This window comes from Parapedobacter lycopersici (assembly GCF_024643285.1).
GTDB lineage: Bacteria > Bacteroidota > Bacteroidia > Sphingobacteriales > Sphingobacteriaceae > Parapedobacter > Parapedobacter lycopersici.
The window spans coordinates 230,687-288,357 of sequence record NZ_JAMSLW010000006.1 but is presented as its reverse complement, the minus strand read 5'-3'; the positions used below and the strand labels follow the sequence as shown (position 1 = coordinate 288,357).

53 protein-coding genes (2 of these 53 running past the window's edge) are annotated in these 57,671 nt (G+C 50.4%); 23 read left to right on the top strand and 30 right to left on the bottom strand.

Features of this window, described 5'->3' with window-relative positions; all coding sequences use genetic code 11:
• Positions 1-163, bottom strand: partial view of an ammonium transporter gene (locus NEV57_RS14000; RefSeq protein WP_257658956.1) — the start only. The gene continues 1,148 nt to the left of window position 1, outside the view; the window shows 163 of its 1,311 coding nt (coding positions 1-163); the start codon lies at positions 161-163; its stop codon lies off the left edge, out of view.
• A 449-nt stretch (positions 164-612) separates the two neighbouring features.
• On the opposite strand from NEV57_RS14000, the gene dnaE reads away from it, so the two are divergent.
• The 7 genes from dnaE to NEV57_RS13965 all read left to right on the top strand — a co-directional run bounded on the left by dnaE (position 613) and on the right by NEV57_RS13965 (position 11,386).
• Entirely contained in the window at positions 613-5,043 is a 4,431-nt protein-coding gene (dnaE, locus tag NEV57_RS13995) for a DNA polymerase III subunit alpha (protein WP_257658955.1), read from the top strand.
• 158 nt (positions 5,044-5,201) lie between these two features.
• Positions 5,202-5,519 carry a thioredoxin gene (trxA, locus tag NEV57_RS13990; RefSeq protein WP_257658954.1) on the top strand — a complete coding sequence of 106 codons (318 nt, stop codon included), beginning with the start codon at positions 5,202-5,204 and terminating at the stop codon, positions 5,517-5,519.
• A 113-nt stretch (positions 5,520-5,632) separates the two neighbouring features.
• Positions 5,633-7,108, top strand: a complete 1,476-nt coding sequence (gene rpoN / locus NEV57_RS13985; protein WP_257658953.1) for an RNA polymerase factor sigma-54 — start codon at positions 5,633-5,635, stop codon at positions 7,106-7,108.
• A 28-nt stretch (positions 7,109-7,136) separates the two neighbouring features.
• Positions 7,137-8,009 (top strand): YncE family protein, encoded by an 873-nt coding sequence (locus tag NEV57_RS13980; protein WP_257658952.1) that lies wholly within the window; start codon positions 7,137-7,139, stop codon positions 8,007-8,009.
• A 104-nt stretch (positions 8,010-8,113) separates the two neighbouring features.
• Positions 8,114-8,980 (top strand): carbon-nitrogen hydrolase, encoded by an 867-nt coding sequence (locus NEV57_RS13975; protein ID WP_257658951.1) that lies wholly within the window; start codon positions 8,114-8,116, stop codon positions 8,978-8,980.
• A 49-nt stretch (positions 8,981-9,029) separates the two neighbouring features.
• Positions 9,030-10,082: an agmatine deiminase family protein gene (locus NEV57_RS13970; protein ID WP_257658950.1), complete on the top strand. Its 1,053-nt coding sequence runs from the start codon at positions 9,030-9,032 to the stop codon at positions 10,080-10,082.
• 92 nt (positions 10,083-10,174) lie between these two features.
• Positions 10,175-11,386, top strand: a complete 1,212-nt coding sequence (locus NEV57_RS13965; protein WP_257658949.1) for a porin — start codon at positions 10,175-10,177, stop codon at positions 11,384-11,386.
• A 21-nt stretch (positions 11,387-11,407) separates the two neighbouring features.
• On the opposite strand, the gene lpxB is transcribed toward NEV57_RS13965, so the two are convergent.
• From lpxB to NEV57_RS13920, 9 genes are all read right to left on the bottom strand, one after another.
• Complete coding sequence (gene lpxB / locus NEV57_RS13960) at positions 11,408-12,520, bottom strand: lipid-A-disaccharide synthase (protein ID WP_257658948.1); 1,113 nt, start codon at positions 12,518-12,520, stop codon at positions 11,408-11,410.
• A gap of 91 nt (positions 12,521-12,611) precedes the next feature.
• Complete coding sequence (locus NEV57_RS13955) at positions 12,612-13,364, bottom strand: ThuA domain-containing protein (RefSeq protein ID WP_257658947.1); 753 nt, start codon at positions 13,362-13,364, stop codon at positions 12,612-12,614.
• A gap of 12 nt (positions 13,365-13,376) precedes the next feature.
• Positions 13,377-14,483, bottom strand: coding sequence for a 3-dehydroquinate synthase (gene aroB, locus NEV57_RS13950; protein WP_257658946.1), 1,107 nt, complete (start codon positions 14,481-14,483; stop codon positions 13,377-13,379).
• A 10-nt stretch (positions 14,484-14,493) separates the two neighbouring features.
• On the bottom strand, positions 14,494-14,922 hold the full coding sequence (locus NEV57_RS13945) for a hypothetical protein (RefSeq protein WP_257658945.1): 429 nt from the start codon (positions 14,920-14,922) through the stop codon (positions 14,494-14,496).
• Between the two features lie 6 nt (positions 14,923-14,928).
• Entirely contained in the window at positions 14,929-15,135 is a 207-nt protein-coding gene (locus tag NEV57_RS13940) for an RNA-binding S4 domain-containing protein (RefSeq protein WP_257658944.1), read from the bottom strand.
• A 48-nt stretch (positions 15,136-15,183) separates the two neighbouring features.
• On the bottom strand, positions 15,184-15,807 hold the full coding sequence (locus NEV57_RS13935; protein ID WP_257658943.1) for a Maf family nucleotide pyrophosphatase: 624 nt from the start codon (positions 15,805-15,807) through the stop codon (positions 15,184-15,186).
• A gap of 2 nt (positions 15,808-15,809) precedes the next feature.
• Positions 15,810-16,331: a KdsC family phosphatase gene (locus tag NEV57_RS13930; protein WP_257658942.1), complete on the bottom strand. Its 522-nt coding sequence runs from the start codon at positions 16,329-16,331 to the stop codon at positions 15,810-15,812.
• 448 nt (positions 16,332-16,779) lie between these two features.
• Positions 16,780-17,772, bottom strand: a complete 993-nt coding sequence (gene floA, locus NEV57_RS13925) for a flotillin-like protein FloA (protein WP_257658941.1) — start codon at positions 17,770-17,772, stop codon at positions 16,780-16,782.
• Between the two features lie 174 nt (positions 17,773-17,946).
• Positions 17,947-18,654: a head GIN domain-containing protein gene (locus tag NEV57_RS13920; protein ID WP_257658940.1), complete on the bottom strand. Its 708-nt coding sequence runs from the start codon at positions 18,652-18,654 to the stop codon at positions 17,947-17,949.
• 182 nt (positions 18,655-18,836) lie between these two features.
• On the opposite strand from NEV57_RS13920, the gene NEV57_RS13915 reads away from it, so the two are divergent.
• From NEV57_RS13915 to NEV57_RS13900, 4 genes are all read left to right on the top strand, one after another.
• Complete coding sequence (locus tag NEV57_RS13915; protein ID WP_257658939.1) at positions 18,837-19,946, top strand: hypothetical protein; 1,110 nt, start codon at positions 18,837-18,839, stop codon at positions 19,944-19,946.
• Between the two features lie 212 nt (positions 19,947-20,158).
• Positions 20,159-20,698 (top strand): plastocyanin/azurin family copper-binding protein, encoded by a 540-nt coding sequence (locus NEV57_RS13910; protein WP_257658938.1) that lies wholly within the window; start codon positions 20,159-20,161, stop codon positions 20,696-20,698.
• A 110-nt stretch (positions 20,699-20,808) separates the two neighbouring features.
• A complete protein-coding gene (lpdA, locus tag NEV57_RS13905) occupies positions 20,809-22,224 on the top strand; it encodes a dihydrolipoyl dehydrogenase (protein WP_372340082.1) in 1,416 nt (471 codons plus the stop codon).
• Between the two features lie 117 nt (positions 22,225-22,341).
• The gene (locus tag NEV57_RS13900; RefSeq protein WP_257659014.1) at positions 22,342-22,731 is read left to right on the top strand and encodes an acyl-CoA thioesterase; all 390 of its coding nucleotides are present in this window, start codon (positions 22,342-22,344) and stop codon (positions 22,729-22,731) included.
• A 15-nt stretch (positions 22,732-22,746) separates the two neighbouring features.
• On the opposite strand, the gene NEV57_RS13895 is transcribed toward NEV57_RS13900, so the two are convergent.
• Entirely contained in the window at positions 22,747-23,043 is a 297-nt protein-coding gene (locus tag NEV57_RS13895; RefSeq protein WP_257658936.1) for a DUF3817 domain-containing protein, read from the bottom strand.
• A gap of 256 nt (positions 23,044-23,299) precedes the next feature.
• Between NEV57_RS13895 and lpdA (NEV57_RS13890) the strand changes: the two genes are divergently transcribed.
• A complete protein-coding gene (gene lpdA / locus NEV57_RS13890) occupies positions 23,300-24,688 on the top strand; it encodes a dihydrolipoyl dehydrogenase (RefSeq protein WP_257658935.1) in 1,389 nt (462 codons plus the stop codon).
• A 109-nt stretch (positions 24,689-24,797) separates the two neighbouring features.
• Here lpdA (NEV57_RS13890) and NEV57_RS13885 read toward each other — a convergent pair whose 3' ends face one another.
• The 5 genes from NEV57_RS13885 to NEV57_RS13865 form a co-directional block, all read right to left on the bottom strand.
• Positions 24,798-25,811, bottom strand: coding sequence for a LacI family DNA-binding transcriptional regulator (locus NEV57_RS13885; protein WP_257658934.1), 1,014 nt, complete (start codon positions 25,809-25,811; stop codon positions 24,798-24,800).
• Between the two features lie 78 nt (positions 25,812-25,889).
• Complete coding sequence (locus NEV57_RS13880) at positions 25,890-27,329, bottom strand: S41 family peptidase (RefSeq protein WP_257658933.1); 1,440 nt, start codon at positions 27,327-27,329, stop codon at positions 25,890-25,892.
• Positions 27,326-27,970, bottom strand: a complete 645-nt coding sequence (locus tag NEV57_RS13875) for an HAD family hydrolase (protein WP_257658932.1) — start codon at positions 27,968-27,970, stop codon at positions 27,326-27,328. The genes NEV57_RS13880 and NEV57_RS13875 overlap by 4 nt, the downstream gene beginning before the upstream one ends.
• Before the next feature lie 32 nt (positions 27,971-28,002).
• On the bottom strand, positions 28,003-28,500 hold the full coding sequence (locus NEV57_RS13870) for a hypothetical protein (RefSeq protein ID WP_257658931.1): 498 nt from the start codon (positions 28,498-28,500) through the stop codon (positions 28,003-28,005).
• A gap of 15 nt (positions 28,501-28,515) precedes the next feature.
• The gene (locus NEV57_RS13865; protein ID WP_257658930.1) at positions 28,516-29,166 is read right to left on the bottom strand and encodes an ABC transporter ATP-binding protein; all 651 of its coding nucleotides are present in this window, start codon (positions 29,164-29,166) and stop codon (positions 28,516-28,518) included.
• A gap of 80 nt (positions 29,167-29,246) precedes the next feature.
• Here NEV57_RS13865 and sucC point away from each other — a divergent pair, with 80 nt between their 5' ends.
• The 4 genes from sucC to nhaA all read left to right on the top strand — a co-directional run bounded on the left by sucC (position 29,247) and on the right by nhaA (position 33,904).
• Positions 29,247-30,437, top strand: coding sequence for an ADP-forming succinate--CoA ligase subunit beta (gene sucC / locus NEV57_RS13860; protein WP_257658929.1), 1,191 nt, complete (start codon positions 29,247-29,249; stop codon positions 30,435-30,437).
• Between the two features lie 125 nt (positions 30,438-30,562).
• Positions 30,563-32,008 carry an asparagine--tRNA ligase gene (gene asnS / locus NEV57_RS13855; protein WP_257658928.1) on the top strand — a complete coding sequence of 482 codons (1,446 nt, stop codon included), beginning with the start codon at positions 30,563-30,565 and terminating at the stop codon, positions 32,006-32,008.
• Between the two features lie 42 nt (positions 32,009-32,050).
• Positions 32,051-32,671 (top strand): L-threonylcarbamoyladenylate synthase, encoded by a 621-nt coding sequence (locus NEV57_RS13850; RefSeq protein WP_257658927.1) that lies wholly within the window; start codon positions 32,051-32,053, stop codon positions 32,669-32,671.
• 42 nt (positions 32,672-32,713) lie between these two features.
• Positions 32,714-33,904, top strand: a complete 1,191-nt coding sequence (gene nhaA, locus NEV57_RS13845) for a Na+/H+ antiporter NhaA (protein ID WP_257658926.1) — start codon at positions 32,714-32,716, stop codon at positions 33,902-33,904.
• 382 nt (positions 33,905-34,286) lie between these two features.
• On the opposite strand, the gene NEV57_RS13840 is transcribed toward nhaA, so the two are convergent.
• The 6 genes from NEV57_RS13840 to tilS form a co-directional block, all read right to left on the bottom strand.
• Positions 34,287-35,321, bottom strand: coding sequence for an LLM class flavin-dependent oxidoreductase (locus tag NEV57_RS13840; RefSeq protein ID WP_257658925.1), 1,035 nt, complete (start codon positions 35,319-35,321; stop codon positions 34,287-34,289).
• A gap of 108 nt (positions 35,322-35,429) precedes the next feature.
• Positions 35,430-35,720 (bottom strand): DciA family protein, encoded by a 291-nt coding sequence (locus tag NEV57_RS13835; RefSeq protein WP_257658924.1) that lies wholly within the window; start codon positions 35,718-35,720, stop codon positions 35,430-35,432.
• Positions 35,717-36,829, bottom strand: a complete 1,113-nt coding sequence (recF, locus tag NEV57_RS13830; protein WP_257658923.1) for a DNA replication/repair protein RecF — start codon at positions 36,827-36,829, stop codon at positions 35,717-35,719. The genes NEV57_RS13835 and recF overlap by 4 nt, the downstream gene beginning before the upstream one ends.
• 27 nt (positions 36,830-36,856) lie before the next feature.
• Positions 36,857-37,144 carry a DUF4834 family protein gene (locus NEV57_RS13825; protein ID WP_257658922.1) on the bottom strand — a complete coding sequence of 96 codons (288 nt, stop codon included), beginning with the start codon at positions 37,142-37,144 and terminating at the stop codon, positions 36,857-36,859.
• A 115-nt stretch (positions 37,145-37,259) separates the two neighbouring features.
• Positions 37,260-37,739, bottom strand: coding sequence for a hypothetical protein (locus NEV57_RS13820; protein WP_257658921.1), 480 nt, complete (start codon positions 37,737-37,739; stop codon positions 37,260-37,262).
• Positions 37,740-37,741: 2 nt separating this feature from the next.
• Positions 37,742-39,073 (bottom strand): tRNA lysidine(34) synthetase TilS, encoded by a 1,332-nt coding sequence (gene tilS / locus NEV57_RS13815; protein WP_257658920.1) that lies wholly within the window; start codon positions 39,071-39,073, stop codon positions 37,742-37,744.
• A 39-nt stretch (positions 39,074-39,112) separates the two neighbouring features.
• Here tilS and NEV57_RS13810 point away from each other — a divergent pair, with 39 nt between their 5' ends.
• Positions 39,113-41,443 (top strand): OstA-like protein, encoded by a 2,331-nt coding sequence (locus tag NEV57_RS13810; RefSeq protein WP_257658919.1) that lies wholly within the window; start codon positions 39,113-39,115, stop codon positions 41,441-41,443.
• 17 nt (positions 41,444-41,460) lie between these two features.
• On the opposite strand, the gene NEV57_RS13805 is transcribed toward NEV57_RS13810, so the two are convergent.
• Entirely contained in the window at positions 41,461-42,858 is a 1,398-nt protein-coding gene (locus NEV57_RS13805) for an MFS transporter (RefSeq protein WP_257658918.1), read from the bottom strand.
• A gap of 123 nt (positions 42,859-42,981) precedes the next feature.
• Here NEV57_RS13805 and NEV57_RS13800 point away from each other — a divergent pair, with 123 nt between their 5' ends.
• Complete coding sequence (locus tag NEV57_RS13800; RefSeq protein ID WP_257658917.1) at positions 42,982-44,610, top strand: ABC-F family ATP-binding cassette domain-containing protein; 1,629 nt, start codon at positions 42,982-42,984, stop codon at positions 44,608-44,610.
• Between the two features lie 147 nt (positions 44,611-44,757).
• Here the strand turns inward: NEV57_RS13800 and NEV57_RS13795 are convergent, their stop codons facing one another.
• Positions 44,758-45,315 (bottom strand): hypothetical protein, encoded by a 558-nt coding sequence (locus tag NEV57_RS13795; protein ID WP_257658916.1) that lies wholly within the window; start codon positions 45,313-45,315, stop codon positions 44,758-44,760.
• Between the two features lie 3 nt (positions 45,316-45,318).
• Positions 45,319-46,323: a DNA polymerase III subunit delta gene (gene holA / locus NEV57_RS13790; RefSeq protein ID WP_257658915.1), complete on the bottom strand. Its 1,005-nt coding sequence runs from the start codon at positions 46,321-46,323 to the stop codon at positions 45,319-45,321.
• Positions 46,324-46,418: 95 nt separating this feature from the next.
• Between holA and NEV57_RS13785 the strand changes: the two genes are divergently transcribed.
• From NEV57_RS13785 to NEV57_RS13765, 5 genes are all read left to right on the top strand, one after another.
• Positions 46,419-46,874 (top strand): type I restriction enzyme HsdR N-terminal domain-containing protein, encoded by a 456-nt coding sequence (locus NEV57_RS13785; protein WP_257658914.1) that lies wholly within the window; start codon positions 46,419-46,421, stop codon positions 46,872-46,874.
• Positions 46,875-46,987: 113 nt separating this feature from the next.
• On the top strand, positions 46,988-47,683 hold the full coding sequence (gene clpP / locus NEV57_RS13780) for an ATP-dependent Clp endopeptidase proteolytic subunit ClpP (protein WP_257658913.1): 696 nt from the start codon (positions 46,988-46,990) through the stop codon (positions 47,681-47,683).
• Position 47,684: 1 nt separating this feature from the next.
• Entirely contained in the window at positions 47,685-48,929 is a 1,245-nt protein-coding gene (gene clpX / locus NEV57_RS13775) for an ATP-dependent Clp protease ATP-binding subunit ClpX (protein WP_257658912.1), read from the top strand.
• A gap of 24 nt (positions 48,930-48,953) precedes the next feature.
• The gene (locus NEV57_RS13770; RefSeq protein WP_257658911.1) at positions 48,954-49,775 is read left to right on the top strand and encodes an AMP nucleosidase; all 822 of its coding nucleotides are present in this window, start codon (positions 48,954-48,956) and stop codon (positions 49,773-49,775) included.
• Positions 49,776-50,613: 838 nt separating this feature from the next.
• On the top strand, positions 50,614-51,975 hold the full coding sequence (locus tag NEV57_RS13765; protein WP_257658910.1) for a pyridoxal-phosphate dependent enzyme: 1,362 nt from the start codon (positions 50,614-50,616) through the stop codon (positions 51,973-51,975).
• A gap of 18 nt (positions 51,976-51,993) precedes the next feature.
• On the opposite strand, the gene murA is transcribed toward NEV57_RS13765, so the two are convergent.
• The 5 genes from murA to dnaB all read right to left on the bottom strand — a co-directional run.
• Entirely contained in the window at positions 51,994-53,319 is a 1,326-nt protein-coding gene (murA, locus tag NEV57_RS13760; protein WP_257658909.1) for a UDP-N-acetylglucosamine 1-carboxyvinyltransferase, read from the bottom strand.
• A gap of 45 nt (positions 53,320-53,364) precedes the next feature.
• A complete protein-coding gene (locus NEV57_RS13755; protein ID WP_257658908.1) occupies positions 53,365-54,024 on the bottom strand; it encodes a DUF4290 domain-containing protein in 660 nt (219 codons plus the stop codon).
• Positions 54,025-54,033: 9 nt separating this feature from the next.
• Positions 54,034-56,304, bottom strand: coding sequence for an ATP-dependent helicase (locus NEV57_RS13750; protein ID WP_257658907.1), 2,271 nt, complete (start codon positions 56,302-56,304; stop codon positions 54,034-54,036).
• A 240-nt stretch (positions 56,305-56,544) separates the two neighbouring features.
• Positions 56,545-57,231 (bottom strand): DedA family protein, encoded by a 687-nt coding sequence (locus NEV57_RS13745; protein WP_257658906.1) that lies wholly within the window; start codon positions 57,229-57,231, stop codon positions 56,545-56,547.
• 236 nt (positions 57,232-57,467) lie between these two features.
• Positions 57,468-57,671: the final stretch of a replicative DNA helicase gene (gene dnaB, locus NEV57_RS13740; protein ID WP_257658905.1), read on the bottom strand. 1,374 nt of this gene lie beyond the right edge of the window; only the last 204 of its 1,578 coding nucleotides appear in the window; the start codon falls outside the window, past its right edge; the stop codon is at positions 57,468-57,470.

Sequence of the window (57,671 nt, the reverse complement as noted above, 5' to 3'; positions counted from 1 at the left end):
CCGGCGTCATGATCAGTACCAATGCAGTAGAAGTAAGCATCCAAGCTACATCGGCCGCATCAAACTGATGATTCGTTTTTCCGGGAACTCCGGGAAAAATCAGTGCCAAAACCACAATAATTACTAAAAAAATAAACGGGATAATAGATTTTTTTGATTCCATTTGAATAACAAATATAATTTTGACACGAAATTAGCTATTAAATTGAAAAAATCAATAAAATATTATCATATTTTTATACAAAACTAAATTATAATACAATAATTTTAATAATTACTCATTTTTTAAATCAAAAAATACATTTTAACATCATTATTTATGGTAAAAATTAAATATTTAAACAATTTATACCGAATTCGATAAATAATTGATGATTTTCAAACTAAAAAATAACAAATTCATATCAACACAAGCAAATCACACACTTCTCGACATCATACATTGGCATTAACGCATCCTTCACATTGCAGGTATCCCGGCCGGCTGCTGTTGAAAACCTAACGGCTACCTATACAATCAATTGGCAAAGTATCGCCCGTGCCATTAGGGTTTCCCTCCAAAAATCTGTAAGTTTGTAGGAGCTTTCTCGCGTTGGATTTTGCAGGCAACCCATGTATTTAATATTTGATACCGAAACAACGGGGCTCCCCAGGCGTTGGGATGCACCGATTACCGATACCGATAACTGGCCGCGCTGTGTGCAGCTCGCCTGGCAGTTGCACGATGCCATGGGCAACCTGGTGGAACACCAGGATTTTCTTATCAAACCGGAAGGTTTTAATATTCCGTTTGATGCCGAGCGCATACACGGCATCAGCACCGAGCTGGCTGTGGAACAGGGTGCCGGACTCACCGAAATCCTCGAGAAGTTCAATGCCGCCCTGGCGCAGGCAAGTTTTGTCGTCGGCCAGAATATCGGCTTTGACATCAACATCATGGGCTGTGAGTTTTACCGGACGGGCATTGCTACCCGGCTCGCGGAAATCCCGGTACTGGATACCTGTACCGAAACCACGGCCGAGCTGATCAAGATTCCGGGTGGACGGGGCGGCAAATACAAACTGCCCACCCTTACCGAACTGCACCAGTACCTTTTTGAGGTGCCATTTGCCGAGGCACACAATGCGACAGCCGACGTGGAAGCGACCACCCGCTGCTTCCTTGAACTGGTCAAACGCGGCGTCTTCCTGCCGGAAGAATTACAGGTAGATGCCGGTTATTTTGTGGAATTCCGCAACCGGTACCCGGACCCGATACAACCTGTCGGGCTGTCGCACGTAAACCTCAAAGCGGCATCTGACGAAATCCGCCAGCGGCTGAAAGCCGAACAGGGCGCCCAGCTCTCGGGCCAGGACCTCGAAGCCAACAAGCGGGATATGGCCCGGGTGGACTTTGTACACCTGCATAATCACACGCAGTTTTCGGTTTTGCAGTCGACTATTTCGGTAGCCGACCTGGTCAAGGCTGCCGCTGCCCACAGGATGCCGGCCGTGGCGATCACCGACCATGGCAATATGATGGGTGCCTTCCAATTCGTGGGCCAGGTGCTCAATCACAACAAGACAGCGGAAGCCAAGAACAAGGCCGCAGTGGAAAACGGCGAAGAACCCACGGAGACCATCATTAAGCCCATCGTGGGGTGCGAATTTTATGTGTGCGATAATCACACGGACAAGTCGCGCAAGGACAATGGCTACCAGGTTGTGTTCCTTGCCAAGAACAAAAATGGCTACCACAACCTGGCTAAGATGTCGTCCATTGCCTATACCGCGGGATTTTATTATGTCCCCCGCATCGACCGGCAGATCATCAACCAGTACCGGGAGGATCTGATTGTACTTTCCGGAAACTTATACGGCGAAATCCCCAACAAAGTACTCAACATGGGGGAAACCCAGGCAGAAGAAGCGCTGGTTTGGTGGAAAACGACCTTCGGTGCTGATTTTTATATTGAACTCATGCGGCACGGACAGGAGGATGAGGACCGCGTGAACCAGACGCTTATCGCGCTCGCCGATAAGCATGGCGTAAAAACCGTAGCTACCAACAATACGTATTACATTAAAAAGGAAGATGCGCACGCGCATGACATCCTACTCTGTGTAAAAGACGGCGAAAAACTGGCTACACCGAAAGGACGTGGACGGGGTTTCCGCTTCGGGCTGCCCAACGAAGAATATTACTTTAAATCGGGCGAGGAGATGCGGAAGGCATTTGCTGATCTGCCCGAGGCTATTCTCAATATCCAGGAAATCACCGACAAGATCACCCCTTACTCGCTGTATCGCGACGTGCTATTGCCGAAATTTGAGATACCGGATGAATTCCAGGTGGCCGAAGACGAGCTTGACGGCGGCAAACGGGGGGAAAACCGTTACCTGCGTCACCTGACCTATGTGGGAGCCGCAAAGCGCTATGCCGACCTCACCCCCGATATACAGGACCGGCTGGATTTTGAACTGGCCACCATTGAGCGCACGGGGTATCCGGGGTACTTCCTGATTGTGCAGGATTTCATCGCAGCGGCCCGGGATATGGGCGTTTCCGTTGGCCCGGGGCGGGGATCGGCAGCCGGATCGGCCGTAGCCTACTGCCTAGGGATCACGAATATCGACCCCATTGCCTACGATCTGCTGTTCGAACGGTTCCTTAATCCCGACCGGATATCGATGCCGGATATTGATATCGATTTTGACGACGAGGGCCGCGGGCGGGTAATGGACTACGTCATCCAGAAATACGGATCCAGCCAGGTGGCGCAGATCATTACCTACGGCACCATGGCGGCCAAATCTTCCATCCGGGATACGGCCCGGGTACTGGACCTGCCGCTGTTTGAAGCCGACAAAATCGCTAAACTGATCCCAAACCTCAAACTCAACAAAATCTTCAACATGAACGCGCAGGCACTCCGCAGCGCGCTCCGTGCCGAAGAACTGGAGAATGTACAGCAGCTGGTGTCGCTGGCGCAGGGCAGCGGGCTGGAGGCCGAAACCATCAAACAGGCGCAGGTACTTGAGGGATCTCTCCGCAATACGGGCATCCACGCCTGTGGCGTAATCATCACACCGGACGACATTACCAATTTCGTACCCGTGGCCACGGCCAAGGATTCCGACCTGTATGTGACCCAGTTTGACAACGCGGTGGTGGAAAGTGCCGGGTTGCTCAAAATGGACTTCCTCGGCCTGAAAACCCTGACGCTGATTAAGGACACGGTCAAAATCGTAAAACACCGCCATAAAATCGAGCTGAATCCGGATGAATTCCCGATAGACGACGTCAAAACATATGAACTGTTCCAGCGTGGCGAAACGATCGGCATCTTCCAGTATGAGTCGCCCGGCATGCAGAAATACATGAAGGAACTCAAGCCCACGGTATTCGGCGACCTCATCGCGATGAATGCGCTGTACCGGCCGGGGCCCATGGAGTACATCCCCAGCTTTATTCGCCGGAAACGCGGCGAGGAACCGATCAGTTATGATATTGATGCCTGCGAGGAATACCTCAAGGAGACGTACGGCATTACGGTTTACCAGGAACAGGTGATGCTGCTTTCGCAGAAACTTGCTGGATTCACCAAAGGTGAGGCCGACGTACTCCGGAAGGCCATGGGTAAGAAGCAGCGCGATGTGCTGGACAAGATGAAGCCGAAATTCATCGAACAGGCCGTGGCAAATGGCCACAATGCGAAGGTGCTCGAAAAAATCTGGAAAGACTGGGAGGCATTTGCCAGCTATGCATTCAACAAATCGCACTCGACCTGCTATGCCTGGGTTGCATACCAGACGGCTTACCTGAAGGCGCACTATCCGGCGGAATACATGGCCGCAGTACTTTCCAACAACATGAACGACATCAAACAGGTAACCTTTTTCATGGAGGAGTGCAAGCGCATGGGCCTGCAGGTTCTGGGACCGGATGTCAATGAATCGTTCTATAAATTTACGGTAAACGAACAGAACGCCATCCGCTTTGGAATGGGCGCCGTAAAAGGCGTAGGCGCGGGTGCGGTGGAAACGATCGTTCAGCACCGCGAAAAGGAACCCTACAAATCGATCTTTGACCTCGCGCGCCGAATTGAGCTGCGGGCCGCCAACAAAAAGGCCTTTGAAAGCCTGGCCTATGCCGGCGGGTTCGACTGCTTTACCGGTACGCACCGCGGGCAGTACTTCTACGCCGACGGCGATGGCGGTACGGTGCTGGAAAAGGCCATAAAATACGGTGCAAAACACAAGGAAAGTGAAAACTCAGCCCAGGCAAGTCTCTTTGGCGGAAGCAACGATGTGCAGATCCCGGAGCCTACCCTGCCCGTATGCCCGGAATGGGGATTGATCGAAAAGCTGAAGTACGAAAAAGACGTCATCGGCATTTACCTTACCAGTCACCCGCTCGACACCTACCGGTTTGAAATCAACCACTTCTGCCAGCATGGTGTACGGCTGCTCAATTTGATCGACAAAATGAAATCGACCACGGTGGAAGAAGAGGTAAGCCGCGAATTCAACAAGATCAAAAACCGGGAGCTGACCATCGGCGGAATGGTGACAGCGGCCAGCCACCGGGTAACCAAGAACGGCAAGCCGTTTGGGGTCATGTTATTTGAAGACTATGCAGACTCGTATGAAATTGCACTGTTTGGCGAAGATTACGTGAAAATGAAGGGGTACCTGCATGAAGGCTATTTCATTCAGGTGAAGGGCATTATCCAGGAACGTTTCCGCCAGCCGGGCAACTGGGGATTTGAGGTTAAAAACATCCAGCTCCTTTCGGACCTGCGCGAGAAGCTGGCCAAATGCCTGACCATCCAGGTCCCGCTCCATGAGCTGAATGATCGTTTCGTTGACCAGGTAAAGCAGCTGGTGCATACCAATATCGAACAATCGGAAAACAAAACCTGCCAGCTGAGGTTTATGGTATTGGATCACGAAGGCGAAATTGGGCTGGAAATGCCATCAAAAGGCATCAAAATCAACCCAAGCAATGAATTCATTGACGGACTGGTGGCGTTGAACGGCGTAAAGTATAAGTTAAATTAATGTCAGAATCTGCGGGAATAGCTTTGGCAATGAAACGGATACCTTATCTTTGTATTGCTGCCTGCAATGAACGGCAGCTGAATGACATTGTAAAAAACTAAGGTAACATAAGCGGATAGCTGCCAAATGGCGGTTCCCCGCAAACTAAACTAAAAATCATGGCATTAGAAATTACAGACAGCAACTTTGATGAAGTTGTATTGCAATCGGACAAACCCGTGCTGGTGGATTTTTGGGCAGAATGGTGCGGTCCGTGCCGTATGGTAGGTCCTATTGTAGAGGAACTGGCCAAAGAATACGACGGCAAAGCCGTAGTAGGCAAGGTAAACGTGGATTACAACCCGGACATCTCGGTTAAATACGGCATCCGGAACATCCCGGCGCTGTTATTCTTCAAAGACGGCCAGATTGTAGACAAGCAGATCGGTGCAGTGCCCAAGTCGGTACTGACAGACAAACTGGTAAAGCAACTGTAGCCGTAATGTACTGCAAGCAAAAAGCGGGTGCCCCATGGGTACCCGCTTTTTGCTTATACCAGAGATTAATCAACTTTCTCTTATTTTACGTATGTTTGTGAAGTAATAATATTATGCTGAAACAAACACTACAACAGAAACTTCTACAAAAATTATCACCTCAGCAGATCCAGTTTATCAAACTGCTGCAGGTGCCTACCATGTCATTGGATACCCGTATCAAGGAGGAGCTGGAGGAAAACCCGGCACTGGAAGATATCAGCCTGGCCAATATGAACGAGCCAAGTGAGGAATATCCGGACAAGGACCCTGATGAGGAGCGTTTCAGTGAGGATGACCAGCCGGCCGAGATGGATGAATTCAATGTAGACGACTACCTGCAGGCAGATGACATCCATGATTACGGTGGCAGCGCGACAGCCAACGGTGATGACGAAGACGACCGCAAGGAAATACCGATTGCCATCCAGCATTCTTTCTTTGAGAATTTACAGCAACAGCTGGATCTGCTCGCGCTATCGGACAGGAATTTTTTAATCGGGCAGCAGATCATCGGCAGCCTGGATGATGATGGTTACCTCCGCAGGCCCATCGCTTCCCTGATAGACGACCTGGCTTTTTCACAGAATATCATAGCCGAAGAGGCAGACGTGGCCGAGATCCTGAAGATTATCCAGGAATTTGATCCTCCGGGGATCGGTGCCCGCGACCTTCAGGAGTGCCTGCTCATCCAGCTGCGTAAAAAGGATCAGGAAAATCCGATCATCAAAAAAGCCATTAGCGTGGTGGAAAACCACCTGGATGAGTTTACCAAAAAGCATTACGATAAACTGGAGCGATCGCTCAATATTGATTCGGATGAACTGAAGGATATTATCAATGAAATCCTGAAACTGAATCCGAAACCGGGCGACTCGGGGGCTGTGGCCGGAAAGCAGCTGCACATTATTCCCGATTTCCACATCGCCAACAACGACGGGGTGCTTCACCTGACCCTGAATGCCCGGAATGCTCCCGAACTGCGGGTCAGCCGGTCGTACCAGGAAATGTTCGACCACTACGACAAAGCCGCACAGAAAGACAAAAAAATGAAAGAGGCCGTCCAGTTTGTGAAGCAGAAACTCGATTCGGCAAAATGGTTCATCGACGCCATCAAACAGCGGCAGCAAACGTTGCTCAAAACAATGAACGCCATCATGAACTACCAGTACGACTATTTCCTGACGGGTGATGAGCGCCAGCTAAGGCCTATGATTCTGAAGGATATTGCCGACCGGATAGACATGGATATCTCCACGGTATCACGGGTGGCCAATTCAAAATATGTGCAAACGGAATTCGGCACGTTTCTGCTTAAATCCTTCTTCTCTGAAGCCATACAGACAGACAGCGGTGAAGAAGTATCGAACAAAGAGGTGAAGAAGATATTGGAAGAATGCATTTCCACGGAAAATAAACGCAAGCCGTTGGCGGATGAAAAACTCACGGAAATCCTGAAAGAAAAAGGATATACGATTGCCCGCCGGACGGTGGCAAAATACCGGGAGGCCATGGGCATACCTGTAGCCCGATTACGGAAACAGCTTTAGGATCAATTATTAAATAAATCATCAAACTATGAAACAGTTTCTCTTTCCTTCAGTAATCGCTGCAGCACTATGCGGCTGCATGGGCAACCAGAATCAAAACGCTTCCGATACGGCTTCCGCCAAAACGGAACCTGCGCTTACCCTTTCCTGGAAAACCGATACCATATTCACCGGGTCGGAGTCTGCATTGTATGACGCCAGCGCGGATGTCATCTATATATCCAGTGGAAATACGGCATCGGGCGAAAAAGACAATGACGGGTTCATCTCCGTTGTCAATACGGATGGCACCATCCGCGACCTTAAATGGGTGGAAGGCAATCTGCATGCCCCCAAGGGGATGGCACTGCTTAATGGAAAACTGTACGTGACCGATATCGATGCCGTTAAAGTGATTGATGTGACAACGGCAGCCATTGAAAAGACCATACCCGTGGAGAATGCCGTTTTCCTGAACGACATGGCCACCGATGGCAAGCAACTTTATTTTTCGGACAGCCGCGGCGGTATCATCTATTCCCTGAATGTTGGTGGTGAGTATGCGGCCATTAATTCGGAAAGCAAAGGGGTAAATGGCCTGGAATGCCATAACGGCCAGCTTTATTCGCTGGACGGCGAAGGGCTGAAGAAATTCAGCACCGACGGCAACTATACCCCGGAAATTATCAATGCGGAAGTTACCGGCGGCGACGGCCTGGTCATTCTCAATGACACGACTTTTGTAGCAAGCCGCTGGCACGGTGAAATATTCTTCATCCGGGGCAGCGAAACGACTGTACTCCTGGATACACAGGCAGAAAAATCCAATACGGCCGACATTGGGTTTGTCAGTGGAAAAAACCTGGTTATTGTACCTACGTTCCTGAAAAATGAGGTAGCGGCCTACCAATTGAGTTTCTAATAACGGAACGCTAACCGCATCAGCAACCTAACAGGTTTTCAAAAACCTGTTAGGTTTTTTTGTGTTCTAATAAGTAGTACCTTTGGGCTTTCAAAAAACAGGATATGCGTAAAGTTAATATTGGCACCGTACAAATGAGCTGTGTAGCCGACAAAGCGGCTAACCTGGCCAAGGCAGTTGAGCAAATCCGCGTCGCCGCATCAAAGGGCGCGCAGCTAATCTGCCTGCAGGAGATCTTTTCCACCTTGTATTTTTGCGACGTGGAGGATTATGACAATTTTAAACTTGCCGAATCTATACCCGGACCATCTACGGATGTGCTGGCCGCCCTGGCCGGCGAACTGGGTGTTGTTATCGTTGCCTCCCTCTTTGAAAAGCGCACACAGGGCATTTATCACAATACCACTGCGGTTATTGACGCCGACGGGAGCTACCTGGGTAAATACCGGAAAATGCATATTCCCGACGACCCCGGGTACTACGAAAAATTTTACTTTACGCCCGGCGATCTGGGTTACCGGGTGTTCAAAACCAAATTTGCTACCATTGGCGTGCTTATCTGCTGGGACCAATGGTATCCTGAAGCCGCCCGTATCACGGCGTTGATGGGTGCAGAAGTCCTCTTTTATCCCACAGCCATCGGATGGGCGAACTCCCAGGATGACCCGACCAATACGGAACAGTACAACGCCTGGCAGACCATTCAGCGGTCGCACGCCGTGGCCAACGGAATTCCAGTGGTTGCCGTAAACCGTGTGGGCGAAGAAGCAGAAATGGCTTTCTGGGGTGGATCGTTTATTTCCAATCCCTTCGGAAGCCTGCTATACAAGGCTTCCCACGATGCGGAAGAAACCGTGGTAACGGAGGTTGACCTCGGCCAATCGGACTATTACCGCACCCACTGGCCATTTCTGCGCGATCGGCGGGTAGACAGTTATGCGCCGGTAACCAAGCGGTTCATTGACGAATAATTCGCTGTGTTCCCATATCTTTCCAAAAACCTTTTATTTCTTTGAATAAATGACAAACCCGACACCAAAAGCGTTAGGCTATCATTTTCCGGCCGAATGGTACCCCCACCGGGCAACCTGGCTAAGCTGGCCGCATAAGGAGGCCAGTTGGCCCGGTAAGCTACAGGATGTTTATGCGCCCTACTGCCAATTCATCAAAGCGGTATCGGCCGGTGAGCAGGTGTGTATTAATGTACGCGATGAGGCGATGGAACGCCTGGCGTCCGAGCAGCTCGACCAGGTGGGCGCCGACTTAACCAGCATCCGCTTTTACCACCACCCTACCGATGATGCGTGGTGCCGTGACCACGGTCCGGCTTTTCTGGTAAATAACGGCACCAGCGGCGCTCCGCGGGTGATTGTGGACTGGGGGTACAATGCATGGGGCGGTAAATACCCTCCCTTCGCACAGGACGACCGGATACCTACATTAGTCGGCGAGGCATTGGACATTCCGGTTTACCATCCCGGGATCGTGATGGAAGGAGGTTCGGTTGATTTCAACGGAGCAGGTACGGTGCTTACCACAACTGCATGCCTGCTGAACGAAAACCGGAATCCGCAGCTAAACCAGCAGCAGATTGAAAATTACCTTTCCCAGTATTATGGCGTGGATCAGGTACTTTGGCTCGGCGACGGTATCGTGGGCGATGATACGGATGGCCACATTGATGACATCACGCGGTTTGTCAACGAAGATACGGTGGTGACCGTTGTGGAGACGGATAAGGCCGATGAAAACTATACCGTGTTGCAGGATAACCTGGAAGCGTTAAAGAAAATGCGCCTGACCAATGGCAAATCCCTGAACATTGTTGAGCTGCCCATGCCCTCCCCCGTTATTTACGAAGGGCAGCGCCTGCCGGCATCGTATGCTAATTTTTACATCGCCAATGCTGCGGTGGTGGTGCCGACTTACCGTGACAGGCGGGATCAGCAGGCGCTGGATATCCTGGCTGCCTGTTTTCCCGACCGCGCTGTTGTGGGCATCGACAGTACGGATATCATCTGGGGACTAGGAAGCTGGCATTGCCTGAGCCAACAGGAGCCTGCTGCAATATAACCAAACATAAAATTAACGATTTATTAATATAAAAAACATCATGTGATAACGTTAAGTGTAGAAATTCGTAACCGTAATTTAATAAAAAATAAATGATGAATCATCGATCGCTGACGCTGCTCGCCCTCTGTATTTTCCTTTCCCTGCCTGCCTTATTACATGCCCAGCGCCAACGTGATGAGCGTGCTACCGTAGAGGATTTTGATGGCATCGAATTCACCGGGGACGACTCCACCTTCTATATCAATTTCAGGTTCCGCATGCAAAGCCGCCTGAAATACACCTCCATCAGCGGAAACGACCTGGGAGCGGAAAGTTTCGAGGCACGGATCAGGCGGCTGCGGCTCCGGATGGACGGTTACATCTACAACCCGAAACTGACATACACCATCCAGCTGGGCTTTACCCGCGGCGACCAGGATTACGACGATACCGATGTGCCCAATATCGTCCGCGACGCGGTTGTGTTTTACCATTTTACGGACAATTTTTACGTTGCATTCGGTCAGAATAAGCTCCCGGGAAACCGTCAGCGGGTAAATTCATCCGGCGAACTGCAGTTTGCCGAACGTTCATTGGTCAATGCTAATTTCAATGTCGACCGTGATTTCGGGATCAAAGCTTACTACTCACCGGTACTTGGTGAAGTACCGTTTCATTTCAAGGGTGCAATCAGCACCGGAGAGGGACGCGTGGCTAACGTGACAGACGATGGGCTGGCCTATACCGGCCGGGCCGAAGTTCTTCCCCTTGGTGCATTTACGAACGGGGGCGACTATGTGGAGGGGGATCTTGAATACGAGGAAACACCGAAGTTATCAATTGGTGGGGGGTACAGTTTCAACGACCGCACTACCCGGGCAGGCGGACAGACGGGCAGGTACTTAACGACACCGATGACGCTGAAGACCTCCTTTTACGATGCAATATTTAAATACAGGGGCTGGGCATATCAGGTAGAGTACATGAAACGGGATGCGGCCGATCCGATTGGGTCCGATGAAGAAGGGGAAGAAGTCCACACATTCAAGGGACAGGGCGTTAATCAGCAGCTTTCTTATGTATTGAACCGTAATTCAGGCTATGAACTTGCCGGCCGCTACACCTGGATCAAACCCCATCGGGACATCAGCGCGTTTGAGTCGCAGACCGAAGTGGTTGAATTGGGCCTTACCAAATATTTCCGCGCCCACCGCCTGAAACTGCAGCTGAATGGCCATTACCAAGTGAAAGACGGCGTTTACCAGACGGCATATGACGGCAACAACTGGGGAGCCACATTCCAGATTGAATTAGGCATCTAAAGGAAAATACTCCGGTAAGTCTTATTTCCGGATTGCCGAAACGATTAATTCGGCGGTACGGTCGGACGCTCCGGGGCTACCCATTTTTTCCATGAGGGTATCGTAATTTTCAAGAATATTGGCGCGGTACTCCTTATTGTTGATCAACAAATCGAGTTCATCGGCAATACGATCGATGTTGCAGTCTTTCTGGATGAGTTCCCGTACGGCAAGCATACCGGTGATCAGGTTAACCAATGAAATGAATCGGACCTTAATAACCATTCGGGCAATGGCCACGGATATAGGGTTGGCTTTGTAGACGACAACCTGCGGTACGCGCAGGATGGCAGTCTCCAGTGTAGCTGTTCCGCTGGTTACTACTGCGGCCTGGGCATGTTTCAGCAAATCATACGTGGCATCAAAGATCACCGGCAGGTCCAATCCGACCATATACTGCTGATAGAATTCCCTATTGAAATTCGGTGCACCGGCCACGACACATTGATGGCCTGGGAACAAACGCGTTAAGTTAGCCATAATGGGCAATATGCGACTGATTTCCATTTCACGGCTACCGGGCAAAAGCGCCAAAATCGGTCGATCGGTCAGCTGGTTCTTCTCCAGGAAATCCGGCTGATAGTGATAGTTTTCAATGGCATCCAGCAGGGGATTGCCCACATAGTCGACCTCCATACCCCACGATCGGTAGAAATCAACTTCAAACGGTAGGATACAGAATAACTGGTCGACCACCCGTTTGATTTTCAGCACCCGTTTCTGGTTCCAGGCCCAAACTTTGGGTGAAATGTAATAACACACGGTAATGCCGTTTTTCTTGGCAAACTCAGCTATGCGGAGATTGAACCCCGGAAAATCAATCAAAATGAGTGCATCGGGCCGATGGGCAAGCAAATCGGATTTAACCTGCCGAAGGTTTCTGGTAATCTTCCGTAGGTTATTAAGCACTTCCACGAAGCCCATGAATGCCATTTGCGATGTATGTATCACGGCAGACTGCCCTGATGTTTCCTCCATCCGGTCGCCCCCTACGATACGGAACTCGGCGGCTTCGTCCTGCTTTTTAAGTGAGCGGATCAGGTTGGCGCCGTGCAGGTCGCCCGATGTTTCTCCGGCTATAAGGTAATATTTCATTGGCTGTTTCGATAATGGGTATTCAGCGTTCATCCGATTTCACGGGCTGCCCGCCGATCCTAGCTGATTATTAGCTTTCCCGTGACTGTCTTCAATTTTTGCTTCCTGTGGCCAAATCTCCCTGGATGGCATACCAGATGCCGCCAACGATATGCTGTTGGAATACGGGGTCTTCAAAGGACGCTTCGGTGTGACCCAGGGCGGTATAGAATACGCGCCCGCCTTCATACTCATGATACCAGGCAATTGGGTGATTTGCACCCATGCCACCACCTTGGTACGAGTTTTCGTCGAGCTTCAGCAAGAGTTTCACATCGCTGTTCATCTCCCGGAAATCATACCACTCATCTTCGCGGTGCCATACCGTCGGGAGGTGCCTGGTAGCCGGATGCTTGTCGTCGATCACCAGGATATCGGCATACTGTACTGCTGGATGGCGGTCGAAATACCCGCCGATCAGTTTACCATACCAGGGCCATTCGTAGGCTGTCGTGCTTGCCGCATGAATACCCACCAAACCCTTCCCTTTACGGATATACCGTTGAAAAGCCGCCTGCTGATCTGCATTGAACAGATTGCCCGAAGTGCTCAGGAAAATAAGGGCCTGATAAGGCTGAAGGCCCTCGTCCGTAAAAAGCGAAACATCTTCCGAGTGATCCACATCGAACCCATGCTGCTGTCCCAGCTGTCTGATTACTGCAGCCGCGGCTTCGATGTTGGCGTGGCGATAGCCCAGCGTTTTGGAAAATACGAGTACCTTCGGCCGCTCCTGCGCATAACCAATCAGTGCAATCATCAGGTATATGCAAAGCAACGTAATCGATCTAGACAGGTGCTTGTTCATGCTTGGCGACTTTTATTCTGCAATAAGGATCCGGTAGAAATCGAGGCTTTCGCGAATGAGTTCGTGAGGTACAAATACGTCGATGTCACATTGCCCGATCCGGTTAAGTAGGGCAAAACCGATGCGGTCGCCGATATTTTTCTTATCGTTTTTCATCAGCGTAACCAGTTCATCGTAAATGGCATTGTGGTATGCATAGTCAGGAAAATGGGTCCGGAACGTATGCACGATATCATCCAGTGCTTCCTTTGTTAATCCGTTTATCCGGTGGGCGAGATACGCCTCGCAGATCATTCCCACGGCGATGGCTTCGCCATGCAGCAGGGGCCTGGCATCATGGGCAAGGGAATACCCTTCAATGGCGTGGCCGATGGTATGTCCGAAATTCAATATCTTACGGAGTCCCTTTTCAGTAGGGTCCTGTGTCACCACTTCATTTTTTATGGAAACAGAGTGGTGAATATCCGCAGCCGATAAATGAGATGCGTCGCTTGCCTTGATCCGTTCGTAAAAATCCCGGTCGAAAATCAATCCGTGCTTAATCACTTCGGCAAAGCCCGAAACCAGTTGCCGGTGTTCCAGCGTATCGAGGAATTTTGTAGAAATAAAAACGGCCTTGGGTTGGGCAAACGTGCCGACAATATTTTTGACGTGGTCCAGATCAATTCCCGTCTTCCCGCCAACCGAAGCATCGACCTGGGACAATAACGTAGTGGGAACCTGGATAAAATCGATACCCCGCTTAAAGGTAGAAGCGGCAAACCCACCCATATCCGTGACCACGCCTCCGCCCAGGTTAATAAGGAGGCTCTGACGGTCGGCACCAAAGTCGAGCATCATTTTCCAGATACCTACGCAAAAATCGATATTCTTGTTCTCTTCACCTTCATCTACCTCGATTATGTCATAACCATCGAACCCAGGCATTGCTTCCAGCATAACCGGCAGGCAGTGTATGTTAGTATTCCGATCGGTAAGTATCAAAATTTTTGTATAGCTGGCCGTTTGGATAAATGAAGCCAATTTTGCCAACGTATCGTCAAAAACGACGTGATAGCCTGTACTTGAAATATAGGGTAACTGTTCCGGTGCCGCAGCTCCGCGTACTTGTTCTTCCATAGCTGTGTTCTTATCTTGCAGTCATTAATTTCAGCTCGAAGTCTTTTACCCGATCGTAATAGGGAATGGTTGACCTTCTTGCGAACTGGATAAAATTCATGATGACACTGTCGCGCTGGGTTTGTGGGATGGTAGAAACGACATCCTGGCCTTTGCTGTCATAAACCGCCAGTCCGCCCGTACCCTGTATTGAATCAGGGAATTGCTGGATATGCATTAACACCGCAGCATATTTCTGTATGCCCTTGGAATAAGCCGCCAACGCGGAAGATGCGGCCACAGTATCTGTTTCAAACCGCTCCACCACCGCACCTTTCTTATTATTCCCGTCATAAGCTTCAACAGCCACCGAAAGGACATATGAGTCCGATTTCGGTTTATCCTGCCCGCATGCCGCCAGCAATATCCCGGCAAAAAGTAAACTGAAATACCTATTCATGGTCAATTACGTTAAACGCACTTGTTTTCCCTCAAATTCAACGACGTCCCCTGGCCGTACCTTAAGCCGCTTGCGATAGTCGACCTGCCCGTTACAGGTAACCAGGCCTGCTGTTACCGCAGCCTGCGCCTGCCCGCCGTTCTCAACCCAGCTAAGCACCTTAAGCAGCTGAATTAACTGGATGTATTCACCGCTGATCTTATATTCTGCCATTACGCAAATGTACTGCATAATTACCGCCGAAACAAGCTGTAATCCCCCTTAGTTGCCTCTCGAACGTGTTGTCAAATACTGCAGCGCCGTACATAAAGCAGCTGTAGGCAGGCCAACCACATTGGTATACGGGCCCCTAATCCACTCAATCGCCGCCAGGCCGATCCATTCCTGTATGCCATAGGAGCCCGCCTTGTCATAGGGCTGGTAATGACGGAGGTAGTAAGCGATCTCACTGGCAGTTAGCTCCCTGAATCGGACTTCGGTTATTTCCTGGAACAGGTAGATGGCATCATTGGGTTGACGGATGGCAACAGCCGTGATTACTTCATGCGATGTACCGGATAGCCGTTCCAATAGTTCGGTTGCCTGTGCTTCATCTGTTGGTTTGCCGATGATAAAACCATCGAGTACCACGATGGTATCTGCCGCCACCAACAGCTGGTCAGCTTCGATCGTCCCGGTAAAAGCACGGGCCTTTTTTTCAGCGATGAATCGGGCAGCGGCTACCGCATGGAGGTTGGCCGGAAAGGATTCGTCTACTTCATAGGTAGCCACTTCAAACGAAATACCCAGCTGCTTCAGCAATTCCATCCTTCTTGGCGACTTTGAAGCCAGGATAATTTTATGGTTTAAATAAGGGATTTGGGATTGTTCAGTTGATATCATCATAGCTAGCGGCTGGTCACTGTGGAATCTTCATTCCAGGTTCCGTGTAATTTCATTACTTTCTCAATAACATCACGCGCAGCGCCGGCCCCACCCTTTTTCGGCGATATGTACACCGATATGGCTTTGATTTCCTCGGCTGCATCCGCAGGGCATGCCGGAAAACCGGTCACTTTCATATTTTCCAGGTCAGGAATGTCATCTCCCATGTACAGAATGTCAGCCAATGTGAGCTGATTTCCGGACAACCAGTCGCGCAATACCGCACTTTTGTCATGTACATCCAGGTAAACGTCCGTTATACCCAGCCCTTCCATCCTTTTCTGTACCCCCAGTGACCTACCGCCGGTAATTACCGCTATTGGATAACCCCTTTTGACTGCCAGCTGAATCGCATAGCCATCTCTGGTATGGAATGTCCGCAGTTGTTCTCCCTGCTCGGTAACCAGGACGCTTCCGTCTGAAAGTACGCCATCTACATCAAAAACAAAGGCTTTTACCCGCTTCAATTGATCAAATAAGGTCATTGTATAGTTGTTCCCAGATTTAATTTTGTGCCCTCAAACTTAAAAATAAAACCCTGATTTAGCATTTTTGTTGCATTAATTTTTTGGTGATTCAGCTGTTTAGTGACTGAAAGACACCAAGCTAAATATTCAATAGTGTAAAAATAACACTATGTAAAGGTATTATTGATTTTTGGCACGGCGTTTGTTAATACATAACCAAATGCTTGTAGGTATGAATACAGGCAGATTCAATAAACGTTCTTTTGACATTCATTTAACAAAAGTGTTATTGAAAAAATAAAAAATAGTGTTATTTTTGCACTATGAAATTAACCCGGATGACGGGAATTTAAAATTTGTCTTTTCATAATTTAGGTTTATAATTGGTTAGTAACAAACCCCGGTGCCCATCATCGGGGTTTTGTTTTTTTATTCCTTTCCGGTTGCGTTTGGCAATAAGCCCCTGTTACTCATTTTTCCTACCTCCCCTTTCCGCATTACCAGGCTTGGCAATGGAACCGCGCATTTCCGTATCTGCCTGTATATTCTGCATTTTATAGTAGTCCATGATACCCAGGTTGCCGTTCCGGAAAGCTTCGGCCATCGCCATCGGCACCTGTGCTTCAGCTTCGATCACTTTTGCACGGGCTTCCTGTGCTTTCGCGCGCATTTCCTGCTCGGAGGCAACGGCCATCGCCCGTCTTTCTTCTGCACGGGCATTGGCTACCTTAAGGTCTGCCTCAGCTTGGTCTCCCTGTAGTTTTGCGCCCACGTTTTCGCCGATATCGATATCAGCAATATCAATCGAAAGGATTTCGAAAGCCGTGCCGCTGTCCAGCCCCTTGGAAAGTACTGTCTTGGAAATCTTATCGGGGTTTTCCAGCACCTCTTTATGATCTTTGGCAGAGCCGATGGTGGTCACGATCCCCTCTCCCACACGGGCAAGGATGGTTTCTTCACCGGCGCCACCTACCAACTGATTGATGTTGGCCCGCACCGTCACCCGGGCCTTGGCGATCAACTGGATACCGTCTTTGGCAACGGCTGCCACCGGCGGCGTATTGATCACACGGGGATTTACCGAAAGTTGAACAGCATCAAACACGTCCCGCCCTGCAAGGTCAATTGCCGTAGCAAGCTTAAAATCAAGCGGAATATTGGCCTTGTCAGCGGAGATTAATGCCTTGATGACATTGTTGACATTGCCTCCTGCCAAGAAATGGGTCTCAATCTCATTGGATGTGATATTCAGGCCTGCCTTGGTGGATGTGATCATGGCGTTGGTTACCAGCGCCGGGGACACCTTTCGGAGCCGCATAAGCAGCAAATTGAGCAGGTTTACCCGCACGCCGGACAGCTGCGCGGTAAACCACAGGTTCACGGGTAGCAAATAGAGCAAAACAAAAAATGCCACAATGGCACCCACGATCATTAAAATAGGAGTGAAATTAGGATCCATAAGGTTATCAATTTACCGGTTCGTTTACGATGTGCTAAAATTCGTCTGTGATGTGCTAAAGATACAATTATTTTCCTTCCCGCACATCACTTTTCGCCAATTGCACGTAACCAGGCTATTGGACTCCGCTATGGATCCTAATATACTCAACGATGGCATCAGCCGGCTTCTCTCTTACATTTTACGGAGCCGACCCGATCCGGATGTCCGGACATTCGTTTGGGCATTACCGCTGTAATGTACATTACCCGACCCACTGATTGATGCATTCAACTGATTCTCAGCATAAATGAAAATGTTTCCGGAACCGGAAAGCTGGAGGCTGGCAGACCCGCTTTTCAATTTTTCGCCGGAAAAACGTCCGGAACCGCTGAGTGTAACGTTGGTCCTTTCTGCCTTTCCGTTGACTGTAATTCGTCCTGAACCGCTGATAGACGCATTGCACTCGGCCACATCGGCATCGAAAGTCAATGATCCGGAACCGCTCAACGCCCCGTTCAACTCATCTCCCGAAATACGGCCCGAAACGATGATACTTCCTGAACCCGATTGGAAAAGTGCATCAAGCCGGCGTGCGGCGACATACGCCGTTACCGTACCCCACTGCCGCCCCTCCGTTCGCCTTTGATTTTTGTAGCGGATCTTTAAAATACCATTTTCCACTACGGTCTCAATTTCGTCGATGAGGTCGTCATCCCCGGTCAACCGGACGGATTCCGTGTTACCAAGGGTTACTTCTACTTTAATGCTTCCGCTGTTGGATACCCCATGGAATCCACTTACGGGTCGGGTTTCATCTGCCCGTACTCCCGCAACAGCCACGGATGCCGTACAGCACAGCACGCTGAATAGGCTTAGCCAGCTAACTACTGATTTTCTCATTGCTTAATGTTTAATGTTTGTCAAAAGACGTTCGGCTTTCCGGTATGTTGCATGGAATTTCAATGTTAATTTTCAAAACCGGACACAAAGCGCTAATTTTAGCCAATTCGCGAACATGTCCATATTTACCTATGCGCATTATTTCTGTAGCAGATAAAAAAACCGAACGTTTATTTTTAACCATGCCGCTACCGCTGTATCGCAGCGACCCGAACTACATCCGGCCGTTTGACAGCGATGTGCAGGGCGTATTCGAACCGTCAAAGAACCCGCTTTTCCATCAGGGCAAATGTTCCCGTTGGCTGTTACTCGATGATACTGAAAAACCAATCGGCCGTATCGCGGCGTTTTACGATGAAAAGACAGCCAGCAACAACACCCAACGTACGGGCGGGTGTGGCTTTTTTGAATGCATCAACGATCAGACAGCCGCGAATATGCTGTTTGACACAGCCAGGACCTGGCTAACCGAGCAGGGAATGGAAGCCATGGACGGTCCGATTAATTTCGGAAACCGGGAGCGTTGGTGGGGCTTGCTTGTGGACGGATATCACCCGCCTTGTTATTGCTGTAACTACAATCCGCCATATTATCAAGCGCTTTTCGAAAATTATGGTTTTCAGGTTTACTTCAAGCAATTCACCTATCGAAGAGAGATGGCGACCGATATATCGAGTAAAATCCTCGAAAAAGCCGCACATACCCTCGATGACCCAGGCTATACATACGATCACATCAGGCGTCATCAGCTGGACAAAGCTGCGTCTGATTTCCGCACGGTATATAATGAAGCCTGGGGCAGGCACGTGGGCGTGAATCCAATGAGTGAAAAAGGGGCGCAAAAGCTAATGAATAGCCTGAAACCCATTCTCGACACCAAGATCATCTGGTTTGCCTACTACAAAGACAAACCGGTCGCGTTCTGGGTAAACATACCCGACGTGAACCAGCTGATTGTAAAATTCATGGACGGAAAGCTTACACTGTGGGGCAAGGTGCTTTTCCTCTGGAACCGATGGCGGCGGCGCTGCAGAACCATGTTTGGAATCGTATTCGGCGTAACACCGGAACACCAGAAAAAAGGCGTTGAAGCGGCCATGGTACTGCATGCGGCACGCCTGATGAAGCGGGAATTGAATTACGAGGACCTTCAGATGAACTGGATCGGGGATTTTAATCCGAAAATGATGAATGTAGCCCGTTATGTTGGTGGCCGGATTTACAAAACCCATCACACTTACCGGTACCTGTTCGACCGGACGATCCCTTTTGAAAGGCATCCCATTCTATAATATATTGCATTTTCCGGTGCGATTACCGTTACGTAATAACGGGCTGCATTTTCCCGTTCCATATGCGACGATATTTTGCTTTGCTTTTGGAAATACTTGGAAATACCGCTACCTTTGGACTGGAATCAAAATTAATAGTTATAATATACACGGGACATGTCCCAGCCAAGGGATATCCGCTGTGCACATTAAAATTTAACACCCTTACTTAAATGAAAAAGTTATTTATCATCCCTGCACTGGCAGGTGCATTATTCATCGCCGCTTGCGGAGGTAATCAGACAAACGAACAAACTGCTACAGATTCTACTGAAACTGCCGCTCCCACCACACAGGCCCCTGCTGTTGATATTCCGGGGTTGGATACTGTGGCGTTGAGCAACGAAATTGTACTGGAGGGAAGCGACCTGATGCGGTTTGATAAAACATTATTTAAGGTAAAGGCAGGAGAGCCTGTAAAACTTACATTTAAAAACGTTGGTAAGCTTCCTAAGGAATCAATGGGACATAACGTCGTTGTGCTCCAGCCGGGCACGGACCTACCGGCTTTTGCCGGCGAGGCTATTAAAGCAGCTGATGCGGAATACATTCCCCTTACGTTTGCTTCTTCCATTGTAGCCCACACGAAATTGTTGGGTCCGGGTGAAACCGATGCCATTGAATTTACACTGGAAAGCAACGGCGTATTTCCGTTTATCTGCAGCTTCCCTGGCCACTATGGCATCATGCAGGGTAAAATTGTAGCCGAGTAATTCCGGCTTTCCCACGATACTACAAAGACAGTCAATTGGCTGTCTTTTTTTATGGCCAAACTTCTGTCGAATGGTAATTATGTTTACATTTGGCACATTAAAACAACTTTATAAATCTCATGCAATACGACGTCATCGTAATCGGAAGTGGACCGGGCGGCTATGTAGCAGCCATCAGGTGCGCCCAGTTGGGCTTAAAAACAGCCATCATTGAAAAATACAGCACATTTGGCGGAACCTGTCTGAATGTTGGATGTATTCCTTCCAAGGCATTACTGGATTCATCCGAACATTACCACAATGCGGCCACCCATTTTGGCACGCATGGCATCAACCTGAGTAACCTGAAGGTTGACATGAAACAGATGATGGCCCGGAAAGAAGACGTGATCGCCCAAAACACGTCCGGCATTGCCTTTCTTTTCAAAAAGAATAAGATTGACAGTTTTATTGGCATGGGATCATTTGTAGACAAAAACAATGTAAAAATTACGGGTGAAGATGGTAAGGTAACCCAAATCAGCGGAAAGAACGTGATCATTGCCACCGGGTCCAAGCCTACGGCCCTGCCTTTCCTCCCAGTTGATAAAAAAAGGATTATCACATCCACCGAGGCCCTGGCGCTAACCGAAGTGCCCGGCCACCTAATCATTATCGGGGGCGGCGTTATCGGATTGGAGCTGGGCTCTGTATATGCACGCCTTGGCGCCAAAGTATCTGTAGTGGAATATGAAAAATCCATTATTCCAACCATGGACGGTGGCTTAGGCAAGGAATTGCAACGGGTGCTCAAAAAATCACTGGGCATGGAATTCTACATGGGTCACAAGGTAACGGGAGCCACTACCAAAGGTAAAAAAGTGACAGTAACGGCTGAAGACCCCAAGGGGGGGGAACTGAAACTGGAAGGCGACTACTGCATTGTAGCCGTGGGACGCACGGCGTATACCGAGGGACTGGGATTGGAGCATATTGGCATTAGCCTGGAGGAAAGGGGAAAGAAGATACCGGTAAACGAAGGGTTGGAAACGCCTGTACAGGGGGTTTATGCCATTGGTGATGTGATCAAAGGGGCTATGCTTGCACATAAAGCGGAAGACGAGGGTGTTTTTGTAGCCGAACGAATTGCTGGCCAAAAACCGCATATTGATTACAATTTAATTCCGGGAGTTGTTTACACCTGGCCGGAAGTAGCCAGTGTAGGAAAAACCGAAGAACAGCTCAAACAGGAAGGCAAAAAATACAAGACCGGATCGTTTCCGTTCAAAGCCAGCGGCCGGGCAAAGGCCAGTATGGATACCGATGGCTTCGTCAAGGTACTGGCCGATGAACAGACGGATGAAGTACTCGGTGTACACATGATAGGCCCACGTGCCGCAGACATGATTGCCGAAGCCGTGGTAGCCATGGAATACCGGGCTTCCGCTGAAGATATTGCCCGTATCTGCCACGCACACCCTACTTACACAGAAGCACTTCGGGAGGCTGCCCTCGCGGCGACGGCCAACCGGGCAATCCATATGTAATTGTTGTTTCCGGGCAGTCTATTGGCTGCCCGAAACATTTACAAAAACAACCCATCACAAACTGTCCCAATCAACGGCTGTGCATCAAGGCGTAAGCGAAACATGGATGCGAAAACAATGAATTTCCACACCCGTAAATGGGTGAAGCCAGAAGACCTTAACCCCAATGGAAGCCTTTTCGGGGGAACACTACTCCGATGGATTGATGAGGAGGCAGTCATTTACGCGATTGTACAACTGGGCAATCCGCGTGTGGTTACCAAGTTCATCTCCGAAATCAATTTCGTCAGTTCTGCGCAACAGGGTGATATTATCGAACTGGGCATTAAAGCCACCTATTTCGGGCGTACGTCCATTACCCTTACCTGTCAGGTGCGCAACAAAATTACCCGGAAAAGTATCCTGACCATTGACCGGATGGTATTCGTCAATGTTGACGAGCAAGGCAATCCCGTGCCACATGGGAGAACAGAAATCACCTACGCTATCGAAGACGGTAGATCCTGAGGAAATGTGTACCTTTTACCCTTCGTGCCGCAGCTTCCGCTCGACAAAAAAGGGAGCAAATGGGATTAATGATGCCAGGAAGAAAAGCAGTGCCCGGCCGAATTTCCAGCGATAGGTAAACCAGCACATCACCAAGAGGTAACAATAACCGATAAACAGTAAGCCGTGTATCCATCCCACGTAGGTTACCGCCTGGGGCATATCCCCCCAATATTTCAAAGGCATGGCAATACAGAAAAGAATAATGGTGGAGATTCCTTCAATAATCGCAGTATTGCGGAATAGCTTCAGTGTAGATTTATTTGTACTCATGATTGACGTTCTGCCCCCAAAGTAACTGATTTTTCACCCATCTGCCTAATCAACAGGAGGTGTTTGACCAAAACATGACGGACAGCCTGAAACGTTCGGACAGCAAACCGGGTAAACGCATAAAAACAACGCTAAACAGCAAAATAATCTTGGAAAAATTTATGTAAGTTTGTCCACAGGTTAGCTGATTCCAGCACGATCGTGGAATCATCAACCATATACGTTACGTTAACTCAAACTCGAAGATCAAGAGCCCATGAATTACGACATTATTGTTATCGGGAGTGGACCGGGCGGTTATGTAGCCGCTATACGGGCTTCCCAACTCGGATTTAAAACAGCCATTATAGAGCGGGAATCACTGGGTGGCATTTGCCTCAATTGGGGTTGTATCCCCACCAAGGCGTTATTAAAAAGTGCCCAGGTGTTTGAATACCTTAACCATGCAGAAGAGTATGGCATCAAAGTAAAGGGCGGTGAGGCGGATTTCGGTGCGATTGTAAAGCGGAGCCGTGGCGTTGCCGACGGAATGAGCAAAGGCATCCAGTTTCTGATGAAAAAGAACAAGATTGATGTCATTATGGGTACCGCCAAAATTAAAAAAGGGGGCAAAATTGATGTAAAGGGTGCCGATGGCGCGACAAAGGAATATGTTGCTAAACACACCATCCTGGCAACTGGAGCACGTTCACGCGAACTCCCCAACTTGAAACAGGACGGCAAGAAAATTATTGGATACCGCCAGGCCATGAACCTTGATAAACAACCTGAATCACTGGTTGTTGTGGGGTCAGGTGCCATTGGCGTTGAATTCGCTTATTTCTACAATGCGATCGGAACCAAGGTAACCATTGTGGAGTATCTCGACCGTATTGTTCCCGTGGAAGATGAAGAAGTATCCAAACAACTGGAGCGTAGCCTCAAAAAAGCCGGCATCAACATCCTTACCGGTGCAGAAGTACAATCAGTTGACAGTACAGGCAAATTAAGCAAGGTGCAGATCAAAACGGCAAAAGGTACGGATACCATTGAAGCGGAGACCGTACTTTCGGCCGTGGGTATTACACCAAATATTGAAAACCTGGGATTGGAAGAAGTGGGCGTCAAAACCGAAAAGGGACGCGTGGTTGTTGACGATTTTTATAAAACCAATATCGATGGCGTATATGCCATCGGAGATATTGTGAAGGGTCAGGCGCTTGCCCACGTGGCTTCAGCCGAAGGCATTACCTGCGTAGAAAAAATAAAGGGACTTGACGTATCGCCCATTGATTACAACAACATCCCGGGCTGTACCTATTGCTCACCGGAAATTGCTTCTGTCGGTTATACAGAAAAAGCGGCGAAAGATGCCGGTTATGAAATTAAGGTAGGTAAATTTCCTTTTTCCGCATCCGGAAAGGCAAGTGCTGCTGGCGCCAAAGACGGCTTCGTAAAAGTAATATTCGATGCCAAATATGGTGAATTCCTCGGTGCACACATGATTGGCACCAATGTAACGGAGATGATTGCGGAAGTTGTGGTTGCCCGCAAACTGGAAACGACAGGTCACGAAATTATCAAATCCGTACATCCGCACCCAACCATGAGCGAAGCCATCATGGAAGCCGCTGCCGACGCTTACGGCGAAGTAATCCACTTATAAAAACACAGTAGAATTAGGTATTAGTGCACAACCGGCCGTTACATTTATAAACGCCTGCGCTAATACCTAATTTCATTACCTGAAAATCAGGATTCAGTTATCAAGCTAGCTAACTGTTCTGGTGAATCAACCGTGACTTAAACACGGTTTTGGACGGCTGTGGTTTATCTTTGGCTTCCATCAGTTCAAAAAGCAATTCAGCTGCCTTCTTACCCTGCTTTCCGGGGAACTGCTCAATCGACGCCATTGGTGGATTTTCCATGTATTTCCACAAGGGATAATTGGCATAACTGATGAAATGAATATCCTGATTGAGGGTAAGTCCCCGCTGACGGACAGCTTTCATCACATCCAATGTCACGTAATCATTGAAAGATACCACGGCTGACGGCCGGTCGGGAAGCGTAAGCAATTGGGCAATAGCCGCTTCGTTTCCCTGTTGGGTTAAATCAGTATGAACCACATACGCCTGTTCAAAGGAAATTCCCTGTCGTTCCAGCCCCTTACGATAGGCTGTTTCGCGTTCCCTGCTCTCCGGGCGTTTTACCGGTCCGTTAATCAGGGAAATGGCACGGTGCCCGCAGGACACAAACAGGTCAATAGCCTCAAACATACCCGCAGTCAAGTCGCTTACCACCTGATAGGTATGGTCAACATCCGGCACGCAGTCGAAAAACACCACAGGAATATTGGCACTTTCCAGCCATTCAACGAAACTGTAGTCGTGTGTATTTTTTCCGATCGACATCAGCAGCCCGTCTACCCGATGGGTCTTCAGTGTCTGCAAAATGCGTCGCTCACGGTCCTGATCATCCAGCGACTGGCCCATAATTACCGTATATTTACGTTCATTGGCCACGTTCTCAATCTCGCTGATCGCCTCAGCAAAAAAGGGTTCGGACAGGCGGGGTAATACCACCCCAATGGTGAAAGTCTTTCGCTGTTTGAAGAAAATAGCAGTCTGGTTGGGCTCGTAGTTTAACTCTTCGGCCACCTGTTTTACACGCATCGTCGTCACCAGACCGATACTCGGGTGTCCGTTTAGCGCCCGGGATACAGTAGATGGTGAGATCTTCAATCGTTTTGCGATTTCTTTGATGGTTGTCGGTTTGCCTTCCTTCATCACATGGAAATTTAGCATCGTGGTTATGACGCACGGACTTCGTAAAACCGCAATATACAAAAAATTAATGGACGCCGGCTATTTGTGTTGAATCGCTTTCCGGTCAAAACGGTACATTCCTTTGTTACCGTGCCGATCGAGCACCTGGTTGAGATTGGAACGGCTGGCCATTCCACCACCGATCTGCCTATTGTTCAGTTGCAGGTTACGCGCTGTCGCCGTGAAATTTCCTGTTTCGGCATAGTGGAGCGCCTCGGCAATCATTGCCTCTTTGGGATCACCAAAATCGCGGGTCAGGTCGTCATACGCCACCCTGTCTACCGGAAATCCGGAAAAATAATCGCCATATCCCTCCGAGTTGAATGTCTGGAAAGAAACCGCATACAGGTCGACGTTCATGATATCCCAGGCAAAGTTTCCCACAGGCTTCCCGTAGGTGCGGTTTTCCCCGATCAGTTTCACGTCGATATGCGGCTCCAGGGTATTGATCAGCAATTCGCTTGCCGATGCCGTGCCTTCGGTTACCAAAAAGTAGATGCGATCTAGCTGCAGCCCGTTAGGCTTATCAAAATACTGTGTCGGAAAGACGTCTTTTTGCCATCCACCTTTGACAAGTTCATCGTTCAGCTTATACGAATACATCAGGCCGTTTCCCACCGCTGGCGGGGCCAGCAAATTAGCGAGGTAATCGGCTGTGACCACCGCTCCTCCGCCATTGTAACGGAGGTCCACAATCAGCTCATCGATACCGGCAGCCTCAAATTGGGACATCAGCTGATCCAGCTGGGTCTTCACATAGGTTGATGCATTATTGAAATCAAGTGTAGAAACAAAGATATCGAAAGCAAAATACCCTACTTTTTTAGTCCCCGCAGTATAGATTCGATGGGCTAATATCGGTTGTATCCGATAACTTTGCCGGCGAAGACTTACCGTTACCGATTCGCCGTCCGGCTTTTGCAGCTTGAGGTCAATGACTGTCCCATCCAGTGCGCCATACAGAAAAGCATAGTTATCCTGCTCCATGGAAGCCAGCGACAGGTTGCCATTGCCGTTGATGGCTAAAACCTTCCATCCCCGTCTGATCCCTGCGGTATAAGCAGGCGACTGAAGGTCAACCTTTTTCACATACAGGTCTGTATCGTTCTGATACCGTACATCGAAGCCGAAGCTACCGGATAGCCCTTGCTGGACTTCTGCATCCACGGTACCGGTCCGGTCCAAAAAGCTGAACCGATCGTAAGGATCGCCTTTGTCATTCCGGGCGTAGCCTTTTAATGCTTCCAAAACAGCGTCGGCCGAGTTATAATTCCGCGTGGGAAATTGATCGGGCAGCTCATCTTGCCACAGGTAAAAAAAATAGGTATAGATATATACAGAGTCTTTCAACAGATCTTCATTGGTATCGCCCCGGCTGGGACGCTCCAGCTCGGGCATAATGGAATCCCGTTGGCACCCTGTCAGAAACTGGAGGGTCAGCAGCCCCAGCACCAGTAGTTTTACGGTAAATTGCTTCATGGCGTATCTATCTTTTGCGAACCGGACGGATGAACAAACCGTGCCGCGTCAATCAGATCAATTTCCCCTCCATTGGGAAGTGCTGTATTCCAGTTACCGGCACCGATGCAAACAGCATCCGACGCATGGAGGCCGTTATCCGTTAGCAGGAAATGCAATGGATGAAGTCGCTTGGCTTTCAATTCTTCCTGGAAATACACTTTCAGCGAACGGTCGAGCCCATTCCATTCCAGGTGTTTCAGTTTATTGAGCTGCATGGCTGGGTTGTCCGGCGTCAGAATAAACACTTGTTTACCATCTCCATTAAGCGCCTGCATAAGATCGAGCATCGGCTGGTATAACAGCAGTTTCAGCGGGAGTTTTGCCGCAATATGCAGCCGGTCAAAGTTTTCCCGGTATTTTGGATCAATACCGAACGCATCAGCCGCCCGGTTGAAAAGCCCAGATTCGCCATGGTGCTCATATGCCGTTTTCAGGAAGTCCGTCAGGTCCTTCGCCGGAGGTACAGTCTCCATGTATTCCAGCAAATGGGCAAACAGGTAGTATACCTGCAAGAGGTAGTCTTTTTTAGGAAACAACACGTCGTCAAGGCCAAATATAACGGCCTTTTTACCTTCATCAATATCCGGGTAAGTCAGCATATCCCATTGGAACTAAGAAAACAGCAAATGGTTTAATCCGCGAGGCAACATAATGCAGCCTCATCACCGGAATCAGATAGGATAAAAACACCGGAAAGCCCGGTATCCATAGGTCCGGTGATATCCACAGCGGCCTGGTTCAGTGGCTGCCCGTTTTCGAGAACATGCAGTGGTAGCTGAACCGGTGGATTTTCAAAGAGCATTAACTGGTCAAAAAGCGACTGTTCCGGCAATAATATACGAATACCATATTCGTTAAACAGCAACTTTGCTTCCAGTAGTGGCTTCAGCTCATATTTACCAAGGGGAATCAGCACCTCCACCTGGCTATCCAGGCAACGCTTCAGCATTTCATGGGCAAAGGCCGGTGAAACCGCTTGTGGTATGCGCACGTAATTTCCGCTCCGAAGCAACACCTCGGGCATTTCATCCGCTGCACCGAACACCACCCGGTGTGTTGCTGGCAGTAGGCGTGCCAGTCGTTGTGCGAGTGGTTTGGTGCCCTGGGTAATTAAGGTATAATGCGCCATGTACCTGTCGATTATTTAGCTAATTAAACCGTCTTTCATGTGCACGATGCGGTCGGCCATAGCCGCCAGCTCCTCGTTATGTGTCACTACGACAAATGTTTGATTCAACCGGTTGCGTAAATCCACAAAAAGCCGGTGCAGTGCTTCCGCATTTTCGGAGTCAAGATTCCCCGAAGGCTCGTCGGCAAGAATGATCGACGGATTGTTGATCAGCGCACGTGCCACGGCCACACGCTGCTGTTCTCCCCCGGAAAGCGCTCCGGGCTTATGGTCTGCACGCTGACGCACGCCGAGCAGATCGAGTAGTTCCATGGCCTTTTCCTCTGCCTGCTTCCGATCTGTTTTCTTAATAAACGCTGGAATGCATACATTTTCCAGGGCCGTAAATTCGGGCAACAGGTGGTGGAACTGGAACACAAAACCGATATGTGCGTTGCGAAAAGCACTCAGCTGTTTGGCCGAAAGCGTACCGATATCCATATCCTGGATCCGCACGGTGCCACGGTCCGGCTTATCAAGCGACCCCATAATATGGAGGAGCGTACTCTTACCGGCGCCCGACGCGCCGACGATGCTCACCAGCTCACCCCTGGCTACATCCAGGTCCACGCCCTTGAGAATGGGCAATGCGCCGTACGACTTAAAAATCCCTTTCGCCTGTAGCATGTGGCGAAGGTAGCCAATTTTTGGCGTTTCCCTTGACCATTCCCAATTAAAACACTACTTTTACGCCAAATTTCTCACAAATGAACATTCACGAATATCAAGGCAAAGAAATACTGAAAAGTTTCGGTGTACGCGTGCAGGAAGGCATCGTGGCTGAAACGCCTGAACAAGCTGTGGAAGCAGCCAAAAAGCTGAAAACGGATTACAATTCGGACTGGGTGGTCGTTAAGGCCCAAATCCACGCCGGTGGACGTGGAAAAGGCGGTGGTGTAAAGCTTGCCAAGAACCTGGACGAAGTAAAACAACGGGCTACCGATATTATTGGCATGCAGCTGGTTACCCCACAGACCGGGCCGGAAGGCAAAAAGGTAAATAAGGTATTGATTGCCCAGGATGTTTATTATCCCGGCGAAAGCGAGACCAAAGAATTTTACATGAGCGTACTGCTCGACCGCGGCCGCGGCCGGAACATCATCATGTATTCAACGGAAGGCGGTATGGACATTGAGGAAGTCGCCGAAAAAACCCCTCACCTGATTTTCAAGGAAGAAGTCGACCCGAAGGTAGGACTGCAGGGATTCCAGGCCCGGAAAATTGCATTCAACCTGGGCCTGAGTGGTGCAGCCCTTAAAGACATGACTAAATTCGTGGCAGCGCTCTATAAGGCCTACGATGCGACTGATTCTTCACTTTTCGAAATCAACCCCGTACTGAAGACCTCAGACGACAAAATACTGGCAGTAGACGCCAAGGTTAATTTAGATGAAAACGGCCTTTTCCGTCATCCGGATTATGCCGCACTGCGCGACGTTGCGGAAGAGGATCCTACCGAAGTAGAGGCAGGAAAATCCAATCTCAACTATGTGAAGCTGGATGGCAACGTGGGCTGTATGGTCAATGGTGCCGGACTGGCTATGGCCACCATGGATATTATTAAGCTGGCCGGCGGTGAACCCGCGAATTTCCTTGATGTTGGCGGTACAGCCAATGCGGAAACGGTAAAAGCCGGTTTCAACATCATTCTTCAGGACCCCAATGTGAAGGCGATCCTGATTAACATTTTTGGAGGTATCGTTCGTTGCGACCGTGTAGCACAGGGTGTTATTGATGCATACCAGGAAATCGGCAATATTCCGGTTCCCATTATTGTGCGTCTGCAGGGCACCAATGCGGAGGAAGCCAAGAAACTCATCGACGAATCCGGACTGGAAGTTTATTCGGCCATCCTGCTGAAAGAAGCAGCCGAGCTGGTCACTAAAGTACTGGCTTAACCCCCGTTTTACCATAAAACGGCGTTAGGTCAGTGCTGATCGTAAAACATAAACCTCCACAACCTGGAGGTTTTTTTATACCTCGGCAATTAGCCGGACACATTATACTAAGCGGATAACAGCACATGAAACACATACGTATTAAAGACCTTTTAAACGCTACTGAATACGGACAGACCGTGACGGTAAAAGGCTGGGTCAGGACTTTTCGGAACAACCAGTTCATTGCCATAAATGACGGTTCCACATTGGGAAATCTGCAGGCCGTGGTGGATTTCAGTACAATGGACGAAGCATTGCTGAAGCGGATCACCACCGGCGCAGCCATTGCTGTCACCGGTTCGCTGGTTGAATCCCTGGGCAAGGGGCAGCGGGTAGAAATAAAAGTAGCACGGCTGGAAATTCTGGGGGACAGTGATCCGGAGAAATTCCCGCTGCAACCAAAAAAGCATAGCCTCGAGTTCTTACGCGAAATTGCTCATCTACGGTTCCGGACCAATACATTCAATGCGGTATTCAGGGTGCGGAATGCGCTATCGTTCGCCATCCACCAATTCTTTTTCGAACGTGGGTTTGTATACCTCCATACACCGATCATTACCGGTTCAGATGCAGAAGGTGCCGGAGAAATGTTTAAAGTGACTACGCTGGATTTCGACCATACGCCCCGCAACGAAGACGGATCGGTTGATTATAAAGAAGATTTTTTCGGAAAGCCCACCAACCTTACCGTTTCGGGCCAGCTTGAGGGGGAACTGGGTGCCATGGCCCTGGGCAATATTTATACGTTCGGCCCAACCTTCCGGGCGGAGAATTCCAACACGACGCGCCACCTGGCCGAATTCTGGATGATCGAACCGGAGATGGCGTTCTATGAACTTCAAGACAATATGGATCTGGCTGAAGAGCTGCTTAAGTACGTGATCCGTTTTGCACTTGACCACTGCCCGGATGAAATCGAGTTTCTTAAAAACAGGTTACTCGAAGAAGAAAAAGCAAAACCGCAGCAGGAACGGTCGGAAATGGATCTGGTAGCCAAACTGAATTTTTGCCTGGATCACGAATTCGAGCGGCTTACCTACACGGAAGCCATTGAAATTCTGCAACGCAGCAAACCCAACCAAAAGAAGCAGTTCAAATACCTGATTGAAGGTTGGGGGGCCGACCTGCAATCGGAACACGAGCGGTACCTTGTGGAAAAACACTTCAAAAAACCGGTTATCCTCACGGATTATCCGGCAGACATCAAATCGTTTTACATGCGGATGAACGAACCCGATGATCAAGGAAGATTAACCGTTGCCGCCATGGATATCCTATTTCCCGGTATCGGCGAGCTGGTGGGCGGTTCGCAACGCGAGGAGCGGTATGACAAATTAATTGATCGAATGCATAAAATGGGTGTTCCGACTGACGAAATGGATTGGTTTCTGGACACACGGAGGTTTGGTACGGCACCACATTCCGGATTCGGGGTGGGCTTTGAGCGCCTGGTACTTTTCGTAACCGGCATGACCAACATCCGGGACGTCATTCCATTTCCGAGGACGCCAAACAATGCGGAATTCTAACTGTTGGTGAGCCGGTGTCAGGTGATTAGTCGATAACAGCGTATGCTACTTAAACTATACGAAGAAAATCCTAACATGAAGGCCATCCAGCAGATCGTGGATGTCCTGAAAAGGGGCGGACTGATCATTTATCCCACAGACACGGTATATGGCCTTGGCTGTGATATCCGTAATCACCGGGCAATCGAACGGGTATGCGAGCTGCGGGGACTTAAACCAGAGAAAGCGAATCTCTCCTTTGTCTGCTATGACCTCACGGATATTGCCCAATACACCAAGTCGTTTGATACGGCAACGTTCCGGGTACTGAAAAAGGCGTTACCTGGACCGTTTACCTTTATTTTCAATGCTAGTGGACAGGTCCCCAAGTTGCTAAGCAATAAAAAGCGGACGGTCGGGATCCGTGTACCTGACAATAACATCGCACGTGAAATTGTGCATCAGCTGGCAAACCCCATTGTTTCGGCATCCATACATGACGAAGATGAAATCGTTGAATATTCCACAGACCCGGAACTTATTCATGAAAAATACGGCGATTTGGTTGACATTGTTATTGATGGCGGGTATGGGGGCAATATTGCTTCCACCATCGTGGATGTAACTTCCGGCGATTTTGAAATTATGCGGGAAGGCAAGGGAGATCTGGGTTTGTTTTTGTAAATTAGGCGTTCATAACTCGAACCCGTAACTTCAGCTCCGTTCATGCGCAAACAAATCAAACAATTTTTCGAAGCAGATTCCGCAAGTGGCATTACACTGCTGGTTTTTCTTATTATTTCACTACTCATTGCCAATTCTCCTCTGGGAGCGGGGTTTGAAGCACTATTGGGTCGCCAAGTAGGCTTCGAGACACCTTCCATACACCTGAAATACAGCCTATTGAATTGGATAAACGACGGCCTGATGGCTGTGTTTTTCCTGATGGTAGGAATTGAAATTAAACAGGAACTTGCTCACGGACAGCTTTCATCTGCCAAAAAAGCCTCGTTACCCTTTTTCGCCGCAATGGGCGGTATGCTGATTCCCGCCGGTATTTATGTGTTGCTGAATAGTCATACCGAAACGCAGCACGGCTGGGGAATCCCCATGGCCACGGATATTGCTTTTGCCATTGGTATATTATCCATCCTGGGCAACCGCGTTCCTATCGCAATGAAGGTTTTCCTGACCGCACTGGCTATTGTGGATGACCTCGGCGCCATACTGGTCATCGCGGTTTTCTACACAACGGAACTTCAGAGCACCTACCTGCTCTATGCCCTGGGCATTTTCCTATTGATGATGTTCATGAACCGGATGGGCATCAAATCCATCTGGCTTTACCTGCTACCCGGTCTTTTCATCTGGTATTTTATCCATCATTCAGGCATCCACGCTACAATTGCCGGTGTGCTCACCGCTTTTGCCATACCCATTAAAGGTAAACAGGGTGGCCCCTCCCCAATCCAGACCGTGGAGCATGCCATCAGCACCCCAGTCAATTTCATTATTATGCCCCTTTTCGCCCTGGCTAATACCAACATCCGGTTTGAAAGCGGCATGGTTGAAGGGCTTGCCAGCCCACTGGGCCTGGGAATCATTGCCGGGCTCGTGCTGGGTAAACCGCTTGGAATTACACTGTTTTCATGGATTGCCGTACGGCTGGGAATCAGTGAACTCCCCAAAGGCACGCCCTGGGTACAAGTGCTGGCCATCGGCTTAATGGGAGGGATCGGGTTTACCATGTCTATCTTTATTGCGTTGCTTTCTTTCAGCGATGCCGGCCACCAAACGGAAGCCAAATTCGCTATTCTGATCGCTTCCCTGGTATCGGGCGTGGCAGGTTACCTGATTTTAAAGAACCTGGGTGCATATTACCTTAAAAAAAACCAGCAATCATCTGCCAATGGTTGAACTTCCGTTCCTTTGATTAACCAGTGTCTCCGTCTCACAACCGGACACCCCGGCGTTATCCCGGGATCGATTCAGTATATATCCTGGCCAGCGATGAGCTATTGCCGGTCATGCGGGAATGGATAAGCCCGTGTTCCTGCAGAATGTCCGCGGAAAAGCCATGATCACCGGTGAAAGCATCTGGGACATCAAAAAGCAGCTTGATTCGGCACCACCAAACTCCACCAATATTTCCCGAAAACCCGGCCCGTGTTGCAGGCCGTGCTATCAGGTTTGTTTGTTTGATACTATTGGGCTTTTCCGAAAAGCCACTGCAGCATAACGGGAATTATCCTGCAGTGGCGGAAGAAAAAGTAACGGAAATCACCAGGTAACCGGCGACCTATTTTTCCAGGGCTTTACGCACACTCGGGGCAATCTTTGTACCGTAAATCTCAATGGATTTCATCATATCCCGGTGATCAGGCGCCCCCATATCCATGTGTGCTGCAAAACGGGTCAAGCCGAACATTTCCTGCACATGCAGTATCTTGTCAATTGCCTGTTCGGCATCACCGATGAATAACGCTCCCGGCTTCGACCGGCCAAAATCAAACTGCGTCCGCTGATAGGGAGGCCACCCCCGTGACCGTCCCACACGGTCCATCTGTGCGGCATAGATCGGATAATAATGGTCGGCGGTCTCCTGACCGTTTTCACCAAAGAATGCATGTGCGTGTATGCCCACCTGATAGTTGGCCACATCGTGTCCGCTGGCGATGTACGTTTCTTTATAGAGTTCAAAAAACGGTTGGAATTGCTGTGGTGATCCGCCAATAATGGCAATCATCAACGGCAGCCCCAGCTTGGCAGCACGGACCACAGAGGCCGGTGTACCCCCAACGGCAACCCAGATAGCCAATTGATTGTTCAATGCACGGGGAAGAACCTGCTGGTTGTTGAGTGCCGCACGGAAATTACCCTCCCAGGTAACCCGATCTTCCCGGTTGATCTTCACCAGTAAATCCAGCTTCTCTTCAAACAGTTTATTGTAGTCCTCGAGCCGGTAACCGAACAGCGGAAAAGACTCGGTAAAACTTCCCCGGCCAGCCATGAGTTCGGCGCGGCCATTTGAAAGCAGGTCAATTGTCGAAAAATGCTGGTAAAGCTTGACCGGATCAGATGAACTCAGCACCGAAACCGCACTTCCCAGTTTAATCCGCTTGGTCACGGTAGACGCGGCCGCCAATATAATCTCGGGGCTGGACACTACATAGTCCGGCCGGTGATGTTCACCGATACCGAAGTAATCCAGTCCCACCTCATCCATTAATTTAATCTCTTCGATAATTTCCTGTAATCGCTGCTGTGGCAATTGCGTTTTCCCGGTAACCGGATCGATGTGCAGATCGCCAAACATACTGATGCCTAATTCCATAATATGCCTTTCTATTGATATGCAACAAATATACGGGAGGTTAATCGGTCAATTTTTAACCTAGGTTAAGAAATGCAGTCCCTTGGTATCCGGGAGGTAGCATATGCATTATAACAGCACAATGTCTTCGATCACCACCTGCCCCACGTGCTCATTCATCCGCCCGATAATCTGTGAACGCATGAGCAGCAGCTCGTTTTTGATTACTGCCGATTCCACATTGATGAATAACTTGCGATCGCGGATATACAGGCGTTTGGTCCGGTTAGCAATAGCCTGTCCCATTAATTCCGGCCATGCGGCAATTAACGCCGTTTCATCGAACTTACGCCGAAGTTTGTACACTTCGAGCATTTTCTCTACTGCTTCTTTGATGGTGATGTCTGACCCTCTGCTCATGTCGTTTCCGGGTTAACCGTACCCGCCTCGATTTCAAATATGCGCGCTTTCCGGTTTATCTCACCAAAGATACGATTTATCTGCTGTGCGTTAGTGCCGGTAAGAAAAATCTGGCCGAAATCATCGTCGGACACCATCTGCATCAGCTTCCGGATCCGCTTATCGTCCAGCTTATCAAAAATATCATCCAGCAGCAGCAATGGTTTAAAACCCTTCTGCTGTTGCAAAAAGCTATATTGGGCTAGTTTAAGGGCAATCAAAAAAGATTTCTGCTGTCCCTGTGAACCGAATTTTTTAAGCGCCAGCCCGTCGTGGATGGAAAACAGCAGGTCGTCTTTATGGATGCCAACGGTGGTACGCTCCAATAACCGGTCGCGGTCCAGCTGCTGTTCCAGCAGGTCCATGAATGACCCCTGCATCAACGGCGACTCGTACGTCAGCGAAACCTGTTCCGCTGCATCTGTCAGAAACTGATAATGGCGGTTGAATTCCGTAATGAATGCGTCCATAAAAAGCTGCCGCTTTTCGAAAATAGCTTCCCCGGATTTCACCAGCTGCATATTGAGAACATCCAGCAGCCCCAGGTCCAGTTTGGAGCCGCGGGTTGCCTGTTTCAGCAGGCTGTTGCGCTGGATCAGGCAGCGGTTATATGCGATGAGCTCATCCAGGTAATGTGAATCGGTCTGCGACAGCACCTGATCCATAAAGCGCCGCCGTTCTTCACTCCCGTCGGTTACGATAGCCGAGTCACTGGGCGAGACCATCACCAGCGGAAAAAGACCGATATGATCGGCCAGTCGTGTGTATTCTTTTTTGTTTTTCCGGAATTGCTTTTTCTGGTTGCGTTTCAGGCTGCAGGAAACCGTGTCGGCCTGGCCGGCTGCCTCAAAGACACCCTGTACCATAAACCAGTCACCCCCACTGCGGATCTGCTGCGAGTCAATCGGATTAAAGTAGCTTTTACAAAGGGAAAGGTAATGAATGGCATCGAGCAGGTTGGTCTTTCCCGCACCGTTATCGCCAGTGAAGGCGTTTACCTCGGGCACAAATTCCAACGCGGCCTCCGCGTAGTTCTTAAAGTTGAGGACAGAGAGTTGCTTCAGCCACATACCCTACAAAGATAGGCGTTTTGCTGGCTATTTGGCAGACGATTTAATCTCTTCAAATTCCACAAACTCACCGGCATTTTTCGCTCCTTTTTTGGTCTGCTGTGGGGGTACATAGTCAATATGAACCTTTCCGTCAGGTCCGGTCCGCCGATGGGCCTGTTGCTGGTAGGGGTTGCCGTTTTGATATTGCTGTTGTGCGTTGCTCATCACTTTTTCTGCCATCTTACGCATCGCATACGGAAAAATCAGCCGTACAATCATACGTACCAACCATAAAATCGCAATCGCAACAAGCAAAAATTTCAGTAATCCCATAGCTGCTCAATTGTTAATGACACAAACTTAACCAAAAATAAAAGAAAAAAGAAGATTTTCCCCGAAGGGCCGGTGATTTTTACGTTCTTTAACGCCGCGCTGACAATTCCGCTGTTCAGGCCTTGGCCTGATGCACGGCCTGTTCAAACTCGACCTGCCGCTGTGTACCAATGATATAAACCAGCCCGTCGCGGTCAGTTAACCAAACTGCATCCTTGCCGCCCGCATAAAATTTAATCCGCCCCTTTTGGTGGAGGTTATATACCGAGTTGTTAATAAAGAACTTACTGTAAGGCTTGCACTCTATTTTAACAATACTGTTCAGGTCGATCTTTACCAGCCGTGTAGTCCATAACCCACTCAGCCGGATACTGCCCTTAACCACCACAATGCGGTAGTGGAGCATGTACATCATGATGATGGATACCACCAGGATGGCGCTACCAACCAACAGGAAGAGCTGGCTCTCGCTTTCGCGCTCAATATTGATATAATATGCGATAAAACAAAACAACGCCAGCACCAACCGCACACTTACCCACCCGCGATCGCGCCCCAGGTACTGGTTTTCCGTAAATATTGGTTTTTCCTCCATGCCTAATTGCACGCTAATGTAAGTACTTTTTTCGTTATGGCGGTAATTTTATAGTGATCGGCCATCCGGTAAGGAGCCACCCACAGGATATCCCCATTGCCGTTGACGACCAGGGGTACCTCCTGTTTTTGGTATCGGGGGATTTTCAGCGAAATAAAAAAATCGCTCAGCTTTCGGGTGCCTTTCATCCCCAGGGGCCTGAATACATCGCCACGTTGCCAGCTGCGGATTTCCAGCGGAAAGATAAGCTTATCAGCATCCAGCTGAACGGCGTGCGGATGTGGGTGTATGGCCACATCGTCTGTCAGCGTTGCCTTAAAATGATAATTTGCCCAGCGGACCCCGGCTTCCGGTGATTCCAGCACGGCAGATTTCCCGTCACTTCCACCGGCCGGGACCAGGATAAGCTGACCGCGGTCGACATGCAGTACGTGGGTAGGCGAGGCAAACTGTTTCCCCGGGATGCTGCCCGGCAATGCCCCGGCCAGGTCGCGTAGCACAGCGTCGGTAAAATGAAACGGGCGGAACAACTCATAAAGCAGGAACTGCTGGGGCTGCAACGCCAAAAGCAGATCAATCGGGATGGTCCATGACGTCGGGTTCAACGGCTTGAACAGCTCATTACGCAACTGCTCCACATGATGCTGTACCACTTCGTAAGCCGCCGCAAAATGCGTCATATTTGCACCAAAGGTGCGGTCCAGCTCCGGATTCAGTTCCTTTAACCGGGGAACCACCTCCAGGCGGATCTTGTTACGGGCGTATTTGGTGGCGTAATTTGATTCGTCATCGCGATAGGCCAAACCCAGCTGCGCTACGGCTTCCGTCACTTCCGCGCCTGTTAAAAACAATAACGGCCGGATGATCCGCCCCCGTTTCGGCTGAATCCCTCCCAACCCGGCCAGTCCGGTGCCCCGCACCAGGTTTAACAGTACCGTTTCCGTGCTGTCGCTCTGATGCTGGGCGACGGCGATATAATCATACCCCTGCGTAGCGCGGGTAGTTTCAAACCATTCATAACGCAATTCCCTGGCAGCCATCTGGATGGAAATGCCCTGCTGGCTGGCATAGTCCGCCGTAGGAAACGCAGCCCGGTAAAAGGGTACTTCAAATTCCCGGGCCAGGTTATGCACCAGTACCTCATCGGCATCCGAGGCCTCCCCCCGCAGGCCAAAATTACAGTGAGCAATCCCAACGCGGTACCCCGCCTGCACAAACAGGGTGGCCATCAGAACGGAATCCCTGCCCCCGCTTACCGCCAGCAAAATGCGGTCAGCCGGTGTGCACAGTGCCTGCGTGCGCAGCTGATGAACAAACCGTTCCTGTATATTCATATTGTCAAAGGTACGCGATATTTATGTACTTTTGCCCCTGTGAAAAAGTTTCCGTTGCTCCTGATTCTCGTTACCCTGGTGTGCGCGTACGGGCATGCACAGGACGATCAGCTTCGGCTCATCTCCTCTTCGCATAGCCGGCTCAACGCCTCCACGGGCAACATCATGAATTACCGTCCGGTATACGAGCATCAGGGCTCTACCCTTTCAGCGGATAGCGGATACATTTACAACGATGAGTTGGGCCGGCAGTTTTTTGATGCCTTCGGAAAGGTGATTATCACCCAGCCGAATGGTACGGTCATCTATGCCGACAAACTGCATTACACAGCGGAAACCCAATTGGCCACACTCACCAACAATGTACGGATGGTAGACGACGATGCGGTGCTGACTACCAATTTCCTGACCTACAACATGAAAAACAGCATTGGCACCTACACCGGCGGAGGCCGGATCGTCAATGCCACCGATACCATCACCAGCCAGAACGCCTATTATTTTGATAACACGAAAGATGCTTATTTCCGGCATGATGTCGTCGTCCGTACACCTAATGTAAACATCTTCACCGACACGATGCGATATAATTCCGCGTCGAAGATGACTTATTTTTACGGGCCAACCAATATCAAGGGCCACGACGGGGAAAACCTCTATACCGAGCGGGGACAATACAATACGCAGACCGAACAGGCCTGGTTTGACAGCAACAACCTGTACACGGAAGGCAGCCGGTTCCTGCGGGGTGACAGCCTCTATTACGATGGAAAATCGGGCAATGGACGGGCAGTGGATCATGTGTTGTTTATCGATACGGCCGATCAGTTTTTTGCCTATGGCGGCATTGGCATCTATCAGCGCGAAAACGAATCGATTACCATGACCAAGAATCCGCTGGTAATCACGGTGACACGGAACGACCCTTCCCCTCCCGACAGCACAGTTGCGGTACCCGGAGATAGCCTGGCGGTTGACAGCCTTACCCGATTACCTTCACAGCCGGATAGCCTGCGGCAGGACTCCGTTGCCAGGGACACCCTGCTTTCGGAACGCCCGGCGGTGGATTCCCTTTACCTGACGGCCGATACGCTCTTCTCCCAGCTTATTCCGCTGAAGGCATATATCCCACTGCAGTTTAACCTCGACCGCGAAGGCGGCGACCTCGTGGTGGTTGACGACGAACGCCAGGATTTTACGGTGGACAGCCTCGGCAATACAGATTTCATCGATGACACCGGCTTCATCGACGGCACGGACAGCCTGGGTGCAGACAGCCTGCAAGTTTTACCGGACAGTCTCGGATTACCACCCGCCGCTCCGTCGGAACAACGTGCTGACACCAGCCGTTCCGCACCGCAAATTACGGATACACTGACTAATAGACCCGACTCGTTGAATGCCGATACAACTGCAAAAACTGCAGAGGCCCTCCTTGAAACACACCGCAGGCGTGTGGAAGCCGTGGCGGCCCCTCCCAAAGACAGATCCCAGCTGGAGCAGCTTGCAGCGGATAGTACGTTGCGTGCGCAGGCGATCATCCCCGTAGGCGGCGAAGCAGACAGCCTCATGGCCGATGCGGTAGCCGCCTCAACGCGCGGGATAACGGACACCCTGGCGAAAGATTCCCTGGCCAGCGATACGTCAAAAACCCGGATCGTGAAAGCGTACTACAATGTACGGCTGTATAAATCCGACCTGCAGGCCGTAGCCGATTCGCTGTATTACGGATATCCGGATTCCATGATGCGTTTTTTCGGCCACCCGATGATCTGGGCGCAGGGCTCGCAGCTTACCTCCGACACCATTTACATGCAGATCCGCAATGAAAAACTGGACAATATGCTGATGGTACGAAATGCTTTTTTGGTTAATACCCAGCTTGATTCAAGCAGGTTCAACCAGATAAAAGGGCGGCGCATTACCGGATTCTTTGCAAATAATGCACTGGAACGGCTGTTCGTTGACGGCAATGCCGAAAGCATCTACTACAATGTCGACGAAGAGAAACAGGTGTTTACCGACATGTATCATAACCGCAGCAGCAGGATCAAGATACTGGTAGACAGCAACGAAATTACCCATTTTATTCCCATCAGTGGTGTTGATGGCAAAGTATATCCACTGCGCCTGATTCCGCAGGAAGCCGAAATCCTCGACGGCTTTGTATGGAAACCGGGCGACCGGCCAACCTCTAAAGCGGACCTGCTGATCCGCAGGCGCACACGGGAAGGCGAAAGCGCAATCACCGATGAACCGGACGAGGCCGGAATACCTGATGCAGCACCGGCGGAAGCCCCACCAACGGAACAACCGGCAACAGCCCCTCCGGAAACACCGGAGCCGTCACCGGATGACGATGGATCCTAACCGTACGCTAACCCCGGTTACGAAGTACTGCGTCGGTTACTGAGCCGCACCAGTTTCATCCGGGGAACCAGCGATTTCATGACCACCCATGCAACCAGGTAAGCGACCGCGCAGATAGAAAACATAATCGTATACCCGGTTTCAAGCTTCCCCAGTGCATCGTAATGGTCGAATACCGCTCCACCGAGCTTGCTGACCACCACGCCCCCCATGCCGCCGGCCATACCACCGATTCCGGTAACTGAGCCAACCGTAAAGTTCGGGAACATGTCCGACACCGTAGTGAAAATATTGGCCGACCAGGCCTGGTGTGCCGAAGCCCCGATGCCGATAAGCACCACGGGAATCCAATAGCTGATATGGCCCAGTGGCTGTGCGGCCAGCACCACCAGCGGAAACAGCGCAATAACCAGCATCGCGCGCATCCGCCCGTCGTACGGCGCATATCCCTTCCGCATAAAATATACCGGAAACCAGCCACCTCCGATACTGCCAAACATCGTCATACTATACAGCACAACCAGCGGCAGCATGATGGTCGTTCCCTCCATGCCGTACTGGGCTTTCAGGTACGCCGGCAGCCAGAAAAGAAAAAACCACCAGATGCCGTCCGTCAAAAACTTGCCAAGCGCAAACGCCCAGGTCTGCCGGTAACCCAGCAGCCGGATCCACGGCACCCGTTCCGCCTGTACCTCCTCCTGGTCGGCAGGCACCTCCATAGCCTGTTCGTCGCTTTGGATATAAGCCCGTTCCGCCGCAGACAGCCGCCGTTGCCGAGCCGGCTTCTCGTACAGCGTAAACCAGAATCCCAGCCAGAGAAACCCCACCGCGCCGATAATCAGAAACGTACTCTGCCACCCCCAGTTCAATGCCAGCCAAGGTACCGTAAGAGGCGCCAGAATAGCGCCGACGTTGGTACCTGAATTAAAAATACCCGTGGCAAAGGAACGCTCTTTCTTCGGGAAATATTCCGCCGTAGCCTTAATGGCCGCCGGAAAATTGCCGGATTCGCCGAAGCCAAGTAACGCACGGGCGATAACAAAGCCTACCACGGATACCGAAACCCCCGTGATTCCGAATATCCCCAGCACGGCAACACCCGCCTCCCCGACCGGGATGGCCAATGCGTGCAGCATAGCGGCCACCGACCACAGCACGATGGATACCGCAAAGCCCCATTTGGTGCCAAGCCGGTCGACAATGCGCCCGGCAAACAGCATGGATAGCGCGTAAACCAGCTGAAAAGCGGCCAGGATATTGGAATAATCGGTATATGACCAGCCGAATTCATCCTCCAGCATCGGATGCAGCAAACTAAGTACCTGGCGGTCGAGGTAATTGACGGTCGTGGCAAAGAACAGCAGGGCGCAGATGGTCCATCGATACCGGCCTATGCGGATGGGAGGTGTCGTCATAAAAGATTCAACTGGTTAGTATCGATAAAAGTAATAAAATTTTCGTACCCATGCCGGCACGGGCAAATCAAATAAGGAACAGGGGGAGGTCCGGTGTCCCAAATAAACCGTACCTTTGCGGCCATGATTAATATTTCCAATCTATCGCTCCGCTATGGCAAGCGGGTTTTGTTCGAAGATGTCAATTTAAAATTTACGTCAGGCAACTGCTACGGCATTATCGGCGCAAACGGCGCGGGAAAATCCACGTTCCTGAAAATCATATCCGGTGATGTCGATCCCACAACCGGATCGGTCAACTTCACACCAGGCGAACGGATGGCCGTGCTCAAGCAGGATCACTACGCCTTTGACGAGTTCTCCGTCATTGAGACAGTCATGATGGGCCACCGCGAGCTGTACGACATCATGAAAGAAAAGGATGCCATTTATGCGAAGGCCGACTTTACCGACGCCGATGGCGAGCGAGCGGGCGAGCTGGAAAGCCGTTTTGCCGAGATGGATGGATGGAATGCGGAAAGCGCCGCGGCCACACTGCTCAGTAACCTGGGCATTAATGAAAGCGTACACTATAAACTCGTTAAGGAACTCGACGGCAATCAGAAAGTCCGGGTACTGCTGGCCCAGGCATTATTCGGTAATCCGGATATCCTGCTGCTGGACGAGCCGACAAACGACCTCGATATCGAAACCATCACCTGGCTGGAGGATTTCCTGGCGGGATATGAGGCCACCGTGTTGGTGGTATCCCACGACCGCCACTTCCTGGATGCCGTGTGTACCCATGTTGTTGATATTGATTTCAGCAAGATGACCATCTACACCGGCAACTATACCTTCTGGTACGAATCCAGCCAGCTGGCCCTCAAGCAACGTGCCGATCAGAATAAAAAGATGGAAGACAAGGTGAAGGAACTTCAGGAATTTATCCGGCGGTTCAGTGCCAATGCTTCTAAGTCCAAGCAAGCCACCAGCCGTAAAAAGGCATTGGAAAAAATCAACCTGGAGGAGATAAAACCGTCCAACCGGAAATATCCGGCCATTATGTTCAACCAGATGGCCCGTGACGCGGGAGACCAGATCCTGCAGGTGGAAAAACTCGGCAAAACACAGAACGGCGAAGTCCTGTTCAAGGACGCGACGTTCATGGTGAATAAGGGCGACAAGATTGCGGTATTATCACAGAATAGCCTGGCCACCACAGCCTTTTACGAAGTCCTTACCGGTCGCGATGCGGATCACACCGGCACCTTCAAATGGGGGATTACCATCAACATCGCGGACATTCCCATGGATAATGCCGCGTATTTCGAAGGAAAGAACGAAAACCTGATCGACTGGCTCCGGGAATACTCCGCTACCGACAAAGACGAGCAATTCATCCGCGGCTTTCTCGGCAAGATGCTCTTCTCGGGCGAAGAGGTACTGAAAAAATGTTCCGTCCTTTCCGGAGGGGAAAAAATGCGCTGCATGTTTTCCCGGATGATGCTGCAACAGGCCAACTTGCTGCTCTTTGATGAACCTACCAACCACCTTGATCTCGAGTCCATTACGGCACTCAATAACGGCATGCGTGAGTTTAAGGGAGCCATGCTGTTCACTTCGCGCGACCACGAGCTGACACAGACGGTCGCCAACCGGATCATTGAGCTCACGCCCAATGGTGTTATTGATAAGCTGATGCCGTACGACGATTACATTAATAGCGACGCGGTGAAGGCTCAGCGGGAAGCCATGTACGCTGCAGGTTAGCTCAATCACCTCCGGGAGTTAAATTCCGGCCTTGCTGAGTCGCGGCAGCGCGACGCGGACCACAGCCGAATTCAACTCGCTGAGATGCTGCACATTCGTTTTAACAGGATTGGGGCGTAAGCCCGCGACAACCTTTCGTCGGGCCCATCAGTGCACAAACAGGCCAACGGTCAGGAACAGGTTATGCTGATGAAAGGTGGGGTAACCGGGAAACCGCGAGTCGAACTGCTGGAAACCATAGCCGAAGCTGAACAGGAGATCCGAGCCTTCGCCCAGCAGATGACTGTAGGTAAGTCCACCTTTCGCCAGGAATCCCTTGAAATAATCGCCGCCAATACCCGGTGCATAACCCACATTTGCCATCGCACTGAGTCTTCCAAGCATTGAAACAGCTGCCAGGGGCACCCGGAAATCCGCAAATATGGGCAGGGTATTGACCCGGCTGGTCGTACGGGTACCCTCAATTGTAGTGGACCGCCCACGGTATACATCATTACCGATACCCAGGCCCAGGTAAGCCTTGTCATAGAAATTCCGCCCAAATGCGAAATGGAACTGGTAACCGTTCATCGCATCCAAACCGCCCGAATGGCGCAGTCCCAGGATTCCCCCCGCTTCCAGCAGAGTATAGGTCGGACGCTGCTGAGCCCGCGTCGCACCCGAGCACCCGAGCAAAACAGCCAATAATAGGACATACTTTATCATAGATCAGTATAATATTTTGTAAACCAATTCCTTAAGTAACTCTCCGTGCGGAACATTCAATGCATTCACCCCTTTGGATTTCAGGTCATACATCCGCAGGTGATGGACGATGGCAAAAGTCTTCTGCCGGTTATAATTGCGTGCGGCCACCTCATACTCCCGGGTAAAAAAAGGATGAACACCCAGTTCCTTCGCCACGGTCTGTGGTGATTTATCGGCCAGGTAGTGGTATTTCAGCACCTTGATGAAATATCCCCCCATCGCGCCCAGCACCACGGGTATGGGGTTGGTTCGCGGATTCGCAGCAAAATAGTTGACAATCTGGAACGCTTTGACGGTATCCCGCTTAGCCAGCGCAGTATTCAGTTCAAAGACATTAAAATCTTTGCTGATCCCGATATGCTGTTCAACGTCCTGCGCGTTGATTTCCCGCTCCGCCGGAACATTCAGCATCAGCTTCTCCAGTTCATTCACCACTTTTGACAGGTCGTTTCCCAGGTATTCACCCATCATCGCTGCCGCTTGGGGATGAATCTGCCGTCCCTCATTTTTCAGGAACCCGGTAATCCAGGGGGCTACCTTGTCGTCGTACAGCTTTGCCGATTCAAGCACCGCACCGGCCCGTTCGGCAACTTTATACAGCTTTTTACGCTTATCAAATTTTGCGTACTTATGGGCCAGCACCAGCACCGTGCTTTTCATTGGGTTTTCCAGGTATTGCAGCAGCAGTCCGTCGTCTTTCCATTTCAAATGCTGCGCCTCCTTGACAATGATCACTTGAAAATCGCTCATCATCGGATAGCGTTTCGCGGCATTGACAATGGTAACAAAATCAGTATCCTTACCGTACAGGATCGTCTGGTCAAACCCTTTCTGCGCTTCGTCCAGCACCTGTGCCTCGATGCTGTCGCTCACCAGGTCAATGTAATAGGGCTCTTCGCCATGCAACAGGTAAACAGGCAGTAGCTTCCGCTTTTTAATATCGGCTATGATCGTATTGGCATCCATATCGTTCAATGTCCGGCGGCATGCTAGGCATCCACCTTCCAGGTCGCCAAATTAAACATTATGTTTCATCCGTAAAAGTTAAGTAAGTTTGCAGCATGTTTAGCCCCATACCGCTCAATTTACCGGCTTATCCGGCGAAACTCCGGGAAGAAAGCGGTAAGCTGTTCATTTTCGATGAGTTGCGGAAGAAGCACCTGGTGCTTACCCCCGAAGAATGGGTGAGGCAGCACTGGATCCAGCACCTCATACGCGAGAAAAAATACCCGGGCTCCCTGATCCGTATCGAGGGCGGGCTCCGGCTCAATGCCATGCAGCGACGGAGCGACCTTGTGGTGTACAACACCGATGGCGAGAAAATCCTGCTTGCTGAATTTAAATCACCCTACGTGACCATTAACCAGGCAACTTTCGAGCAGATTGCCCGCTACAACACCGTGCACCGGATTCCACTGCTGCTCATCAGCAATGGCCTCCAGCATCATTATTGCCGGATCCATTTCGACCGGAATGATTTCGAATTCCTTCCCGAACTACCGCACTACGGGGCTTGACATTTTGACAGGTAAACCGCACTGGCGTGATGTTTGTAAAACGAATATGACATCCAGCACACAAGAACATTGGATGGTTTACGTTATATTAGTCGAGTAAAACACCAGAAACCATGAGCATAGATAAAAACGAATTCAGGAAATACGCAATCAAACACCACCGGATTGGCAGCCAGCATGTAGATGGTTTTATTTCACGCGTGGAAAATAAAATGCCCACTTCACTCACGCCGTACATTATTGAAGAACGGCAGCTGAATGTTGCGCAGATGGACGTATTTTCGCGCTTGATGATGGACCGGATCATCTTTTTGGGTGACGCGGTAACCGACCAGGTAGCGAACATTATCCAGGCACAGTTGCTCTTCCTGCAATCTGCCGACGCCAACCGGGATATCCAGATCTACATCAACTCACCGGGTGGCAGCGTATACGCCGGCCTGGGCATTTACGATACCATGCAGTACATCACACCCGACGTGGCCACGATCTGCACGGGCATGGCTGCATCCATGGGGGCCGTACTGTTATGTGCCGGGGCCAAAGGTAAGCGTGCTGCGTTGAACCATTCCCGGGTGATGATCCACCAGCCTTCTGGCGGCGCACAGGGTGTAGCTTCCGATATGGAAATCAACCTCCGGGAAATGTTGAAACTGAAAAAAGAATTATATGAAATTATCTCCCACCATTCGGGCAAACCCTACGAATGGGTGGAGAAATCATCGGACCGGGATTATTGGATGACTTCATCGGAAGCCAAGGAACACGGCATGGTGGATGAGGTACTGAATTCCAAAAAACAAAAATAAAATGGCAAAGACTACCAGGGAAGTGGCCTGTTCATTCTGCGGCACCCGCAAGCAGGATGCGATGATGCTCATCGCAGGCGAGGGTGCGCACATCTGCGACCGCTGCATCACGCAGGCCGGTGAAATACTGGCCGAGGAACTGAACCTGCGCAAAAGCAAGGCACTGCAGACGACACTGAAACTGATCCGCCCCGTGGAAATCAAGGAACACCTCGATCAATATGTAATTGGCCAGGACGACGCCAAAAAGGTGATGGCAGTAGCAGTATACAATCACTACAAACGGCTCAATCAGAAGGTGGAAAAGGACGAGATCGAAATCGAGAAATCCAACATCATCATGGTGGGTGAAACCGGCACCGGCAAAACCCTGCTGGCCAAAACCATCGCCAAGATACTTAATGTACCGTTCTCCATCTGTGACGCTACGGTGCTGACCGAAGCAGGTTATGTGGGCGAGGATGTCGAAAGCATATTGACACGGCTGTTGCAGGCGGCCGATTACGATGTAACCGCCGCTGAGCGTGGCATCATCTACATCGACGAGATTGACAAGATCGCCCGCAAGAGTGACAATCCGTCAATCACGCGCGACGTATCCGGCGAGGGGGTACAACAGGCCCTGCTGAAGATATTGGAAGGCACCATCGTCAACGTTCCGCCACAGGGCGGACGCAAGCACCCCGACCAGAAAATGATCGCGGTAAACACCCAGAACATCCTGTTTATCTGCGGCGGTGCGTTTGACGGTATACAGAAGAAGATTGCCAACCGGCTGCGTACGCAGACCATCGGGTACAAGGTGAATGCGGAAGATACGGACATCGACCTGAATAACCTATATAAGTACATTACGCCGCAGGACCTGAAAAACTACGGCCTGATTCCCGAGCTGATCGGCCGTCTTCCGGTGGTGACGTACCTCAACCCACTGGATAAGGGAACCTTATTGAGTATCCTTACCGAACCGAAAAACGCACTGGTTAAGCAATACAAAAAACTGTTTGATTACGAAGACATCGAGCTTAAGTTCGAAGAGGATGTCTTTCAGTTTATCGTGGATAAGGCCGATGAGTTTAAACTGGGCGCCCGTGGCCTGCGTTCCATCTGCGAGGCCATTATGCTGGATGCCATGTTCGAGATTCCGTCAGCCAAAAAAGGCGAACAGAAGGAATTGTACATCTCGCTGGAATATGCCAAGCGCAAGTTTGAAAAGTCCGATCTTAAAAAGCTGAAAGCAGCGTAAATAAACGGCAAATGCACGATCAGAATGGCCGACGAGAAAATAAAACCGGTTAAAAGCCCGATTAGACCCGGACTGAAGACGAAGGAAGATATCGTAAACAACTGGTTGCCCCGGTATACCAGTCGGCCACTGAATGAATTTGGTGAGTATATTATACTCACCAATTTCTCTAATTATGTCAAGCTGTTTTCGGAGATGCATGACAACGCGCCCATCCTGGGGCTCGACAAGCCGATGCAGAGCGTTACAGCCGCAGGCATTACCATCATCAACTTTGGCATGGGCAGCCCGATGGCAGCTACGATTATGGACCTGCTGTCGGCCATTGCGCCGAAGGCGGTCCTCTTTCTCGGCAAAGCGGGCGGACTCAAGAAGAAAAACAAGATCGGCGACCTCGTGCTGCCGATTGCAGCCATCCGGGGTGAAGGTACATCGAATGACTATTTCCCCCAGGAGGTACCCGCCCTGCCCGCATTCGCCCTCCAGAAAGCCATTTCCACCACCATACGCGATTATTCATTGGACTATTGGACAGGTACGGTCTACACCACCAACCGCCGGGTATGGGAACACGATAAAGCATTTAAAAAATACCTCAAAAGTATCCGCGCCATGCTGGTCGACATGGAAACGGCGACCATTTTTTCCGTCGGCTTTGCCAACAAGATTCCCACAGGCGCATTGCTGCTGGTGTCCGACCAGCCCATGATTCCCGAAGGGGTGAAAACCGTGGAAAGCGATTCCAGCGTAACAGCCAGGTTTGTGGAGACCCATCTCAAAATCGGCATTGATTCGCTGAAACAGCTGATTAATAACGGCCTTACCGTAAAACACCTGCAATTCTGATTTAGCCTCGCCGGGGGGGCGTTACTTTTTTCTTGATAAAAAAGTAACCAAAAAATCAAGGCTATGAAGCTCCGGTTGCAGCTGATTGCAAAGCATTTATTGCGCGGATTGCAGCCGCTACGCTTTTTCAATCCGCTTGGTTATTGCTGGTCCGCACGTCATTGCACATGCGTTGCTGCTCGCTGCTTCCCGATGCTTCAAGGCCGTTTACCTCCGCGCATGGCCATAGCCGGACGAAGCACCAGCCCTCCGTTCCGCTTAAAATGTCGCATGGGAGATCTTACGGCTTGCAGTGGGATGCACTACCGCTGTAGCAAGAGATCCAAGCGGCGAGTCTTTGGTTACTTTCTGCGGAAGAAAGTAACACCAATTATCCCAATCACCAATTAAACCCGAGTAGCAAATAGAAAAAAGAATAAACAGGTTATATTACCGAGAAAGGAAGCACCAGCCCTCCGTTCCGCTTAAAATGCCGCATGGGAGATCTTACGGCTTGCAGTGGGATGCACTACCGCTGTAGCAAGAGATCCAAGCGGCGAGTCTTTGGTTACTTTCTGCGGAAGAAAGTAACACCAATTATCCCAATCACCAATTAAACCCGAGTAGCAAATAGAAAAAAGAATAAACAGGTTATATTACCGAGAAAGGAAGCACCAGCCCTCCGTTCCGCTTAAAATGCCGCATGGGAGATCTTGCGGCTTGCAGTGGGATGCACTACCGCTGTAGCAAGAGATCCAAGCGGCGAGTCTTTGGTTACTTTCTGCGGAAGAAAGTAACACCAATCACCCCTATCACCAATTATTCCTATTTTTGTACTAATCACCAACATAATAGCATCATGTGGTACAACAACATCCTGGAAACCATCGGCAATACGCCGCTGGTGAAGCTCAACCGCATCACCAAGGCCGTCAGCGGTACCATCCTGGTGAAAGTGGAGACCACGAACCCCGGTAATTCCATCAAAGACCGCATGGCCGTAAAGATGATTGAAGACGCCGAAAAAGCAGGCCTGCTGAAACCAGGCGGCACAATCATCGAGGGTACATCGGGCAATACAGGTATGGGGCTGGCCATCGCGGCGGTAATTAAGGGGTACAAATGTATTTTCACGACAACGGACAAACAGTCCAAGGAAAAGATCGACGCCCTGCGCGCTTTTGGCGCGGAGGTAATCGTATGCCCTACCAACGTCGACCCGGAAGACCCGCGTTCCTATTATTCGGTGTCCAGCCGGCTGGCGCGTGAGATCCCCAACTCCTGGAAGGCCAATCAATACGACAACCTTTCCAACACACAGGCCCACTATGAGCAGACCGGTCCCGAAATATGGACACAAACTGAAGGAAAGATCACCCACCTGGTGGTTGGTGTAGGTACCGGTGGCACCATCAGCGGTGCCGGCAAATACCTGAAGGAACAGAATCCGGCCATACAGGTCTGGGGTATCGATTCCTATGGCTCGGTATTCAAAAAATACAAGGAAACGGGAATTTTTGACAAAAGCGAAATCTACCCGTACATCACGGAGGGAATCGGTGAGGATTTCCTGCCGAAAAATGTCGATTTCGGGGTGATTGATCACTTCGAGAAAGTAACCGATAAGGACGCGGCATTAATGACCCGCGAAATTGCCCGCCGCGAAGGTATCTTCGTGGGAAATTCAGCGGGGGCAGCCGTAGCCGGATTACTGCAGCTTGCCGACCGGCTTACCGACAACGATGTAGTGGTGATTATTCTGCACGACCATGGCTCACGTTACATGGGAAAAATGTTCAATGAAGACTGGCTCCGCGAACGCGGATTCCTCGCTGACGAAAAGCTGACCGCGCAAAGCATCCTGAAAAAACGGGGTGAAGTACCGCTCGTCATGGCCGATGTGGAGCAATCCGTCCAGGAAACGTTCAACACCATGAAAACGCTCAATATTTCCCAGATTCCGGTAACGCAGCAGGGCATGGTAATCGGTAAGGTCACGGAATCGGATATCCTGAATGCCCTGCTGGACAACCCTGCGCTGAAATCCGCCCAGGTCCAGGAAATCAGCACGCCTCCCTTCCCTTTCGTTGACCTCCGTACGTCAATTGATAAGATTTCCTCATTGATCCACAAAGACAATCAGGCAGTGCTCGTGGAAGACGAATACGGACAGATTGCGATCATTACGCAATACGACATTATCAATGCTATTTCCGGATAAAAGAGAAATGCAGGTGGATTAACCCGTTTTCGGATCGGCTTCTATCCGCCGGATATTGGCTCCCAGCGCCTGCAGCCGGGCCTCAATATGCTGATATCCCCGCTCGATCTGTTCGATATTATGGATCACGGATTTTCCCTGCGCTGAAAGCGCGGCAATGAGCAGTGAAACCCCCGCGCGGATATCCGGTGAGGTCATTTCGATGCCCCGCAGCTTAAACGCTTTGTCCAGGCCCATCACGACAGCGCGGTGCGGATCGCAAAGGATGATCTGCGCGCCCATATCAATAAGCTTGTCCACAAAAAACAGCCGGCTCTCAAACATCTTCTGATGGATCAGCACATTGCCTTTAGCCTGTGTAGCCACAACAAGCACGATACTGAGCAGGTCGGGTGTAAAACCCGGCCAGGGTGCGTCCGAAATGGTCAGGATGGAGCCGTCAATGAATGTATCGATGGCATAACTATCCTGGGCAGGGATGAAAATATCATCGCCCCGCAGCTCGAACCGGATACCAAGTTTGGAAAAGACGGAAGGAATAATACCCAGCTCGTTAAAGCGGACGTCCTTGATGGTGATCTCGGAGCCGGTCATGGCCGCCAGTCCGATAAATGAACCCACTTCGATCATATCAGGCAGCATGCGGTGTGTGGTACCGCCCAAACTGTCCACCCCTTCGATGGTCAGCAGGTTGGAGCCAATGCCGCTGATTTTTGCGCCCATGCGGTTCAGCATGTGGCAAAGTTGCTGAAGGTAAGGTTCACAGGCCGCATTGTACAGCGTGGTTGTACCCTGGGCAAGTACCGCTGCCATCACGATGTTGGCAGTGCCCGTTACCGATGCTTCATCCATCAGGATATAAGCACCCTTCAGGTTGGTGGCATCCACATTAAAAAAATGGGTGTCAGGATCGTAGTGAAACTTGGCGCCAAGCCGTTCAAAACCCAGAAAATGGGTATCGAGCCGCCGCCGGCCAATCTTATCGCCACCCGGTTTGGGAATTGCCGCCCGGCCATACCGGGCCAGCAGCGGGCCTACGATCATGATCGATCCGCGCAGGCCGCCCCCTTTGGCCTTAAATTCTTCCGATGTGAAATAATCGAGATCAATTTCGTGTGCCCGGAACGTATAGGTGTCCCCATTCACGCGGTTAACCTCCACGCCCAGCTCGCCCAGCAGCTCAATGAGCTTATTAACGTCTTTAATGTCCGGGATGTTGCTAATGGTGATTTCCTCGTCCGTCAGCAGCACGGCCGACAGTACCTGTAAGGCCTCATTTTTGGCTCCCTGCGGTACAATAGTGCCACGCAGTGGTTTCCCGCCGTATATTTCAAATGCATTCATCGTTGACCCATGAAATGTGCCTGCACGCCGTTGGCGTTTCGCACGTTAGTGCCGCTTGCCTTTCTGTTTCTTCTGGTTCTGGACTTTTTTACCTTTTCCGTTTCCGTTCTGGAGGTTGGTACCGCCTTTGGTCCGGTTACCGGGAGGCGGGGTTTTGAAATCGAGTTTCGTCAGGCTCACGTCAGACTTAAGCTGCAGCTCGCCTCCGGATAATTCCCGGAGGTCGCCGATGATCAGCTCGTCATCCACGGAATCCTTATTCCATGTCAGGTAAGCCATTTTCATGAAATTGGCGATGGCCAGGGTCATGTGCTGGCGCTTCTCCGAATCAGGTACGGCTTTCGCCTTCTCGATCATGCTTTCGATGGTGTGTCCGTAATGCTTATACCGGATGCGGTGCTGGGGGTATCCCAGCGGGTCCGGCTTCGGATGGATAGCCTCCGGTTCCGGTATGGGATACGGCGAGTCCACATCGATCTGAAAATCGGACATGATGTGCAGGTGGTCCCACAGCTTATGCTTAAAGTCAGCCACGTCACGCAGATGTGGATTCAGGAATCCCATCATATCGATCACAACCTGCGCATGGCGGTTGCGTTCTTCCTTGGTTGGCAACGTGCAGATGTAGTTTACCATATTCTGTACGTTGCGGCCATATTCCGCCAAAATCAGTTTAGGCCGGGTGCTGTTATAGTCGAATTCCATATTATCCATTTATCCTACGATTCTCAGTTTTGCAAATTTAAGCAACAATTGCTTCTGTCCCAATTCTTTGAAGAAAATAGTTGCTTTGACCTCTCCTTTTCCCCCTTCAAGGTTCAGCACCTTGCCAAAGCCGAAGCGCTCATGTTCCACCTCCATACCTACCTGCAGGTTGCTCGTATCCGAAGGGGCAAAGCCGGGAGTCGGGGTATGTGCCTTGGGCAATATGGAGGTTGTCTTCGGCGCGATCTTGGGTTTGGGTTTAGTAAAAACATCCCGTTGCTGCCATGCCGTGCGTTCACCTTCAAACGTACTGCCCGGCTGCGGTGCCGGTTTGGCCCTGAAATCGAGCTCCAGGTACTTCGGGTCCAGTTCGTCCAGGAACCGGCTGGGCTCGCAGTTATTCAGCGTGCCCCAGCGGTAGCGTGAAGTAGCATAGCTGAGAAACAGTTTCTTTTCCGCCCGGGTGACAGCCACATAAAACAACCGCCGTTCTTCCTCCAGCTCGCTGCGCGAATTGAGCGAGAGCTGCGAAGGAAAGAGGTTCTCTTCCAGTCCCACAATAAATACATTGGGGAATTCCAGTCCCTTGGAAGAGTGGATAGTCATCAGCGAAACAGTATCCGCATTGGGGTCCTTGTCATTGTCATCATTGGTCAGCAACGCCACGTCCTGCATAAAAACATCAAGTCCCTTTTCGGCAATGTCCTCGCGTTCGCTGAACTCCTTGATCCCGTTGAGCAGCTCCTGTATATTTTCATAGCGGCTGAGGCCTTCCACGGATTTATCCGCATACAGGTCTTTCAGTATGCCCGAATGCTGTGCAATATGCATGGCGGCGTCAAATGCCGAATGGTTTTTTGCCACCACCTGAAAGCCCTGTATCAGGACAGCAAATGCGCCGACCGCACCCGCACTCCGGCCGTCCAGGTAGGATGCGGCATTGCCGATCACATCCCACAGCGTGATCTGCTGCTGATCGGCCGCCACCAGGATGCGGTCGACCGTGGTGTCGCCGATTCCCCGGCGGGGGTAGTTGATCACCCGTTTCAGGGCTTCCTCATCACTGGGATTGAATACCAGCCGGAAATACGCGATCAGGTCTTTAATCTCCTTCCGTTGATAAAACGAGGTACCCCCGTAAATTTTATAGGGGATATTGATCTTCCTGAGTGCCTCTTCCATCGCCCTGGACTGGGCATTGGTCCGGTACAGAATGGCAAAATCGAGGTATTTACCGCCGTGCAGTGCCCGTTCCTGGGCAATAGCCTCCGCAACAATCTTCCCCTCCTCGTTATCGCTGAACGCCCGGTTCACCCGGATTTTTTCGCCCTGCTCATTCTCGGAGAAGACATTTTTCTTCAGCTGGTCCTTATTATTGGCGATGATGCTGTTGGCTGCATTAACGATATTCTGTGTCGAACGGTAGTTCTGCTCCAGCTTAAACACCCGCAGGTCGGGATAATCCTTTTCAAAATTGAGGATGTTCTGGATATTCGCGCCGCGGAACGCGTAAATACTCTGGGCATCGTCGCCCACCACGCAGATGTTCTCGTTAATTGCCGCCAGTTTCCGTACAATCAGGTACTGTGAAAAGTTGGTATCCTGATACTCATCCACCATGAGGTATTTAAACTTGTGCTGGTATTTGTGCAGCACCTCCGGATACTCCCGGAACAGGACGTTCGTCTTGAACAGCAGGTCGTCAAAATCCATGGCGCCGGCTTTGTAGCAGCGCTGCGTGTAGGTCAGGTAAATCTGGCCCAGCTGGCCCCTGCCGTTGGAGAAGTCATCCGCCTGGATCTGTTCGTTGCTGCTGTATTCCGTGGCCGATATCAGGTTATTCTTGGCCGAAGAGATGCGATTGTACACGAAATTGGCATTATACAGCTTATCATCCAGCTGCATCTCCTTCAGAATGGTCCGGAGCAGGCTTTTGCTGTCGTCCGTGTCATATATGGTAAAATTGCGCGGATAGCCGATGTGTTCGGCTTCCGCACGCAGTATCTTGGCAAAAACCGAGTGGAATGTCCCCATCCAGATGTTCCGCGCCTCATCGCCCACCACCGCGGTGATGCGGTTGCGCATTTCCTTTGCTGCCTTATTGGTAAAGGTAAGCACCAGAATCTGAAAGGGGTCTACGCCCTGTTTGATCAGGTGGGCTACCCGGTAGGTAATGACGCGCGTTTTTCCGGACCCAGCACCGGCCACAATCATGACCGGGCCGTTTGTCTGTTCCACGGCCGCCCGCTGCGAGGGGTTCAATCCAGCTAAATAATCCAAAATTTATTCCTGTCTTTTTCTGTTTCGTGATCGTGCCGTAAAGGTACGAATTTAGGTGAGTTCTTCGGTACCCCTGACCGCAAAAGTACCCAAACCGGCCTGCTCACTGCCGGGAGGCTCATGAACACGCTGGCGCGCAACGCTTAATGCTTATAGCCTACTGCCTACACACTTCACCAACCGCCCTCCACTGACCACAGACCACTCCTCACCAGCTACCGGCCACAGTCCAGTCACCCACTAACACTCTTCCTCCACAGTCTCCGTCTCCACCGCAGCCGTTGCCTGTTTCCGCTTCCCTGCACCGGTACCCAGCTTGACCAGCACCGGCGCCGTAGCGATGAACACGATCCCCATGATGACATATTCGAGGTTGCGCTGGACCCAGGCGTTCTCGCCGAGCAGGTAACCCAGGGTTGCCAGACTGCCTACCCAAAGAATGCCGCCCACCACATTGTAGAACGCAAACTTCTTGAAATCCATCTTCACGATACCGGCCACAATGGGGGCAAATGTCCGTACAACAGGAAGGAAACGAGCCAGAATAATGGCCATCCCGCCACGTTTGTCATAAAATTCCTGCGCACGGAAAATATATTCCTTCTTAAACAGCCAGTTGTCTTTCATCCGCAACAGCCGATGTCCAAAATATTTCCCGCACCAGTACCCCACGAAATTACCCAATATACCGGCCGCCGAAATCAGGGCAATCCAATACAGCAGGGTAAGCACGGAATCCACCGGCCCCAATGTCAAATTGGCAATGATAATACCTGCAATAAACAGGATGGGATCACCCGGAAGGAAAAAACCAATGAGAATACCGGTTTCAGCAAAAACAATAAACAGTAATAAATACAGGCCGCCGTGGGCAACAATCCAGTCAGGATTGGTTAAATTATTTAAAAAATCGAGCAACGCTTCCACAAACTAATCAAAATAACGTCAAAGGAACGGATGAATACTGGAAAGACGTGGTACAAAATCATGCCATAACCCCGACGGATCATGTCATTTTTTGATAATATTTTGGAAAAGCAAAAGCCGGAAGACTAATGGCGCGGTTAAGAAAATGCGGAAGCCGATATAAACCCGTAATAATCAGGCATCCGACGGAAAACGAAGGGAATTATCCGAAAGCCGGTTGGCTTACCGCAGCACACCTAAAAAGGTGCATCGTCATTCATGTCATTCATGCGCGACTGCCGCGTAATACTGCCAGGTTGGTCAAACGATGCGGAGGGACCCAGGCCGGCGCTGAACGAACCGGAAGCCGGAAAATCACCGCCACCAAAAGAAAAGTCATTCTCCAGGTCGGCAAATTTCACATACTTACCGATGAAACGAAGCTGTACGGTACCGGTTTC

Bases quoted from the DNA above. Each gene is read 5' to 3' on its own strand.
- dnaE (WP_257658955.1), top strand. From the start codon at position 613: ATGTATTTAATATTTGATACCGAAACAACGGGGCTCCCCAGGCGTTGG.
- trxA (WP_257658954.1), top strand. From the start codon at position 5,202: ATGGCATTAGAAATTACAGACAGCAACTTTGATGAAGTTGTATTGCAA.
- rpoN (WP_257658953.1), top strand. From the start codon at position 5,633: ATGCTGAAACAAACACTACAACAGAAACTTCTACAAAAATTATCACCT.
- NEV57_RS13980 (WP_257658952.1), top strand. From the start codon at position 7,137: ATGAAACAGTTTCTCTTTCCTTCAGTAATCGCTGCAGCACTATGCGGC.
- NEV57_RS13975 (WP_257658951.1), top strand. From the start codon at position 8,114: ATGCGTAAAGTTAATATTGGCACCGTACAAATGAGCTGTGTAGCCGAC.
- NEV57_RS13970 (WP_257658950.1), top strand. From the start codon at position 9,030: ATGACAAACCCGACACCAAAAGCGTTAGGCTATCATTTTCCGGCCGAA.
- NEV57_RS13965 (WP_257658949.1), top strand. From the start codon at position 10,175: ATGATGAATCATCGATCGCTGACGCTGCTCGCCCTCTGTATTTTCCTT.
- lpxB (WP_257658948.1), bottom strand. From the start codon at position 12,520: ATGAAATATTACCTTATAGCCGGAGAAACATCGGGCGACCTGCACGGC.
- NEV57_RS13955 (WP_257658947.1), bottom strand. From the start codon at position 13,364: ATGAACAAGCACCTGTCTAGATCGATTACGTTGCTTTGCATATACCTG.
- aroB (WP_257658946.1), bottom strand. From the start codon at position 14,483: ATGGAAGAACAAGTACGCGGAGCTGCGGCACCGGAACAGTTACCCTAT.
- NEV57_RS13945 (WP_257658945.1), bottom strand. From the start codon at position 14,922: ATGAATAGGTATTTCAGTTTACTTTTTGCCGGGATATTGCTGGCGGCA.
- NEV57_RS13940 (WP_257658944.1), bottom strand. From the start codon at position 15,135: ATGGCAGAATATAAGATCAGCGGTGAATACATCCAGTTAATTCAGCTG.
- NEV57_RS13935 (WP_257658943.1), bottom strand. From the start codon at position 15,807: ATGATGATATCAACTGAACAATCCCAAATCCCTTATTTAAACCATAAA.
- NEV57_RS13930 (WP_257658942.1), bottom strand. From the start codon at position 16,331: ATGACCTTATTTGATCAATTGAAGCGGGTAAAAGCCTTTGTTTTTGAT.
- floA (WP_257658941.1), bottom strand. From the start codon at position 17,772: ATGGATCCTAATTTCACTCCTATTTTAATGATCGTGGGTGCCATTGTG.
- NEV57_RS13920 (WP_257658940.1), bottom strand. From the start codon at position 18,654: ATGAGAAAATCAGTAGTTAGCTGGCTAAGCCTATTCAGCGTGCTGTGC.
- NEV57_RS13915 (WP_257658939.1), top strand. From the start codon at position 18,837: ATGCCGCTACCGCTGTATCGCAGCGACCCGAACTACATCCGGCCGTTT.
- NEV57_RS13910 (WP_257658938.1), top strand. From the start codon at position 20,159: ATGAAAAAGTTATTTATCATCCCTGCACTGGCAGGTGCATTATTCATC.
- NEV57_RS13900 (WP_257659014.1), top strand. From the start codon at position 22,342: ATGAATTTCCACACCCGTAAATGGGTGAAGCCAGAAGACCTTAACCCC.
- NEV57_RS13895 (WP_257658936.1), bottom strand. From the start codon at position 23,043: ATGAGTACAAATAAATCTACACTGAAGCTATTCCGCAATACTGCGATT.
- lpdA (WP_257658935.1), top strand. From the start codon at position 23,300: ATGAATTACGACATTATTGTTATCGGGAGTGGACCGGGCGGTTATGTA.
- NEV57_RS13885 (WP_257658934.1), bottom strand. From the start codon at position 25,811: ATGAAGGAAGGCAAACCGACAACCATCAAAGAAATCGCAAAACGATTG.
- NEV57_RS13880 (WP_257658933.1), bottom strand. From the start codon at position 27,329: ATGAAGCAATTTACCGTAAAACTACTGGTGCTGGGGCTGCTGACCCTC.
- NEV57_RS13875 (WP_257658932.1), bottom strand. From the start codon at position 27,970: ATGCTGACTTACCCGGATATTGATGAAGGTAAAAAGGCCGTTATATTT.
- NEV57_RS13870 (WP_257658931.1), bottom strand. From the start codon at position 28,500: ATGGCGCATTATACCTTAATTACCCAGGGCACCAAACCACTCGCACAA.
- NEV57_RS13865 (WP_257658930.1), bottom strand. From the start codon at position 29,166: ATGCTACAGGCGAAAGGGATTTTTAAGTCGTACGGCGCATTGCCCATT.
- sucC (WP_257658929.1), top strand. From the start codon at position 29,247: ATGAACATTCACGAATATCAAGGCAAAGAAATACTGAAAAGTTTCGGT.
- asnS (WP_257658928.1), top strand. From the start codon at position 30,563: ATGAAACACATACGTATTAAAGACCTTTTAAACGCTACTGAATACGGA.
- NEV57_RS13850 (WP_257658927.1), top strand. From the start codon at position 32,051: ATGCTACTTAAACTATACGAAGAAAATCCTAACATGAAGGCCATCCAG.
- nhaA (WP_257658926.1), top strand. From the start codon at position 32,714: ATGCGCAAACAAATCAAACAATTTTTCGAAGCAGATTCCGCAAGTGGC.
- NEV57_RS13840 (WP_257658925.1), bottom strand. From the start codon at position 35,321: ATGGAATTAGGCATCAGTATGTTTGGCGATCTGCACATCGATCCGGTT.
- NEV57_RS13835 (WP_257658924.1), bottom strand. From the start codon at position 35,720: ATGAGCAGAGGGTCAGACATCACCATCAAAGAAGCAGTAGAGAAAATG.
- recF (WP_257658923.1), bottom strand. From the start codon at position 36,829: ATGTGGCTGAAGCAACTCTCTGTCCTCAACTTTAAGAACTACGCGGAG.
- NEV57_RS13825 (WP_257658922.1), bottom strand. From the start codon at position 37,144: ATGGGATTACTGAAATTTTTGCTTGTTGCGATTGCGATTTTATGGTTG.
- NEV57_RS13820 (WP_257658921.1), bottom strand. From the start codon at position 37,739: ATGGAGGAAAAACCAATATTTACGGAAAACCAGTACCTGGGGCGCGAT.
- tilS (WP_257658920.1), bottom strand. From the start codon at position 39,073: ATGAATATACAGGAACGGTTTGTTCATCAGCTGCGCACGCAGGCACTG.
- NEV57_RS13805 (WP_257658918.1), bottom strand. From the start codon at position 42,858: ATGACGACACCTCCCATCCGCATAGGCCGGTATCGATGGACCATCTGC.
- NEV57_RS13800 (WP_257658917.1), top strand. From the start codon at position 42,982: ATGATTAATATTTCCAATCTATCGCTCCGCTATGGCAAGCGGGTTTTG.
- NEV57_RS13795 (WP_257658916.1), bottom strand. From the start codon at position 45,315: ATGATAAAGTATGTCCTATTATTGGCTGTTTTGCTCGGGTGCTCGGGT.
- holA (WP_257658915.1), bottom strand. From the start codon at position 46,323: ATGGATGCCAATACGATCATAGCCGATATTAAAAAGCGGAAGCTACTG.
- NEV57_RS13785 (WP_257658914.1), top strand. From the start codon at position 46,419: ATGTTTAGCCCCATACCGCTCAATTTACCGGCTTATCCGGCGAAACTC.
- clpP (WP_257658913.1), top strand. From the start codon at position 46,988: ATGAGCATAGATAAAAACGAATTCAGGAAATACGCAATCAAACACCAC.
- clpX (WP_257658912.1), top strand. From the start codon at position 47,685: ATGGCAAAGACTACCAGGGAAGTGGCCTGTTCATTCTGCGGCACCCGC.
- NEV57_RS13770 (WP_257658911.1), top strand. From the start codon at position 48,954: ATGGCCGACGAGAAAATAAAACCGGTTAAAAGCCCGATTAGACCCGGA.
- NEV57_RS13765 (WP_257658910.1), top strand. From the start codon at position 50,614: ATGTGGTACAACAACATCCTGGAAACCATCGGCAATACGCCGCTGGTG.
- murA (WP_257658909.1), bottom strand. From the start codon at position 53,319: ATGAATGCATTTGAAATATACGGCGGGAAACCACTGCGTGGCACTATT.
- NEV57_RS13755 (WP_257658908.1), bottom strand. From the start codon at position 54,024: ATGGAATTCGACTATAACAGCACCCGGCCTAAACTGATTTTGGCGGAA.